The 57,356-nt window shown below is 60.5% G+C and carries 55 protein-coding genes and 1 tRNA gene (1 of these 56 only partly in view); 35 read left to right on the top strand and 21 right to left on the bottom strand.

Annotated elements, in window-relative coordinates; genetic code table 11:
• The 3 genes from PMI03_RS26625 to PMI03_RS26615 form a co-directional block, all read right to left on the bottom strand.
• Positions 1–82: the 5' portion of a LysE family translocator gene (locus PMI03_RS26625; protein WP_007701172.1), read on the bottom strand. Its footprint begins 554 nt before the window's first position; the window shows 82 of its 636 coding nt (coding positions 1–82); its start codon is at positions 80–82; its stop codon lies off the left edge, out of view.
• Between the two features lie 155 nt (positions 83–237).
• Positions 238–1,677 carry a pyruvate kinase gene (gene pyk, locus PMI03_RS26620; protein WP_007701164.1) on the bottom strand — a complete coding sequence of 480 codons (1,440 nt, stop codon included), beginning with the start codon at positions 1,675–1,677 and terminating at the stop codon, positions 238–240.
• Positions 1,677–2,165 carry a DUF1036 domain-containing protein gene (locus PMI03_RS26615; RefSeq protein ID WP_007701162.1) on the bottom strand — a complete coding sequence of 163 codons (489 nt, stop codon included), beginning with the start codon at positions 2,163–2,165 and terminating at the stop codon, positions 1,677–1,679. Before PMI03_RS26615 ends, pyk begins: the two co-directional genes overlap by 1 nt.
• 203 nt (positions 2,166–2,368) lie before the next feature.
• On the opposite strand from PMI03_RS26615, the gene PMI03_RS26610 reads away from it, so the two are divergent.
• From PMI03_RS26610 to copC, 9 genes are all read left to right on the top strand, one after another.
• Positions 2,369–3,166, top strand: a complete 798-nt coding sequence (locus PMI03_RS26610) for an N-formylglutamate amidohydrolase (protein ID WP_007701160.1) — start codon at positions 2,369–2,371, stop codon at positions 3,164–3,166.
• 65 nt (positions 3,167–3,231) lie between these two features.
• A complete protein-coding gene (locus PMI03_RS26605; RefSeq protein ID WP_007701158.1) occupies positions 3,232–3,537 on the top strand; it encodes a DUF1244 domain-containing protein in 306 nt (101 codons plus the stop codon).
• A gap of 277 nt (positions 3,538–3,814) precedes the next feature.
• Positions 3,815–4,069, top strand: coding sequence for a DUF2312 domain-containing protein (locus PMI03_RS26600; protein WP_007701156.1), 255 nt, complete (start codon positions 3,815–3,817; stop codon positions 4,067–4,069).
• A gap of 173 nt (positions 4,070–4,242) precedes the next feature.
• On the top strand, positions 4,243–4,662 hold the full coding sequence (locus PMI03_RS26595; protein ID WP_052034310.1) for a hypothetical protein: 420 nt from the start codon (positions 4,243–4,245) through the stop codon (positions 4,660–4,662).
• Between the two features lie 237 nt (positions 4,663–4,899).
• On the top strand, positions 4,900–6,273 hold the full coding sequence (locus tag PMI03_RS26590) for a PepSY domain-containing protein (RefSeq protein ID WP_007701149.1): 1,374 nt from the start codon (positions 4,900–4,902) through the stop codon (positions 6,271–6,273).
• Between the two features lie 35 nt (positions 6,274–6,308).
• Positions 6,309–6,848: a copper chaperone PCu(A)C gene (locus PMI03_RS26585; protein ID WP_007701146.1), complete on the top strand. Its 540-nt coding sequence runs from the start codon at positions 6,309–6,311 to the stop codon at positions 6,846–6,848.
• Positions 6,849–6,903: 55 nt separating this feature from the next.
• Positions 6,904–7,953, top strand: coding sequence for a ubiquinol oxidase subunit II (gene cyoA / locus PMI03_RS26580; RefSeq protein WP_081500831.1), 1,050 nt, complete (start codon positions 6,904–6,906; stop codon positions 7,951–7,953).
• Positions 7,954–8,025: 72 nt separating this feature from the next.
• Entirely contained in the window at positions 8,026–8,619 is a 594-nt protein-coding gene (locus PMI03_RS26575) for an SCO family protein (protein ID WP_007701142.1), read from the top strand.
• A 125-nt stretch (positions 8,620–8,744) separates the two neighbouring features.
• Positions 8,745–9,113 carry a copper homeostasis periplasmic binding protein CopC gene (copC, locus tag PMI03_RS26570; RefSeq protein WP_007701140.1) on the top strand — a complete coding sequence of 123 codons (369 nt, stop codon included), beginning with the start codon at positions 8,745–8,747 and terminating at the stop codon, positions 9,111–9,113.
• Between the two features lie 39 nt (positions 9,114–9,152).
• Here the strand turns inward: copC and PMI03_RS26565 are convergent, their stop codons facing one another.
• From PMI03_RS26565 to PMI03_RS26540, 6 genes are all read right to left on the bottom strand, one after another.
• A complete protein-coding gene (locus tag PMI03_RS26565) occupies positions 9,153–9,854 on the bottom strand; it encodes a polysaccharide deacetylase family protein (protein WP_007701130.1) in 702 nt (233 codons plus the stop codon).
• 11 nt (positions 9,855–9,865) lie between these two features.
• Positions 9,866–10,702 (bottom strand): glycosyltransferase family 25 protein, encoded by an 837-nt coding sequence (locus tag PMI03_RS26560; RefSeq protein WP_007701127.1) that lies wholly within the window; start codon positions 10,700–10,702, stop codon positions 9,866–9,868.
• Between the two features lie 137 nt (positions 10,703–10,839).
• Entirely contained in the window at positions 10,840–11,457 is a 618-nt protein-coding gene (locus PMI03_RS26555) for a glycosyltransferase family 29 protein (protein WP_007701124.1), read from the bottom strand.
• Positions 11,458–11,589: 132 nt separating this feature from the next.
• Entirely contained in the window at positions 11,590–12,189 is a 600-nt protein-coding gene (locus PMI03_RS26550) for a phosphoribosylglycinamide formyltransferase (protein WP_007701121.1), read from the bottom strand.
• Between the two features lie 128 nt (positions 12,190–12,317).
• The gene (locus PMI03_RS26545) at positions 12,318–14,258 is read right to left on the bottom strand and encodes a DUF882 domain-containing protein (protein ID WP_039974724.1); all 1,941 of its coding nucleotides are present in this window, start codon (positions 14,256–14,258) and stop codon (positions 12,318–12,320) included.
• Between the two features lie 174 nt (positions 14,259–14,432).
• On the bottom strand, positions 14,433–16,016 hold the full coding sequence (locus PMI03_RS26540; protein ID WP_007701115.1) for a sigma-54 dependent transcriptional regulator: 1,584 nt from the start codon (positions 16,014–16,016) through the stop codon (positions 14,433–14,435).
• 219 nt (positions 16,017–16,235) lie between these two features.
• Between PMI03_RS26540 and PMI03_RS26535 the strand changes: the two genes are divergently transcribed.
• The 11 genes from PMI03_RS26535 (at position 16,236) to hemH (ending at position 27,297) form a co-directional block, all read left to right on the top strand.
• Positions 16,236–18,092, top strand: a complete 1,857-nt coding sequence (locus tag PMI03_RS26535) for a M3 family oligoendopeptidase (RefSeq protein ID WP_007701112.1) — start codon at positions 16,236–16,238, stop codon at positions 18,090–18,092.
• Between the two features lie 23 nt (positions 18,093–18,115).
• Positions 18,116–19,276, top strand: a complete 1,161-nt coding sequence (locus PMI03_RS26530) for an aminodeoxychorismate synthase component I (protein WP_039974753.1) — start codon at positions 18,116–18,118, stop codon at positions 19,274–19,276.
• Complete coding sequence (locus tag PMI03_RS26525; RefSeq protein WP_007701105.1) at positions 19,261–19,902, top strand: aminotransferase class IV family protein; 642 nt, start codon at positions 19,261–19,263, stop codon at positions 19,900–19,902. The genes PMI03_RS26530 and PMI03_RS26525 overlap by 16 nt, the downstream gene beginning before the upstream one ends.
• A gap of 4 nt (positions 19,903–19,906) precedes the next feature.
• A complete protein-coding gene (locus PMI03_RS26520; RefSeq protein WP_007701103.1) occupies positions 19,907–20,191 on the top strand; it encodes a YciI family protein in 285 nt (94 codons plus the stop codon).
• A gap of 18 nt (positions 20,192–20,209) precedes the next feature.
• Positions 20,210–20,578: a DUF4440 domain-containing protein gene (locus tag PMI03_RS26515; RefSeq protein WP_007701100.1), complete on the top strand. Its 369-nt coding sequence runs from the start codon at positions 20,210–20,212 to the stop codon at positions 20,576–20,578.
• 9 nt (positions 20,579–20,587) lie between these two features.
• Positions 20,588–21,481 (top strand): DUF3445 domain-containing protein, encoded by an 894-nt coding sequence (locus tag PMI03_RS26510; RefSeq protein ID WP_007701098.1) that lies wholly within the window; start codon positions 20,588–20,590, stop codon positions 21,479–21,481.
• A gap of 192 nt (positions 21,482–21,673) precedes the next feature.
• On the top strand, positions 21,674–23,125 hold the full coding sequence (locus PMI03_RS26505) for a homospermidine synthase (protein ID WP_007701096.1): 1,452 nt from the start codon (positions 21,674–21,676) through the stop codon (positions 23,123–23,125).
• Between the two features lie 182 nt (positions 23,126–23,307).
• A complete protein-coding gene (locus PMI03_RS26500) occupies positions 23,308–23,694 on the top strand; it encodes a hypothetical protein (RefSeq protein ID WP_007701094.1) in 387 nt (128 codons plus the stop codon).
• Positions 23,695–23,722: 28 nt separating this feature from the next.
• Entirely contained in the window at positions 23,723–24,043 is a 321-nt protein-coding gene (locus PMI03_RS26495; RefSeq protein WP_007701092.1) for a hypothetical protein, read from the top strand.
• A 148-nt stretch (positions 24,044–24,191) separates the two neighbouring features.
• Complete coding sequence (locus PMI03_RS26490; protein WP_007701088.1) at positions 24,192–26,174, top strand: 5'-nucleotidase C-terminal domain-containing protein; 1,983 nt, start codon at positions 24,192–24,194, stop codon at positions 26,172–26,174.
• A gap of 97 nt (positions 26,175–26,271) precedes the next feature.
• Positions 26,272–27,297, top strand: coding sequence for a ferrochelatase (gene hemH / locus PMI03_RS26485; protein ID WP_007701085.1), 1,026 nt, complete (start codon positions 26,272–26,274; stop codon positions 27,295–27,297).
• A gap of 21 nt (positions 27,298–27,318) precedes the next feature.
• Here the strand turns inward: hemH and PMI03_RS26480 are convergent, their stop codons facing one another.
• A complete protein-coding gene (locus tag PMI03_RS26480; protein ID WP_007701081.1) occupies positions 27,319–28,227 on the bottom strand; it encodes a S1C family serine protease in 909 nt (302 codons plus the stop codon).
• A gap of 307 nt (positions 28,228–28,534) precedes the next feature.
• Between PMI03_RS26480 and PMI03_RS26475 the strand changes: the two genes are divergently transcribed.
• On the top strand, positions 28,535–29,548 hold the full coding sequence (locus PMI03_RS26475) for an SPFH domain-containing protein (protein ID WP_007701079.1): 1,014 nt from the start codon (positions 28,535–28,537) through the stop codon (positions 29,546–29,548).
• A gap of 3 nt (positions 29,549–29,551) precedes the next feature.
• The gene (locus PMI03_RS26470) at positions 29,552–30,010 is read left to right on the top strand and encodes an NfeD family protein (RefSeq protein ID WP_007701076.1); all 459 of its coding nucleotides are present in this window, start codon (positions 29,552–29,554) and stop codon (positions 30,008–30,010) included.
• On the opposite strand, the gene PMI03_RS26465 is transcribed toward PMI03_RS26470, so the two are convergent.
• Positions 30,011–31,006: an SIS domain-containing protein gene (locus PMI03_RS26465; protein WP_007701072.1), complete on the bottom strand. Its 996-nt coding sequence runs from the start codon at positions 31,004–31,006 to the stop codon at positions 30,011–30,013.
• A gap of 177 nt (positions 31,007–31,183) precedes the next feature.
• On the opposite strand from PMI03_RS26465, the gene PMI03_RS26460 reads away from it, so the two are divergent.
• Positions 31,184–32,686 (top strand): outer membrane beta-barrel protein, encoded by a 1,503-nt coding sequence (locus tag PMI03_RS26460; protein WP_007701067.1) that lies wholly within the window; start codon positions 31,184–31,186, stop codon positions 32,684–32,686.
• Positions 32,687–32,742: 56 nt separating this feature from the next.
• Here PMI03_RS26460 and galU read toward each other — a convergent pair whose 3' ends face one another.
• The gene (gene galU, locus PMI03_RS26455; RefSeq protein WP_007701064.1) at positions 32,743–33,630 is read right to left on the bottom strand and encodes a UTP--glucose-1-phosphate uridylyltransferase GalU; all 888 of its coding nucleotides are present in this window, start codon (positions 33,628–33,630) and stop codon (positions 32,743–32,745) included.
• Positions 33,631–33,833: 203 nt separating this feature from the next.
• Here galU and PMI03_RS26450 point away from each other — a divergent pair, with 203 nt between their 5' ends.
• From PMI03_RS26450 to PMI03_RS26440, 3 genes are all read left to right on the top strand, one after another.
• Positions 33,834–35,057: a lytic murein transglycosylase gene (locus tag PMI03_RS26450; protein WP_007701062.1), complete on the top strand. Its 1,224-nt coding sequence runs from the start codon at positions 33,834–33,836 to the stop codon at positions 35,055–35,057.
• Positions 35,058–35,145: 88 nt separating this feature from the next.
• On the top strand, positions 35,146–36,357 hold the full coding sequence (locus tag PMI03_RS26445; protein ID WP_007701061.1) for a DUF459 domain-containing protein: 1,212 nt from the start codon (positions 35,146–35,148) through the stop codon (positions 36,355–36,357).
• Positions 36,358–36,598: 241 nt separating this feature from the next.
• A complete protein-coding gene (locus tag PMI03_RS26440) occupies positions 36,599–37,348 on the top strand; it encodes an aminoacyl--tRNA ligase-related protein (protein ID WP_007701060.1) in 750 nt (249 codons plus the stop codon).
• A 63-nt stretch (positions 37,349–37,411) separates the two neighbouring features.
• Here PMI03_RS26440 and PMI03_RS26435 read toward each other — a convergent pair whose 3' ends face one another.
• Positions 37,412–38,866, bottom strand: coding sequence for a glutamate synthase subunit beta (locus tag PMI03_RS26435; protein ID WP_007701059.1), 1,455 nt, complete (start codon positions 38,864–38,866; stop codon positions 37,412–37,414).
• Positions 38,867–39,043: 177 nt separating this feature from the next.
• Positions 39,044–43,768, bottom strand: coding sequence for a glutamate synthase large subunit (gltB, locus tag PMI03_RS26430; protein ID WP_007701046.1), 4,725 nt, complete (start codon positions 43,766–43,768; stop codon positions 39,044–39,046).
• 564 nt (positions 43,769–44,332) lie between these two features.
• Here gltB and PMI03_RS26425 point away from each other — a divergent pair.
• On the top strand, positions 44,333–45,379 hold the full coding sequence (locus PMI03_RS26425; protein ID WP_007701042.1) for a low specificity L-threonine aldolase: 1,047 nt from the start codon (positions 44,333–44,335) through the stop codon (positions 45,377–45,379).
• A 371-nt stretch (positions 45,380–45,750) separates the two neighbouring features.
• Here the strand turns inward: PMI03_RS26425 and PMI03_RS26420 are convergent, their stop codons facing one another.
• The gene (locus PMI03_RS26420) at positions 45,751–46,608 is read right to left on the bottom strand and encodes a LysR family transcriptional regulator (RefSeq protein ID WP_007701039.1); all 858 of its coding nucleotides are present in this window, start codon (positions 46,606–46,608) and stop codon (positions 45,751–45,753) included.
• A gap of 108 nt (positions 46,609–46,716) precedes the next feature.
• Here PMI03_RS26420 and PMI03_RS26415 point away from each other — a divergent pair, with 108 nt between their 5' ends.
• Entirely contained in the window at positions 46,717–47,736 is a 1,020-nt protein-coding gene (locus PMI03_RS26415; protein WP_007701035.1) for a bile acid:sodium symporter family protein, read from the top strand.
• A gap of 104 nt (positions 47,737–47,840) precedes the next feature.
• Here the strand turns inward: PMI03_RS26415 and PMI03_RS26410 are convergent, their stop codons facing one another.
• On the bottom strand, positions 47,841–48,305 hold the full coding sequence (locus tag PMI03_RS26410) for an Hsp20 family protein (protein ID WP_007701033.1): 465 nt from the start codon (positions 48,303–48,305) through the stop codon (positions 47,841–47,843).
• 357 nt (positions 48,306–48,662) lie between these two features.
• Positions 48,663–49,079, bottom strand: a complete 417-nt coding sequence (locus PMI03_RS26405) for a DUF2000 domain-containing protein (RefSeq protein ID WP_007701030.1) — start codon at positions 49,077–49,079, stop codon at positions 48,663–48,665.
• A 131-nt stretch (positions 49,080–49,210) separates the two neighbouring features.
• Between PMI03_RS26405 and PMI03_RS26400 the strand changes: the two genes are divergently transcribed.
• The 3 genes from PMI03_RS26400 (at position 49,211) to PMI03_RS26390 (ending at position 52,220) form a co-directional block, all read left to right on the top strand.
• Positions 49,211–49,690, top strand: coding sequence for an Lrp/AsnC family transcriptional regulator (locus tag PMI03_RS26400; RefSeq protein ID WP_007701027.1), 480 nt, complete (start codon positions 49,211–49,213; stop codon positions 49,688–49,690).
• A 297-nt stretch (positions 49,691–49,987) separates the two neighbouring features.
• A complete protein-coding gene (locus PMI03_RS26395) occupies positions 49,988–51,055 on the top strand; it encodes a cyclic nucleotide-gated ion channel (protein ID WP_007701024.1) in 1,068 nt (355 codons plus the stop codon).
• 190 nt (positions 51,056–51,245) lie between these two features.
• On the top strand, positions 51,246–52,220 hold the full coding sequence (locus tag PMI03_RS26390; protein ID WP_007701021.1) for an alpha/beta fold hydrolase: 975 nt from the start codon (positions 51,246–51,248) through the stop codon (positions 52,218–52,220).
• A gap of 58 nt (positions 52,221–52,278) precedes the next feature.
• Here the strand turns inward: PMI03_RS26390 and hisN are convergent, their stop codons facing one another.
• Together hisN and PMI03_RS26380 are read right to left on the bottom strand one after the other, a co-directional pair.
• Positions 52,279–53,052 (bottom strand): histidinol-phosphatase, encoded by a 774-nt coding sequence (gene hisN, locus PMI03_RS26385; RefSeq protein WP_007701019.1) that lies wholly within the window; start codon positions 53,050–53,052, stop codon positions 52,279–52,281.
• A gap of 423 nt (positions 53,053–53,475) precedes the next feature.
• Positions 53,476–54,360 carry an N-formylglutamate amidohydrolase gene (locus tag PMI03_RS26380; protein WP_039974751.1) on the bottom strand — a complete coding sequence of 295 codons (885 nt, stop codon included), beginning with the start codon at positions 54,358–54,360 and terminating at the stop codon, positions 53,476–53,478.
• A gap of 287 nt (positions 54,361–54,647) precedes the next feature.
• On the opposite strand from PMI03_RS26380, the gene cpdR1 reads away from it, so the two are divergent.
• Positions 54,648–55,010, top strand: coding sequence for a response regulator CpdR1 (gene cpdR1, locus PMI03_RS26375; RefSeq protein ID WP_004117561.1), 363 nt, complete (start codon positions 54,648–54,650; stop codon positions 55,008–55,010).
• An 84-nt stretch (positions 55,011–55,094) separates the two neighbouring features.
• Positions 55,095–55,169 (top strand) — tRNA-Val (locus PMI03_RS26370).
• A gap of 155 nt (positions 55,170–55,324) precedes the next feature.
• Here the strand turns inward: PMI03_RS26370 and PMI03_RS31225 are convergent.
• A complete protein-coding gene (locus PMI03_RS31225; RefSeq protein ID WP_007701009.1) occupies positions 55,325–55,636 on the bottom strand; it encodes a hypothetical protein in 312 nt (103 codons plus the stop codon).
• A 216-nt stretch (positions 55,637–55,852) separates the two neighbouring features.
• On the opposite strand from PMI03_RS31225, the gene PMI03_RS26360 reads away from it, so the two are divergent.
• Together PMI03_RS26360 and PMI03_RS26355 are read left to right on the top strand one after the other, a co-directional pair.
• Entirely contained in the window at positions 55,853–56,083 is a 231-nt protein-coding gene (locus tag PMI03_RS26360) for a hypothetical protein (protein ID WP_007701007.1), read from the top strand.
• Between the two features lie 94 nt (positions 56,084–56,177).
• Entirely contained in the window at positions 56,178–56,651 is a 474-nt protein-coding gene (locus PMI03_RS26355; RefSeq protein WP_007701003.1) for a hypothetical protein, read from the top strand.
• 69 nt (positions 56,652–56,720) lie between these two features.
• Here PMI03_RS26355 and PMI03_RS26350 read toward each other — a convergent pair whose 3' ends face one another.
• Positions 56,721–56,969, bottom strand: a complete 249-nt coding sequence (locus PMI03_RS26350) for a hypothetical protein (protein ID WP_007701000.1) — start codon at positions 56,967–56,969, stop codon at positions 56,721–56,723.
• Positions 56,970–57,356 lie beyond the last annotated feature (387 nt).

The following is a 57,356-nucleotide window of genomic DNA, read 5'->3' as shown; positions in this document are numbered from 1 at the left end:
AAGCCAAGAGCACCGTCGGCCCCGGCGTCGCGATACCGATGAAGGAGACTGTGATGAAGGCAAGCAGAGTGGTGGCGTGCATGGTTTCCTCCCCTATGGTTGTCGGAAAGTTGCATGCGATGTCGCGCTTGGCAAGTGGGCACCATTCCGACGGATGCGGCAATCTTTGCGCAGCAAAAAACCCGCTATCTTGCGACAGCGGGTTCAGGATGTTCTCAAAGGGTACGTCGGTAGGCGTTATACGCCGGACTGGCCATCCGAACCGATATAGGCAAGGCGCAGCATGTTGGTGGCGCCGGGTGTGCCGAGCGGCACGCCGGCCGAGATGATGATGCGGTCGCCGGGCTTGCCGAAGCCTTCCTCGGCAACGATGCGGCAGGCATTGTTGACCATATCATCGAGATCGGTGGCGTCATGGGTGACGACGCAGTGCATGCCCCAGACCACGGACAGGCGGCGGGCCGTCTGGATGATCGGCGACAGCGCCAGAATCGGAACCTGCGGGCGTTCGCGCGAGGCGCGCAGGCCCGTCGTGCCCGACGACGTGTAACAGACGATGGCGGCAAGCTTCAGCGTCTCGGCGATCTGCCGGGCGGCGAGCGAAATCGCGTCGGCGCCGGTTGCTTCCGGCTGGGCGCGCTGCGCGTAGATGATGCCCGAATAATGCGGTTCGCGCTCGATGGTGCTGGCGATCGACGCCATCATCGACACGGCCTCGACCGGATAGTCGCCGGAGGCGGATTCGGCCGACAGCATGACGGCATCGGCGCCTTCGAAGACGGCGGTGGCGACGTCGGAGACTTCGGCGCGGGTCGGAACCGGCGCGGAGATCATCGATTCCAGCATCTGCGTGGCGACGACCACCGGCTTGCCGGAACGGCGGCATGCACGGATCAACTGCTTCTGGATGCCGGGAACGGCTTCGAGCGGCATTTCGACGCCGAGGTCACCACGGGCGACCATCAGAGCGTCGGAAAGCTCGATGATTTCCTCGATACGCTCGACGGCCTGCGGTTTTTCGATCTTCGACATCAGGCCGACGCGGCCGCGCGAGATCTTGCGGACTTCGGACAGGTCTTCCGGACGCTGAATGAAGGAAAGCGCCACCCAGTCGATTTCATTGGTAGCGAGCACGGCGTCGAGGTCGACGCGGTCCTTCTCGGTCAACGCGCCGACGCCGAGCAGCGTATCGGGCAGGCTGACGCCCTTGCGGTCGGAAATCTTCGTGCCGGAAATGACGGTGGTGACGATGCTCTTGCCGTCGCATTTTTCAGCGCGCAGAGCCAGCTTGCCGTCGTCGATCAGCAGGCGATGACCGGGCTGAACCGCTTCCAGGATTTCCGGATGCGGCAGGAACACGCGGGTGTTGTCGCCGGGCGTGTCGTTATTGTCGAGCGTGAAGGTCTGGCCGGGCTTGAGATCGACCTTGGTATCGGCAAACTTTCCGACGCGCAGCTTGGGACCCTGCAAGTCGGCGAGAATACCGATCGGACGGCCACAGCGGGCCTCGACAGCGCGGATGCGCTGGATCAGCGAGCGCATGACGTCATGGCTGGCATGGCTCATGTTGATGCGGAACAGGTCGGCACCGGCCTCATGAAGCTTCTGGATCATCTCCTCGGAGGAGGAGGCCGGGCCCAGCGTCGCTAGGATTTTGACTTTTCTGTTGCGTTTCATCAGTTCTGGCTCTCTTGGCTGCCCGGAGTATCGGAAAGCTGAACCATCCAGCTCGCCTGACGCCCCGTGTCGTATTCCTTGAATCCCATTTTCTGGAAGCCGCGCGCGTAGCAATCCTTCACGCCTGGGATTTTGAATTCATTTTCCGCCACGCACATTTCGACGTCACCCGTCCAGCGGCCGCCACGGGCCGCATCTTCTGCGTAGAGGTAATAATAGCGGGACTGGAGCGGTCCCTCGATCAATGTGGCGCAGGTGGTGGCCGGAACCTGCCACCATCCCTCGGTGGTCCAACCTTCCTTCGCCCGATAGCCGATCGCCACGCCCACGAGATTCTGCGTGCCGTTGCAGACACGGAAGTCGGCATGGGCTGCATTCGGCGCAAAGAAAAACGGCGCGGCGGCGGCAAGGATGAAAAAAGCGAATCGGGCGAGCGGCCCTGACCGCGTAACGAAACTTGGCGCGACTTGGCTGAACACGGCTTCCAATGGGCTCCCGGTTATTCGTTGTTGCGTCTTCTTGCGCCGCCATCCAACGAATGTCAACGCAACTCTAATCGATTATATTTTCTTCACGGGATGGTGACGACGCCCTCCAGCGCGCCTTACCCGATCAATCAGGCGAGCCTTGCACCTTCCGCCCTCGCATGCAATCAAACAACGAGATGAAAATGCAATAATCGACAATCCACATGAACGACTTTAAATCCTTCGAGACCATATTCGGCAATCGTGACAAAGGCATGGTCATTCTCGGCGATCATGCAATGCGCCACCTTCCTGAGGCTTATGGCCGGCTTGGCTTGCCCGAAACCGCCTTTGCGCGGCACATCGCCTATGACATTGGCATCGAGGGCCTTTGCCGCCAGCTTGCCGCCCGGCTCGGCGTCCCGGCGGTGCTCGGCGGCTTTTCCCGCCTGCTGATCGATCCCAATCGCGGCGAGGACGATCCGACGCTGATCATGAAGATTTCCGACGGAGCGATCATCCCCGGCAATCATCCGATCACCGACGAAGAGTGGAATTATCGTATCAAGACCTTCCACCGACCCTATCATCGCGCTGTTGAGGAGACGATCGCCTCGGTCGCGGATGCCACCGGCAAGGCACCGCTGGTGCTGTCGCTGCATTCCTTCACACCGGCCTGGAAAGGCGTCCCCCGCCCTTGGCATGCCAGTGTACTCTGGGACAGCGACGAGCGCGCCGTCTTGCCGCTTCTTGCAAAGCTTGGCGCCGATACCGATCTCGTCATAGGCGACAACGAACCCTATGACGGGGCGCTGAAAAACGACACCATGTACCGCCATTGCATGGTAAAGGGCATTCCGCATGCGCTGCTGGAAGTCCGCCAGGACCTGATCGGCGAAGAGGCCGGCATTGCCGAATGGGCCGAGCGGCTAGCGCCGATCTTTTCAGCGATGAACGACGATCCGGCGCTGCACGAATACAAGATCTATCCGTCGCGCACCGGCCCATACGAAGAGGCTTGATCCCAAAAAGTGTGAAGCGGTTTTTGGATAAGATCATGCCATAGAAGAAATGTAAGGAAGCCAAGATGAGCGCGCTCAGCAAGCAACAACAGACCGAACTGGAAGCGGCAGCCTTCCGCCGTCTCGTCGCGCATCTGCGCGAACGCAGCGACGTCCAGAATATCGATATGATGAATCTCGCCGGCTTCTGCCGCAACTGCCTTTCCAACTGGTATCGCGAGGCGGCCGAAGAAGCGGGCCTGCCGGTGACCAAGGACGAATCGCGCGAGATGGTCTACGGCATGCCCTATGAGGACTGGAAGAATCTGCATCAGGCCGAAGCCTCGGCTGTGCAAAAAGCCGCTTTTGAGCAGAACAAGCCGAAAGAATAGACCGGCTTTCGCCAAGACGGCTTGACCTCGCGCTCCATTCGCGGCACGTCAACGGCCCGATCGAATTCGAAACCCCACGCACTCTGGAGACGATGTATCCGAGACTGCCGGCGTCACCCGCAATCAGCTTTGCGCTTCCGTCGAAGCGGATCGAGCGGATGGACGCGCAAGACAAGCGCATGGGATTTCGGCCAGGAATTTCGTAGTTCCCGCTTTTAAACAGGGAATTGCATGAACCACAGAGCAGCGCAGGCTGCTGCCTTGAAAGGAAAAGAAAATGGACGACACGACGAGTGTTGAGAATGTCGCCGCCGCCGAACTGCGGGCGTTCATTGAGCGTATCGAACGGCTTGAAGAAGAAAAGGGCGCCATCCAGTCCGACATCAAGGACGTGATGGGCGAGGCAAAGGGACGCGGCTACGACACCAAGGCGATCCGCACCATCATCCGCCTGCGCAAGAAGGACGCCAACGAACGTCTCGAAGAAGAATCCATCCTGCAGACCTATATGGCCGCACTCGGAATGGAATAGGCCGCAGCCCGCCTTCGGGCGCTGTGCTGAAAACCTATGATCAACAAAACCCAACGGCCGGCATTTGTCCGGCCGTCGATCGTTCCACCTTTTCCATGGATCAGGCACGCATACCAAATTGCCGCATTGAGCTCGCCCATCGAATGTCGTAGGTGCTTTGCCTGCAAGAGGCGATGGGGACGGCAGTGGGGAAAAAACTCTCCGGGACAACACAGTGGCTGCTGCGCATTCTATGCGCCTTTGCGCTGTTGTCCGTCGGCTTTGCCCATCAGCCGGCCATTTCCAGCGCCGACGAACTGACACCCGCTGCACTTGCCCAATACAGGCTGCCGGACGGAACCCTGCCGGTTCTCTGCGTCACCGAAAAGACGGCGGACGGCAAGGAGCACAGCAAGGCGCATGTGCCGAGCTGCGAGGCCTGCCGCATCTCTTCGGCGGCTCTGCTTCCCTTACCGCCGGCGGATATCTGCGAGCATCTCGCCTTCGCAAGCCAGGATATCCCCGCCCCGAAAACCGAAGCTTTCCACCGCCAGCTCTATCCGCCGAACACCGGCCCGCGCGCGCCGCCCATCCTCCGCATTACCATTGCCTGAGCCTGCGTTGCGGCCCGCGCCGTGACGCTCGTCGTCAACGGCGGCCGGACCATGCACGAGCTCTGATCGTGCCGGCTGCGGGTGGATTGCCTCCATGCTGATCATCACTGCGCGAAACGGGCGGCCTCGGCAGCCCAACCGCCTGTGCAGCTCTGCATAAGGCTACGACCAAAGCGGTCGTGACTTTCCCCGCAGACAGGCCCTCCCGCCGCCAGCCGGATTTCCGGAGGATCTTTCATGTCTACCTTCACCGCGGCCGAACCAGAAGCCGCAACCACCGACACCATCTCGCTCTATCGCGCGATCTGGCGCTGGCATTTCTTCGCCGGCCTACTCGTCATCCCCTTCATGCTCAATCTGGCGATCACCGGATCGCTCTATCTCTTCAAGAACGAGATCGACACCACCTTCTATGCCCATCGCCATGTCGTCGCCGATACTGGATCTGCGTTGGCGCCGCAGCAAATCGTCGACGCGGCGACCACAGCCATGCCGGGCGCCAGGGCTACCTCCTATCGCGAAGCCCCGGCCGGCAATCGATCGGCCGCGGTCACCGTATCGAAAGGCGGCCAGTCAACCGTCGTCTATGTCAATCCGCACAATGGCGAGGTGCTGGATTCGGTCGGCTCCAAACAGGATTTCGGCTGGGTCGTCCGGCGGCTTCACAGCCTCGACTATTTCGGGACATGGACCAACCGGCTCATCGAGATCGTCGGCGGCTTCGCGCTCGTGCTCGTCGCCACCGGCCTCTATCTCTGGTGGCCGCGCAAGCAGACCGGCGGCGTCCTCACCGTTCGCGGCACGCCTTCACGCCGCGTCTTCTGGCGTGATCTGCATGCCGTCACCGGTGCCGGCGCGGGCGTCCTCATTTTCTTTCTCGCCCTCAGCGGTATGCCCTGGTCTAGCTATTGGGGCACCAATGTCAAAACCTGGCTGACGGAGCACGATCTCGGCTTTCCCGCCGCCCTCTGGGACAATGTGCCGACATCGACAAAGGTCACGGACGATATCCTGCCGGCGCCGGGCTGGATCGTCGAAAAGGCGCCAATTCCCTTATCCGACGTCGCCGCCGCGCAACAAGCCAAGCCGATCGGCATCGACAAGGCGGTGGAGATCGCCAAGGGGCTCGGCATGGCGCCGGGTTTTGCAACCGCCATCCCCTCCGACGCAACCGGCGTCTACACCGCAGCACTCTATCCCGCCGACCTTGCCGACGAGCGCACCATCCACATCGACCAATATTCCGGAAAGCCGCTCGTCGATCTCTCTTTCAGCCAGTACCCGGCTCTCGGCCAGGCGATCGAATGGGGGATCAACGTCCATCTGGGTCAGGAATGGGGCCTCTTCAACCGGCTCCTGATGCTGGCGACCTGCCTGGCGATCATTCTGTCCTGCGTGACGGCCGTCATCATGTGGTGGAAGCGCCGCCCAGTGGGTCGCCTCGGCGTTCCGCCCATGCCGCCACGGAAGTCCGTCTATATCGGCCTATGGCTGATCGTCATCGCCTTCGGCGCAGCCTTCCCGCTCACCGGGCTCGCCATCGTCGCCATGCTGCTCTTCGACCAGATCCTGTTGCGCTTCGTGCCGCCGTTCCGGCGCTTCTTCTCATGACGGCCTCTCCCCCATTTTCAAGAAGGATATCGATCATGCTGAAACTCGTCACAACGCTTACTGCCTTCGGCCTTGCATCCCTTCTGTCCCACGCCGCCTTGGCAGAGGACTTCGCCATCGGCGATCTCCGCATCTCCGATCCCTATGTGCGGGCCATGATACCGGGCGCGCCGGTCGGCGGCGGCTACATGACCATCACCAATACCGGCTCTACCGACGATCGACTGGTCGCGGCGAGCTCGCCGCGTGCGAGGATGGTCCAGATCCACGAGATGACGATGGACAAGGACGTGATGGTCATGCGCGAGCTTGCGGATGGCCTGCCCATCCCCGCCGGAAAGACTGTCGAACTGAAGCCTGGCGGCTATCACGTCATGTTCATGAAGGTCGGCGAGGGCTTCAGAGAGGGCCAGACAGTGAAAGCCACCCTCAATTTCGAAAAGGCAGGTCCCGTCGATATCGAGTTCCCGGTCGGCCCCGCCGCCGGCGGCAAGGTCAGCAATCGCGAAGACATGGGCGCGATGACCATGCCCAATGCGGCTGCGGGAGGCGCACATGCCGACCAGACGAAGTAAAGCCGCTGACCGCCTTGGGGCGTTCCCCTGCAAACCGCTGAAGCCGCTTGTCCTCATGCCCGTCCTGCTGCTTTCGGGCTGCAACATGGTCGTGCTGGCACCGTCCGGCGACATAGCGATGCAGCAGCGCAATCTCATTGTCATCTCGACCCTGTTGATGCTGCTCATCATCATCCCGGTGATCTTTCTGACCCTGTTCTTCGCCTGGAAGTACCGTCAATCCAACACGGAAGCAGCCTATGATCCCGAATGGCATCATTCCACACGCCTGGAGATCGTCATCTGGTCGGCACCACTGGCCATCATCGTCGCGCTCGGGGCCGTCACCTGGATCAGCACCCATCAGCTCGATCCCTATCGGCCCTTGGACCGGATCGATGCCTCGCGGCCTATTCCTCAGGGCATCAAACCACTGACGGTCGAAGTGGTGGCGCTCGATTGGAAATGGCTGTTCCTCTACCCCGATCTTGGCATCGCGACGGTCAACGAACTCGTCGCACCCGTCGATATCCCGATCAACTTCAAGATCACCGCCGCTTCGGTGATGAACTCCTTCTTCGTCCCCGCTCTTGCCGGCCAGATCTATGCCATGCCGGGCATGGAGACGAAGCTGCATGCGGTCATCAATCGCGTCGGCGACTATGAGGGTTTCTCCGCCAATTACAGCGGCGCCGGCTTCTCCAACATGCGGTTCAAGTTTCGCGGCCTCGCAAACGCGGATTTCGATAACTGGATAGGCAGGGTCCGCTCGCAAGGAACGCCTCTCGGCCGCCTCGAATATCTGAGGCTGGAGCAGCCGAGCGAGAAAGAGCCGGTCCGTTATTTCTCCTCCCTCGATCCAGCACTTTACGAGGCGATCCTCAACATGTGCGTCGACCAGGCGAAGATGTGCGTCAGCGAGATGATGGAAATCGACGCCAAGGGCGGCGGCGGCATGGAAGGCATCAACAACATCATGCGGCTTACCTATGACGACCGTCTGGGCGGCCAGCAGACAAAGCGGCCAGCCGCCCCTTTCGTTGCCGCACTCTGCATCCCGACCGGCAAAGGTCCAGGCGGCAGCGTCGCCATCACGGCGCCGGCACAGAAAATCAATATCGAGTGAAGCCGCAGACGATTGTGGCGGCGCCAATCATGCCGCCGCTCAACCGCTATCCAACACGCAAAGGAGAATCCAATGTTCACGAGAGAATGGACCATCCCCGCCATCCTGGGCATCGTGCTGCTGATCGTCTGCGGCGCGCTCGGTTATTTCACATGGAGCCTGATGCCGCGGCCGGACGCGGCGGAAACCAATATTGGTGCGACGTTCACCCTGACCGACGACCGCGGACAGCCCATCACGGAGCAGGCGCTCAAGGGTCACCCATCGCTTATCTATTTCGGCTACACCCATTGCCCCGAAGTTTGCCCGACCACGCTTTACGAGATGGCCGGTTGGTTTAAGGCGCTTGGGGACCAGGGCGACGCGCTGAAGGCCTACTTCTTCTCGGTTGATCCCGAACGCGACACACCACAGATCATGCACAACTACACCGGCAACTTCACCGACCGGATCACCGGGATCACAGGCGATCCGAACGAGATGCAAAAAGCGATCAAGGGCTGGCGCATCTATGCCAAGAAGATGCCGACGCCGGACGGTGACTACACCATGGATCACACCGCTTCGGTTCTGCTGGTGGGTGCTGACGGCAATCTCAGGAGCATGATTGCCTATGGCGAGGATCCCAACATCGCCTTGCAGAAGATCCGTAATCTTCTGCAATAAAGGCGCTGCCTCCCCCGATTACCCGGCCGGACAGGATCCGGACGGACTATCCGGCGGCCATGATCGACCGCCGGAAACCTGCCGCAGAAGCCCTGCGGATCATCGATCCTTAAAGGACAATCACCATGCCCCAGATGAAGAAACTCCTTATCGCAGCCTTCACCGCCAGCTTCGCCTTCGCAGGCCAAGCCTTCGCCCATGCCCATCTCAAATCAGCCGTGCCAGCTACCGACGGCACCGTGAAGGAGGTGCCTTCCGAACTCGACCTGACCTTTACCGAAGGATTGAACCTCAAATTCAGCGGCGTGACTGTCACTGGCCCGGACAAGACGGTCGTGAAGACGGGCGAAGCCATGCTGATGAAGGGTGATACCACGCTGATGATCCCGCTTACGGACAAGCTGGCGGCCGGTAAATACACCGTCGAATGGCACGTCCTTTCCACCGACGGCCACAAGACGAACGGCACCTACAGCTTCACCGTCGCGCCGTAAGATCTTCATGATCCCATCGCCGCTAGACGTGCAGCTAATCTACCCGGAAACACATTTCCGGATGAAATGGAGCCAGCTGTCATTGCGGCGAACCGTGGCGCGCGGCAGACCAAAGGGATCATGGTCCTGCCGCGCCCTGCCCCGTCGTGTCGTCGTTGCCGCACTGTAGCCGGCCTCATAGGCCAGAACCCGATCGAGCGGCATTTCGTCCCCATAGGGGAAACAGAAGGAAGAGACGATCTCGTCCAGCATGTCCTCCAGCAGCTCCCGGGAGTGGGCGATCTGGCGGCGGGCCTCCTGCATCGGCAATTGCGGAAGATGCACATGATCGAGCGTATGCGAACCGACCTCATGTCCGAGCGCCACCCATTTGCGCAGCTGCTCCAGCGACATGCAGGGCGCCCGCGCCACGCCGTTGGGAATGTCCCAGACGTTGCTGCCGCCGACCTGATTGGCAACTACGAAATTCGTGGCGGTGAAGCCGAACTCCTGCAAGACGGGCAAGGCGTTTTCGTAGACATTGGCATAGCTGTCGTCGAAGGTGATGGCGGCAACCTTGCCGGTCTTGGCGCCCTGGATGTAGGGGAGCGACTCACGCAGCGAAAGACCCTGTACGCCCAGTCTTTTCAACCACGCCATCTGGTTATGGAAAGCCTCCGGATGCACGGCCATGCTTCTGAAAGGCGCGCGCCGCGAGGGCGGCACCGCGATCTGATGATAGAGTAGAATTGGAACGGCCAATGTGTATGGTCTCAGCTTGAACGGCGGGAACGTATTGCGATTTTCGCACGATAGAGCGGCCGCAGGATCTCTCTCGACAGCTTCTCGAACACGGTCTTTCTGCTCTTGATGGTGCTGCCGCCGAGTTGCGAGGATATTTCATGCACACCGCCCGGCAGGACAGCGAGGGGCGACAGGCCGGTTATCCAGCGCATCTGGACGGTCGTGTCGACCGGACGGTCAAACAAGGCCGTCGCCTCCAGCAACCGGATGGCGGCATCACGGCTGACGAGCTGCGCCACCATGCCAAGACCGACTCGGCCTGGCTGGATGACGCTGGCCTGACCATGCGTCAAAACGCACTCACCATGTTCCTTGCCCATCCGGAAAGGAAAGCGAATGAAGGCACCCGGCGTGAGGCATGCCTGTGCGGCGGCAAAAGCGGCATGAAACGAGGCGTCGATCTCCACGTCATCTTCAAACACGAGGCCGGCATCGACACCCTGCTCGACGATCGCCGCCCATGCCTTGCGATGCGAGAGGAAACAGGCGATCTCGCCGACACTCATCTCGAAGGGATAGCGCGGTGTGTGCAAATGCCGACGATAGACGAGGTCTATGTCGGCGTCGGGCAAAGCGCTTGCATCAACGGCCTGGATGATGTCGCTTCGAACCGGAAGCATGGCCGCGAGCCTTTCCACCTGGGGCAGACGATCGCGCGCGCGATCCAGGTGAATGATGAAGCCGCGTATGTTCGCCTGAGCCGGCCGCGCGTTGATCGTGCCCAAAGGAACTTGATCCGGCTCCAGCCCGGCATGAGCTCTTTCAAGCGGCGCGGCAGCCGAAAAGCCGATTTTATAGGTCTGCATCTATGAGATCTCGCTGTCTTATCCGAGACCCCGTAACAATCGTGAATGAAGGCGAACTTAGGCAAACCTGACGCGAAACTGAAAACGAACACTTTCAATGCTCCCGTGCAGGCGCATCGCCCCCGCACGGCGACGTTCTAGGCAAGCATGCTGATACGGTCGCACGCTATCTGATCCTCGACCCAGCGGCGTTCGTCCTGCCAGGCATGGCGCTTCCACCCCTCCCAGCTGAATCCGCATAGTTTCACGTCCCATTCACCTATGGGAAAGTTTGAAAGAACATGGCAAATGCCGAGAAACCCAGTGCTCGGAAACACCTCACGCATCCTGGGGCCAGAGACACCTAGAGCCGCGCAGCCATCAAGATAGAATTGCGGCGGCATGATGCGGATTTCCTTCCCCGCACTGCCGATCAGCTCGATTGCCTGCATCGTCCAATCGGCCCGCCTTCCCTTCATACGCGAGAGGATATTCGGCCTGGGGTGATATTTGCGGATGATACCCGGGTGATAGACCAGCACCACCTCTTTCACAGCCTTGAAGGCAGCGCTTTCCAGAAAGGCCGGATCGACCAATCGCCGCTGCATCGCCTTACTCGACGCAGCCAGCATGAGCATATCCGTGCGCGTGCCGCTCATGCCGCCGGACAGGTTCGGCGCGTTGAAGCGCATCACGAAGTCCGCATCGTCCACGATCCGCGAGAGATCGTGGTGCAATTTTCCATTGCCGATGATAACAGCCGTCTTGCGCGTCAATAGAGGATATCCAGCCCTGTCGCTGTGACGGACTAGCAGCGCTTACTGAGCCAAGGATGAAATTCCCGGCAGTTACAACAGGCAACGGAGACATCACTCCACCCGAACCGGGTGAAATGATCCCCGCCTTGCTCACAATGGCAACGAAAGCTCGCCTGCCGCTATTCTTTGCAGCGTTTGGACGAAGAGATCGCATTCCACCTGCATTACGCGGCACTCGATAGCTGCTACATCGTCCGAAGGATTTATGCGAACTTCCGTGGCTGCGATGATGCGGCCGTGATCGTATTCCGCGTCCACCAGATGGATCGTGGCCCCAGTCACAGGCTCCCGTGCGTCAAGAACGGCTTGATGTAGTTTTCTGCCATACATGCCCACCCCGCCATACCTTGGCAGAAGCGCCGGGTGAACGTTCAAGATTCTTCCCTCGAAAGCTGAGAGGGTCTTCGGACCCAGCCTTCGCAGATAGCCCGAGAGAATGACCAACTCGACGCCAGCCTCAACAAGGGCTGCATGCAGTTTTTCGTCAGCCTCGGATTCGACCCCCTTTGTCGGAATGTACAAAGCAGGGATACCGCAATCGGCGGCATAATCGAGCGCAGGGGCGCTCAAACGATTGCTTACCAGAAGCGAAATGGTCGCATCGAGCTTGCCCGCGACAATTGCCTCGGCGATGGCGCGGACGGAGGAACCATTGTTCGAAGCCAGAGCTGCGATGCGAAGCGTTTTCATCGACGTTGATGCTCAACCGGTGTTCTCAACATCGTCCACGATGTTGAAAGAAAAAATCGCCCGCAGCGCCATGCTGCAAGCGATCTCGTGTCTAACTCAACATGTTCGAGGAACCAGGATCGCCCCGACTACTCGACCGAATTGAACTTCTTGACCTGCAGGAAGTTCACGGCCGTGCCGCTGAAGCGCTCGGGATCCATCGAGGCGGTCTGCACCTTGAAGCCTTCCGTGTAGACGGCGGTCGGCTGGGCACGAAGCGTCGGACTGACGAAGCGCGGTGCCTTGACCGGGCGATTGACGATCTCGACACGGGCATTGGCGATCGCCCATTGCGAAATCATCTTATCCGTCAGCTTCGGCGGGGTGGTCACCGCGGCGCGACCGGAATCGGCCACCACGGCGTCCCGCTTATTCGGACGGCCACCCTTCGTGGCGATGCCAGCGGCAATCGGACGTTCCTGCGGCGCCATCACTTCAAAACTGTCGTTGAAGCGGCGGCTGCTAGCCTTGCTTTCGCTGGCGGTCGGCGCAAGGGCCGCCACCTGCATCGGCATCTGCTGCACCGGCCGCTTCTGCGGCAGGACAGCGGCAATAGCGCGCACGGCATCATTATCGGCCGCTACGCTATTCGCCGGCGGCACCTCATCCTTGGAGGCGACATTGTTGGCGACCGTATTGACGGCAACGCCTGCATTCGCATCCGACTGATCGGCGCGGCGCTGCTCGAGCGCGGCAACGATCGCGGGCGAAAGCGTTCCCTGATCGGCTGCATCGTCGATCGCATCCGGGTCGGCATCGGCGGAAGCCAGAAGATTTTCGGCGATTTCCGGACGTTCGACCGGAACCGGAACACCGACGGCCTGATCCGTCACGTCAGATTCGGCAGAGGCCATTTCGGCATCACCGGGCGTGCGACGGTTAAGCAGGGCCGGAACCGGAACGCGATAGTCACGCAGATCGGCATATTGCTGTTGCTGGGCATCCGCTGTCGGCATTGCCGCGGCAAGCGCATCCTGAGCGGCATTACGCGGCGGCGACATCAAAGCCGAAGCGACCTCGCTGCCGGCCTGGTTCCCGAAAGCCGGACGAACCTGCGGAACAGGCGCATTGACGCTGGCAACCTGCTGCGTCACCGGCTGGCTGTCGTCGCCGTCGTCCGTTGCTACAGGAGCCCGCTGGGTGTTCTTGGCAACCAACGTGGTCGGCGCTGCCGCTGCCGGCGCACCGGTATCCGCATTATCCTCTTCCTCGTCAGCACCGCCGCCGCCAAACAGCCGGGCGAAGAAGCCACGGCGCGAGGGCGAAGAGCTGGCGATCTGGATATCGTCGGACGACATGCGGCGCTTGTAATCCGCAACAGCCTGCTGGTAGCCGGGCAGCGGACGGCCGTCGGCCGGAATATGCATGGTCTTGCCATCGGGGAACAAACGGACAAGTTCCTGGCGATCCATGCGCGGCCATGCACGCACGCCGCCGACGTCCATATGTACGAAAGGCGATCCGGAGGTCGGATAGTAGCCGACGCCGCCGACCTGAAGCTTCATGCCGATTTCGCGCAGCTTGGTAAGCTTGACGTCGGGAATATAGAAATCCATCGCATTGCCGAGCATATGCTGGCTCTTCTTGGCGACGCCCGTATGGGCCGAACGCGTGCGCAGCATCTCGTTGGTTCCCGGCGAACGGAAACCGCAGACAACATTGATGAATTCATGGGAGCCGCTTTCGCGGTACACTTGCCAGATCAGGTCGAACAAATGCGGGTTCATCTTGGTCGGCTGGTTTTTACGCCAGTCGCGCAGGATGCGGTTCAGCTTCTCCAGACCGGCCGGGTCGAACTTGCCGTCACGCTTGTAAGTGATGACGGCCTTTTCGCCCGTATGCACGAAATAGATCTTGAGGCTGCGGGTCTCCCCGCTCGCTTTCGACGGCGAACCAACGAAAACAGGAGTAGAGACGGCCAGCGCCAGCAGGCCAACGGCTAGAACCTTGGCCACCTTGCGAAATATCTCAGAGCACGCAGAATGCCAGCTCAAGCTATTAGGCTTGGTATTTCCACTCAGATTCGGCAATTCGATCCCCGTCCGACAGACAATGTCGCATCGTGTTCCAAATGGCTGTCAATTGCGGTGACACGATGGCAAAAATGCCACACATGGTCGCCCTCTTCATACATGGTGAACGATGCACTAACAAGTGCTTTACGACAGGTAACAAAATATGCTTGCCTAAACGTTAAACCGTGCTCACGCCGCGTTTTTTTGCGGGTCATCCGGGTCTATCCCATAGTCTTTCAACTTGCGATAGAGCGTCGAACGGCCGATTCCGAGCTTCCTTGCCACCTGACTCATTTGCCCTCGATAGAATTTGAGAGCGAACCTTATGAGCTCTTCCTCGACATCCGCAAGCTTTCTGACATCGCCGGATGTATCGGTGCTGACGATGACATTATCCGACGCTTGCGCGGATGACGTGTCCACGATCGAGAGCGGCGAGGTTGTAGTTTCCTCCGATGACGCGACCCGCAAGCCGCGCTCAAACCTGTCTGCCGCGACGCTATCGGCGCCGTAGGTCTGGGAATTATCCACAACTAACGTCGGATGCTCGCCAGTGAAATAGCCGGGCAACTGCGCCGCGATCTGCGGAAAATCGGTTTCCAGCAGCTCCGGTCCCTCCGACAGCACGACCGCGCGGAAGACCGCATTTTCGAGCTGGCGGATATTGCCTGGCCAGTCATAGGACGTCAGCAGCGCCAGAGCGCCATGGCTGATCGCCAGCGAATGACCGAGCTTCTGTTCGAACGCGAACCGATCGGCGAAAGCACGCGCGAGATGCGGGATGTCCTCCTTGCGGCGGCGGAGTGCCGGCATGGTGATCGGGAAGACGTTGAGGCGGTAGTAGAGATCCTCACGGAACCGTCCGGCCTTCACCTCTTCGATCAAATCCTTGTTGGTGGCCGAAATCAGCCGGACATTGACCTTCTGCGCCACGCGGGCGCCGACCGTTTCGATCTCGCCCTGCTGCACGGCGCGCAGGAGCTTGACCTGCACCTCCAGCGGCAGATCGCCGACCTCGTCGAGGAACAGCGTACCGCCGTCCGCTTCCATGAACTTGCCGACATGCCGTTCCGTGGCGCCGGTGAAGGCGCCCTTCTCATGACCGAAGAGAATGCTCTCGACCAGATTATGCGGAATGGCACCGCAATTGACCGTCACGAAAGGCTTGCCGGCGCGGTCGCTGGCGGCCTGGATGGCACGGGCCACCAGTTCCTTGCCGACGCCGGATTCGCCTTCCAGCACCACGGGTATATTCGATTGCGACGCGCGATGGGCGAGATCGAGCACCCGCATCATCGCCGGGCTCGCCGAGACGATGTCGTCGAAGCTGATCGCACTCGATCGCGATTTGCGTCCGGCGCGGGCCTTGGCCTCGCGCTGATCGAGTTTCAGCGCGTTGGCGATCGACGCGCCTATCCGTTCCGGCGAAACCGGCTTGACAACGAAATCGAAGGCGCCGGCCCGCATGGCCTGCACCACGGTCTCGATACCGCCCTGCCCGGTCTGCACGATCACGGGAATATCGGTGCCCATGTCGCTGAGAGCGCCCAGAAGCTCGAGGCCGTTCATCTCCGGCATCATGAGATCGAGCACGATCACATTGATCTGATCGCCATTGCGCTTCAGAAACTCGAGGCCGAAGCGGCCATTTTCTGCCAAGTGAGCAACATGTCCATGTCGCTCGATGGCATTTTTCAGCAGGCGTCGTTGGATCGGATCATCCTCAACAACGAGAACCTGCGCGCCCCCCTTGGCGCTATTCAATATGGTCATTGGTGCCTCACTTCATGCGAAACCTGGGGGAACCTTCGCAGAAAGGCTTGAACACGAAGTTTTGCCAAACCATCGTATTTTAATCATTATGACGAATGTAACATCGTCTATGACTCCATTGCGCGACCGCAGAAAATCCGCGCTTGCGGCGGCCTTTTCGGCCGAATAGACACGAATTGACCGGATCGTTCTGAAAAGAAAATAGAGGAAATACCGTCCATGAGCCCGACCTCGCTGCATTCGTCCCTTAAGTTTTCCACCGGCCCGGCCGCTGCCGCGACCAATGCAGCACTTGGGGATCTGCCCGCCTGGAAGCTCAGCGACCTCTATCCCTCCGCCACCTCCGGCGCATTCACTGGCGACATGGAAAAGGCCGGCAAGCTGGCCGTCGCCTTTGAAGAAAAGTGGAAGGGCAAGCTGGCCGAGGCCGCGACCAAGACCGGCGACGCCGGCATCGGCGCGGCGCTGAAGGAATATGAAGCGCTGGACGACATCATCGGCCGCCTCGGTTCCTTTGCCGGTCTCACCTATTTTTCCAACACCAGCGATCCGGCCAACGGCAAGCTCTATGGCGATGTGCAGACGAGACTGACCGACTATGCCGCCCATCTGCTGTTCTTCCCGCTGGAACTGAACCGCATCGACGATGCCGTCATGGATGCCTGCATGGCGAACGACCCCGCCGCCGGCCACTACCGCCCCTGGCTCGTCGATCTGCGCAAGGACAAGCCCTACCAGCTGGACGACAGACTGGAGCAGCTGTTCCTCGAAAAATCCATGACGAGTGCGGCCGCCTTCAACCGCCTGTTCGACGAGACCATGGCGGAGCTGCGCTTCGAGGTCGATGGCGAGAAGCTGCCGCTGGAAGTCACCCTGAACATGCTGCAGGAAAAGGACCCTGAAGTGCGCCGCAAGGCGGCCGAGGCCTTGACCACGACCTTCAAGGCCAATCTGCGTGTCTTCACGCTGATCACCAATACGCTCGCCAAGGACAAGGATATCGCGGATCGCTGGCGCGGCTTCGAGGACATCGCCGACAGCCGGCATCTCGCCAATCGCGTCGAGCGCGAAGTGGTCGATGCGCTGGCCGCCGCCGTGCGCGACGCCTATCCGCGCCTCTCGCACCGCTATTACAAGATGAAAGCCAAGTGGCTCGGCATGGAACAGATGAATTTCTGGGACCGCAACGCGCCGCTGCCGGAAACCTCCAATGCGCTGATCCCCTGGACGGAAGCCAAGGAAACCGTGCTGTCCGCCTACGGCAATTTCGCCCCGGAAATGGCCGATATCGCCAAGCGTTTCTTTGACGAAGAATGGATCGACGCGCCGGTGCGTCCCGGCAAGGCGCCCGGCGCCTTCGCCCATCCGACCGTGCCCTCGGCGCACCCTTATGTGCTCGTCAACTACATGGGCAAGCCGCGCGACGTGATGACGCTGGCCCACGAGCTCGGCCATGGCGTGCATCAGGTGCTCGCCGGCGGCCAGGGCGCGCTGATGTGCCAGACGCCGCTGACGCTTGCCGAAACCGCCTCGGTCTTCGGCGAGATGCTGACCTTCCGCGCCCTGCTCGACAAGACCACCGACAAGCGCGAGCGCAAGGCGATGCTCGCCCAGAAGGTCGAGGACATGATCAACACGGTCGTGCGCCAGATCGCCTTCTACGAGTTCGAGCGCAAGGTGCATACCGCCCGCAAGAATGGCGAACTGACCTCCGACGATATCGGCGAGCTGTGGCTCTCCGTGCAGTCGGAAAGCCTGGGGCCGGCGATCAAGATTTCCGAGGGCTACGAGACCTACTGGACCTATATCCCCCACTTCATCCATTCGCCCTTCTACGTCTACGCCTATGCCTTCGGCGACTGCCTGGTGAACTCGCTCCACGCCGTCTATCAGAATGCCGAAGAGGGCTTTCAGGCTAAGTATTTTGAGCTGCTGAAGGCCGGCGGCACCAAGCATCACTCGGAACTTCTGAAGCCTTTCGGCCTCGACGCCACCGATCCGTCGTTCTGGAGCAAGGGACTGACGATGATCGAAGGGCTGATCGACGAGCTCGAGGCGCTTGATAAGAGCGCTTGATGCCCATTGATGAAGACCCGCGCATGGCCGATGCCCAACCCTACGTCCTCTTTAGGGACGACAGCACAGGACAGGTAATGCTCTTCGCCGAACCGGCGGAGATCATCATCGCCCGGACGCACGCGGAATTCTTCGATGCCTTGGACCGAATGGAGAAGGCGAAGGCGGACGGAAAATGGTTGGCAGGCTATATGGCCTATGAAGCCGGCCATCTCTTCGAAGAAAAACTGGCACCCTTCACTGAAGAAAATCGCGAAACGCCATTGCTATGCTTCGGCGTTTTCGATGCTCCGGCAGCCAACGACCATCCCCTCGCCCAACCCTTGCAACGCCTTGAAAACCAGGAGTTCCTGACCGATGCGACGGCCGCATGGAATTTCCCTATATATAAAGAGAGAATCGACCGGCTGCATGGGCATATCCGCCAGGGCGATTGCTATCAGGCAAACCTCACCATGCCGATCACAGCGCGCTGGAACGGCGACATCAGGGCCGCGTTCTGGTCGCTGATCGAGCGTCAGCCGGTGAAGTACGGCGCCCTCGTCGATCTTGGCGGACCTATCCTTTTGTCACGCTCGCCGGAACTCTTCTTCCGCACGGACGACGACGGCTGGATCGAGACGCATCCGATGAAGGGCACGGCCAAGCGCGGCGCAAATGCCACGGAAGATGCCGAGATCATCAGCGCCATGCTTGCCGACGAAAAGACGCAGGCTGAAAACCGCATGATCGTCGACCTCCTGCGCAACGATATCTCCCGCATCACCGAGGTCGGTACGCTCGACGTGCCGAAACTCTTCGAGATCGAGACCTATCCGACCCTGCACCAGATGGTCAGCCATGTGCAGGCAAAGCTGCGCCCCGGCATGACCATCCGCGATATCTTCGCCGCGCTCTTTCCCTGCGGTTCGATCACCGGTGCGCCGAAAATGCGGGCAATGGAAATCCTGCACGACCTCGAAGACAGCCCGCGCGATGCTTATTGCGGGGCAATCGGCATGATCTCGCCCACCGGCGCCATGCGCTTTTCCGTGGCGATCCGCACCATCACGCTGTTCGACGACGGCCGCGCCGTCTTCAACGTCGGCGGCGGCATCGTTTTCGATTCGACGGCGGAAGCGGAATATGAAGAATGCTTCCTGAAGGCACGCTTCGCCGTGGGGGATCGATGGATCAAGCGCTAGAGGACTTTTCGCTGATCGAAACGCTGCGCTACGAGCCGCAAACGGGCTTCGTGCGTCTGCGCCTGCATCTTGCCCGCCTGCAACGCTCCGCCCGCCGGCTGGGCTTTCCCGCACCGAAGGATGCGCTGACGAAACTGGACGCCGCCGTCGCCGGCGCGACTGCACCGTTGCGGGTCCGCCTGACCTTCGATCGCGCCGGGCAAACCGATATCACCACCGCCGTTTTCATGCCTCTTGCCGCCGACACCGTCTGGCGCGTCCGCATCGCCAAAACCCGGATCGATTCCGCCGACACGCTGCTGCGGGTGAAGACCACGCGCCGATCGGTCTACGAGGCCGCGCGCGCCGAATATCCACAGGTGGAAGCAGACGAGGTGCTGCTGCTGAACGAAAAGGGCGAAGTCTGTGAGGGCACGATCACCTCGATCTTCCTGGACGACGGCTCGGCCCCGTTGCGAACACCGCCCATCTCTTGCGGCCTGCTTGCCGGTGTCTTGCGCACCGAACTCATCTGCCAGCGCAAGGCCCGCGTCGGCCGGATCAGGCTGGACGAGCTGGAAAACGCCACGCTTTATGTCGGAAACTCCCTGCGCGGTCTGATCCGCGCGCAACTCCTATGGAATTGACGCAATGCTCATTCTTTCGCTGACCTATCTCAAGGGCAATGACGAAGCCGACAAGCACATGGAGCCACATCTGGCCTGGGTGAAGGAAGGCTATGCCAAGGGCTGGTTTCTCGCCTCCGGCCGCAAGGTACCGCGCACCGGCGGTATCATCTTCGCCCGCGGCAACCGCGCCGAACTGGAAGCCTATGTCGCCGCCGACCCCTTCACCATCCATGGCGTCGCCGCCTACGACATCACGGAAATCGCCCTAACGACCGTGACGGAGGGGCTGGAGGCATTGAAGAGCTGAGAAAAGACGGAGAGCCCGATGGATGACCTGCACGCACATCTGAAAGAGCTGGAAGAAAGGCTCTTTTATCCGGCGGTGCGCGGCTCGCGGCAGGCATTGGCGGAACTGCTCTGCACGGAGTTCCGCGAAATCGGCAGCTCCGGCCGCCTTTTCGACCTGGAAAACATCCTGACCCAGCTTCCGACCGATCCTCAGAATAGCGCCTTGCGCACACTAGAGGACTTCGATGCGCGCCTGCTGTCCGACGGCATCGCTCTCGTCACCTATCGGGCCGCCCGCGCGTTTGCCGACAAGCCAACCGTCCGATCGCTCAGAAGCTCGATCTGGCGGATGGAGCCGGACGGATGTTGGCGGATGCTCTTCCATCAGGGAACGCTGACGCGATAGACTCGACCCATGACACAACTGACTTACACGCCCTATGACGGTTCCGCCAAACCCTTCACCATCGGCCTTGTGCCACTGGACGCCGCCCGCTGGATCGAGCCCGATGCCGATCTCGGGCGCTATCTCGATGAGAAGCGGCGTCTTTCCCGTGAATATCTAAGCGAGATCTTCGTTGCCGAGGACAATACGCAGGACGCACAGCAAGAGGTGCTCGACCTGCTGACGGCCTATCTCTGTGAACAGCACCCGGCCATCTGTCGCCGCGATGGCGATATACTCTCCATCGCCGGTCATTCCGTCGATCTCGCCGACACCTCGGTTCCACCATTGCTGAAGGCCGGATCACTGGTCGCCGACGATCTCGTCATCATGCGCCGCAAGGACGACGGCTGGCACCTTGTCGCCGGCCATGTCGCCTTCCCCTCGTCCTGGTCGCTGCAGGAAAAATTCGGCCGGCCGATGCAAGCGATCCACGCCGATGTGCCCGGTTTTGGCGAAGGCACGCGCAACGCCGCCCTGATCACTCGCATCTTCGACAATCTGCAGGTGTCGCAGCCCGTCGAGCGGCTGAACTGGTCGGTGAATATGACAGACGAGCTATTTTTGTCGGCTTCAAAACACAGGCGGCCGCCGGTTACCACCGCCCCCACGCTCGAAACCCGCTTCGCTCGCGTCGAACGCCAGACACTGCGCAAGCTGCCGGTCTCAGGCGATATCCTCTTCACCATCCGCGTCTATGTCGATCCGATCGCCGCGATCGCCAATCATCCCAGAGCCCCGGAGCTGGCATCAAGCTTCGCCACCCAACTGGATGCATTGGACGAACATCAGACGACCTATAAGGGACTCATCCATCAGAAAGCCGAGTTAGTGAAGCAATTGCGGATGTTGGCTGGCATCTAGCAATTCGATAAGCAACAAACTCGTCGCAAACCGCGTGTATGGTGCCATTCTATTGACTTTCCCCGACGTAGCCCGGAGAGCTCTTTATTGTGACATCAATTTGTGATTAGAGCCGTCCACCTCGCGTTTTCACGCATACATTGATTGAATTTCATAGGCCGAACGGCGTCCTGCCTTTCGAAGGAGACAAGAATGACGAAACACAAATATCCGGTATATGCCGAAATTACCGGCCCGATCGTGATGATCGGCTTTGGCTCCATCGGCCGCGGCACCCTGCCCCTGATCGAGCGCCACTTCAAATTCGACAAGAGCCGGATAGTCGTCATCGACCCGCGCGAAGAGCCAGCCGACATGGAAATCCTGGCAAAGCACGGCGTCCGCCATATCAAGGAACACGTCACCAAGGAAAATTACAAGGAGCTGCTGAAGCCGCTCCTGACGGAAGGCGGCGGCCAGGGCTTCTGCGTCAATCTTTCGGTTGATACCGGCTCGCTCGACCTGGTCAAGCTGTGCCGCAAGCTCGACGTGCTCTACATCGACACCGTCGTCGAACCCTGGCTCGGCTTCTATTTCGACAAGAGCCTGAAGAATGCCGACCGCACCAACTACGCGCTGCGCGAGACCATGCGCAAGGAAAAGGCGAAGAACCCGGGCGGCACGACGGCCGTTTCGACCTGCGGTGCCAACCCGGGCATGGTGTCCTGGTTCGTCAAGCAGGCGCTGGTCAACCTTGCCAACGACATCGGCCTGAAGTTCGAAGAGCCGGATCAGCATGACCGCGAAGGCTGGGCCAAGCTGATGAAGAAGGTCGGCGTCAAGGGCATCCACATTGCCGAGCGCGACACGCAGCGCACCAAGCATCCGAAGCCGCTGAACGTCTTCTGGAACACCTGGTCCGTCGAAGGCTTCATCTCCGAAGGCCTGCAGCCAGCCGAGCTCGGCTGGGGCACGCACGAAGAGTGGATGCCGAAGAACGCCAAGAAGCACAAGAAGGGCTCCAAGGCCGCCATCTATCTGGAACAGCCGGGCGCCAACACCCGCATCCGGACATGGTGCCCGACGCCGGGTCCGCAATACGGCTTCCTGGTCACGCATAACGAATCGATCTCGATCGCTGACTTCTTCACGGTCCGTGACAAGGACGGCGACGTTACCTATCGTCCGACCTGCCACTATGCCTACCATCCGGCCAACGACGCCGTGCTCTCGCTGCACGAAATGTTCGGCAATGGCGGCACGCCGCAGCCGGTTCACCACGTTCTCGACGAGCATGAGCTGGAAGACGGCGTCGATGAACTCGGCGTGCTGCTCTATGGCCACGACAAGAACGCCTATTGGTACGGTTCGCGCCTGTCTCTCGAAGAGACCCGCCGCATTGCGCCCTACCAGAACGCAACCGGCCTGCAGGTAACCTCCGCTGTTCTCGCCGGCATGGTCTGGGCTCTGGAAAATCCGACCGCCGGCATCGTCGAAGCCGACGAGATCGATTACAAGCGCTGCCTCGAAGTGCAGCTGCCCTATCTCGGCCCAGTCGAAGGTCACTACACCGACTGGACGCCGCTCGACGGTCGCCCGGGCCTGTTCCCGGAAGACATCGATACCAAGGACCCCTGGCAGTTCAAGAACATCCTGGTTCGCTGATTGACAGAGAATTAGAATAATCGGAAATTAAAATGCTCGCACAGGTCGTGCGGGCATTTTTGTTACGCTCGTCAGATAAATCAAGATGATGAGGGTCTGAAGCCTTGCTTTCAACAAATGGTCGCGCCATGTTTCTTGCAATCGCCACGACGCCAATCCGCCTTCAATCGCGGGAGACATTTATGAAGATCAAAACCAGTCTTGCCCTTGTCACCGCCGCGGCAGCGCTCTCCGCCTGCGTCGATTTCGGCGGATCGAGGCCACCTCCGGTCGTCATGGGCGGGGGCTCGCAGCCGCGTGCAACGACGGTGGACGGCAACTGGAGCGATGCGAACGGACTGAACTCGTCATTTTCGGGCGGCAGGTTCGAGACGCACACGACGGACGGCACGAATACGCAAATGGCGTCCGGAACCTACACGACGGACGCGTCCGGCGTGATCCAGATCAATCTGTATTCGAACGTGAAGCGCACCAGCTCCAAGGTCAATTGCTTCCTGGCCAATCCCAGCCAGCTGAACTGCACCGCGGAAGGCGGCGGGCACTTCTCGCTCAATCGCCAAGGCTGAGACCGGCATCGCGGACGGGTAGGACGCCATGCGCAGAGTGGCGCTTTACATCATTCTCATCATCGGCTTGCCGCTCGCCGCTCTGGCGACGGTTCTCCCCGCCAATAGCTACAAGGCCCAAGACATCGCCGCGCTCGATTGCGACGGGCCGGCGAGCGTTCTGATCATCGCCATACCCGCCTTGCTGCTCTATGCTGGCGGTATGATCCTGCTCTATCGCGACAAGAGCCGGCGCTTTCATCGCATCGCGGCAGTTTGCTGCCTGTTTGTCGCTCTCGCCGTCGGCTGGAACGTCATCGCCGCCGTGCGGGAAGCTTATGGCGACGCCTCGATCGAGGCCTGCGCCTGATCTCGCGGCCTCCCGCCTGTGGATTTGTAAAATCCGAATGAACCCAACAGCTTTCGCTTGCGCTCACCCCGCCGTGATGGAAACATCGTCACGGGGGCCGCCGTGGGGCACGGGCGGATCGGATTGTGAAAAATAACAGGAGAGAAAGATGACGAAGCCCTTCGGAGTGGGTCTTTTGGCTGCAGCCGCCTTGGCGCTCAGCACAAGCGCCGCTTTCGCGGACTATCAGCTCAACATTCTGCACTTCAATGACTTCCATTCGCGCGTGGAATCGATCAACAAATTCGACACCACCTGCTCGGCAGCGGAAGAAGCCAAGAATGAATGCTTCGGCGGCGCCGCACGGATGAAGACTATGATCGACCAGCGCCGCGCAGCCCTTGCCGGTCAGAATGTGCTGGTGCTCGACGCCGGCGACAATTTCCAGGGCTCGCTGTTCTATACGACCTACAAAGGCGCGGCCGAGGTCGAATTCCTCAACGACATGAAGATCGACGCCATGACCGTCGGCAACCATGAATTCGACGATGGCGAGGAGCCGCTGGCGGCTTTCCTCGACAAGGCGCAATTCCCCGTCATTACCGCCAATATGGTCGTCGATGGCCAGTCGAAAATCGGCGACCGCATCAAGAAATCCATCGTGCTCACGATCGGCGGCCAGAAGATCGGCATCGTCGGCGCCGTCACCACTGAAACGCCGGAACTCTCCTCGCCCGGCCCGCACGTCAAGATCACCGACGATGCCGCCGCCATCAGCGCCGAGGTGGATGCGCTGAAGTCGCAGGGCGTCAACAAGATCATTGCGCTCACCCATGTCGGCTACAAGCGCGATATCGAGAAGATCGCCAAGATCGCCGGCGTCAGTGTCGTCGTTGGCGGCCATTCGCACACGCTGCTGTCGAACACGGACCCGAAAGCCGCCGGCCCCTATCCGACCATGGTCGACAACCCCGCCGGCTATAAGGTCCCGGTCGTCCAGGCCGCGTCCTACAGCAAATATCTCGGCGATGTCGTCATCACCTTCGACGACAACGGCGCCGTCAAGGATGCCAAGGGCGATCCGATCCTGCTGGACGCCTCGGTCAAGCCCGACCCCGCGATCGCCGCCCGCGTCCAGGAGATGGCAAAGCCGATCGAGGAACTCCGCCATAAGGTGATCGGCACATCCGAAGGCCCGATCGAAGCCGCGCGTGAGGTTTGCCGCGTTCAGGAATGCTCCATGGGCAACCTCGTCGCCGACGCCATCCTCGACCGGACGAAGGGACAGGGTATCAGCATCGCCATCCAGAACGGCGGCGGACTGCGCGCCTCGATCGGTGCCGGCGACGTCAGCATGGGCGGCGTACTGACCGTGCTGCCGTTCCAGAACACCGTCGCCACCTTCCAGTTGACGGGTGCGGAGGTCAAGACGGCACTGGAGAATGGTCTCAGCCAGATCGATGAGGGTGCCGGCCGCTTCCCGCAGGTTTCCGGTCTCAAATATACCTTCGACAAATCCAAGCCGCCCGGCAGCCGCCTGGTCTCCGTCACGGTGCAGGAGGGCACGGAATTCGTGCCGCTCGATCCCGACAAGACCTATGGCGTCGTCAGCAACAACTATATGCGCGCCGGCGGCGATGGTTATTCCGTCTTCGCGCAGAACGGCAAGAACGCCTATGACTTCGGCCCCGATCTGGCGGGCGTGGTGGCCGATTATCTCGCCGCGCACAATCCTTACAAGCCTTACACCGACGGCCGCATAACCCAGATCGCGGCCGCACAGCCGGCGGCAGCGAATACCGGCGCAGCACCCGCGACCACCACGGCGCCGGCCACGCCAGCACCCGCTGCCTCGGCGCCTGCAACCGCCGCGCCTACGACTGCGGCACCGGCGGCAACCGCTCCGGCTGCGGCAACACCTGCGCCCGCCGCAACGGCTCCAGCAACGACGGCGGTCGCCCCGGCAACCCAGACCGATGAACCGCCGAAGACACCGACGACCCATGTCATCGTCGCCGGCGACACGCTCTGGGATCTCGCCAAGACCTACTACGGCAACCCCAACGATTGGCACAAGCTGCTGGCCGCCAACCGCAATTTCAAGCCGCACCGCCTCCTGGTCGGTGAAGAATTGAAGATTCCGGCCAAGTAAGGACGATTTGTCTCGCAGGACTTAACCGGTCCGGGCTTTCCCGGGCCGGTTTTTGTTCCTATGTGAGGGGCTTCGTTTCGTTGAGAGGAGATGATCGATGACAGCAGAAGCCGCGACCGGCCAATTACAACAAAAATCCGGCAGGATCGGCGTCCTTCTCGTCAATCTCGGCACACCCGACGGCACCGACTACACGTCGATGCGGCGTTATCTGCGCGAATTCCTCACCGACAAGCGCGTCATCGAATTGCCGCGATGGAAATGGTACCCGGTTCTCTTCGGCATTGTCCTCAACACTCGTCCTCAAAAAGTGGGCAAAGCCTATGAGACGATCTGGAACAAGGACAAAAACGAGAGTTACCTGCGCACCTACACCCGCAACCAGTCGAACCTGATGGCCGAGCGGCTGGCGGACCTGCCCGCTGTCGTCGTCGATTGGGCGATGCGCTACGGAACGCCGTCGATCGGCGACCGTATCCAGGCGCTGAAGGACCAGGGCTGCGACCGTATCGTGCTGTTTCCGCTCTATCCGCAATATGCGGCGGCAACGACCGCCACGGTCAATGACAAAGCTTTCGAGAAGCTGGTGAAAATGCGCTGGCAGCCGGCCCTGCGCACGGTGCCGGATTATCACAGCGATCCCACCTATATAGACGCACTCGCCAAATCCATCACCCGGCATCTCGCCACGCTCGACTGGCTGCCGGAAAAGATACTCGCCTCCTTCCACGGCATCCCGCTTTCCTATTCGGAAAAGGGTGACCCCTACTACGCCCAATGCATCGAGACCGGCCGCCTGCTGCGTGAAAAGCTCGGTCTTGCCGACGATCAGTTCATCGTCACCTTCCAGTCCCGTTTCGGCCCGGAGGAATGGCTGCAGCCCTATACGGACAAGACGGTGGAGAGCCTCGCCAGGGACGGCGCCAAGCGTATCGCCGTCCTCAACCCCGGCTTTGTTTCCGACTGTCTGGAAACACTCGAGGAAATCGCCGAACAGGCGGCCGAATCCTTCCACCATAATGGCGGTGAGAAATTCACACATATCCCCTGCCTCAACGACGGCGAGGACGGCATGCGGGTGCTGGAGGCGGTGGTGCGGCGGGAGCTGTCGGGCTGGGCCTGATTTGAACGGCCCAGCGCCGCCTTATTGCAGATGTGGCTTCCTCAGGAAACTGCTGCGGTCGGCCGACTTGACCCTTAGCCATGCCTCACGGCCATTGCGCAGGACCCTCATGGGGATTTCCGCTCCGGCGGAGCCGCTTTCCCATATCTTCCGGTAGAAATCGGCAAGGCCATCCACCTCGTCATCGCGGATTTCGGAGATGACATCGCCTCGGCGCAAGCCCGCCTGCTCCGCGGGGCCGCCCTCGGCCACACTCATGACCACGACCTCGCCGTCGCTTTCGGCCGAAAAGGCTCCAAGCCAGGGTCTCGGTGGCTTGTTGACCTGACCCCGATTGAGCAGGTCATCGAGAATTGGCGGCAATAGATCGATCGGCACAACCATGTTGATATCGGCGCTTCCGCCGTCTTTTGCCGCCATCTGCAGGTGTAGCGAGCCGATGCCCAGAAGCTTGCCGTCAGCGTCGATGAGGGCAGCGCCTCCCCAGGAGGGATGGGCGGGCGCGGTGAAGATCGCTTCATCCAGCAGATATTCCCAATAGCCCGCGAACTCCTGCTTGGCGACGATGTTTGCCTGCACGAACTGGCCGATACCATCGGCCATCATGACGGGATCACCAATATCGGCTTTGGCGACATTACCGAAATCCAGCGGGGGAACATCGAGCCGTCCGAGCGCCTGCACCAGGCCGAAGCCGGTTTCCTGATCATAGGCCAGCGCATGGGCGGGAATCACGCGGCCGTCATTGGTCGTCAGCCAGACCTCCTCGGCCTCCGTGATCAGATAGCCGATGGTCAGCACCAGCCCGTTGTTCCGGATGACCACGCCGCTGCCCTCCCGACGCGTGCCGAGCGATCCAGCCGTAAAGGCATCCTCCGGAATTTTGGAATGCACGGCCACGACCGAGCGCAAGGTCCTATCGATGTTCATAGCTTCACCTGCTGATGCGCAATGCTTTGGCTCTGAAGACTGCATGGCAGCCGAGCCGGATCTTTCCTTTCCTTAAGGTATGAAGATGCGGAGCCGGAGGCAAGACCTTGGCGAGATTGAATATCCTCGCTGCCGGGCGCGAAAGGTTGGTTGTCGCAGACCATTTCACCCTTGCCGAGAACATGATAACCCACCACATCTGATTGAGCTGCTTCGCGACGTACTCGACCGTGGGCGTCAGAAATGCAGCAATGCTTGGGAATGACGTCAGCCTCGCATCGTCCGGGGAACGTCGATGGAGGATTTTATGGTCATCGGTGGATTCAGCATCTTTGTAATTGCCCTGGTTGTTTTGATCATCCTGGTGCTGTTTGCAGGGATCAAGACCGTGCCGCAGGGATATCGTTACACGGTCCAGCGCTTCGGCCGCTACACCCGCACCCTGGAACCGGGCCTCAATCTGATCGTGCCTTTCATCGACACGCTCGGCGTCCGCATGAATGTGATGGAACAGGTGCTGGCGGTGCCGACCCAGGAGGTCATCACCAAGGACAATGCCAGCATTTCCACCGACGCCGTCGCCTTTTTCCAGGTCTTGAATGCAGCCCAGGCGGCCTATCAGATCACCAATCTCGAAAGTGCGATCCTCAACCTCACCAAGACCAACATCCGCTCTGTTATGGGCTCGATGGATCTCGATGAGCTGCTGTCCAATCGCGACGCCATTAATGAACGGCTGCTGCGCGTTGTCGACAACGCGGTCGAGCCATGGGGCATCAAGGTGACACGCGTCGAGATCAAGGACATTCAACCGCCGAAGGATCTGGTCGACGCCATGGGTCGACAGATGAAGGCGGAGCGCGAAAAGCGCGCTCAGGTTCTCGAAGCAGAGGGCTTGCGCGCCGCGCAAATCCTGCGTGCCGAAGGTGCGAAGCAATCGGCCGTGCTCCAGGCCGAGGGCCAGCGCGAAGCCGCCTTCCGCAACGCCGAGGCCCGCGAACGTCTGGCCGAAGCCGAAGCCAAAGCAACCCGCGTGGTCTCCGAGGCGATCGCCGAGGGCAATGTGCAGGCAATCAACTACTTCGTCGCGCAGAAATACACCGAGGCCCTGACCGCGATCGGTACCGCCGGCAATTCCAAGATCGTGCTGATGCCGATGGAAGCCACCTCCATTCTCGGTTCGCTTGCCGGCATTGGGTCAATTGCCCGCGAGGTGTTCGGCGATAACGGCGATGGCACATCGCCGCAGTCCCCTCGTCCGCGTTCCGGCCCGGCGCGCACCACGCCCTCTATCAATCCGCTGACACCACGGGAGAGCTGATCCATGTTCGACAATCTCGTCGTACAACTCGGCCCGTGGAGCTGGTGGGTACTGGGACTGGTGCTGCTCGCAGCCGAACTCGTATTGCCGGGCTTCTTCCTGATCTGGGTCGGCCTTGCCGGCATTATCGTCGGCGCGCTATCGCTGCTCTTCTGGGACAGCGCCTTCTGGGTCTGGCAGGTGCAATGGCTGATCTTCGCGGCATCCGCCGTCATCGTCACCCTGCTCGGCCGGCACTATGTGTATAACAACAGCCAGGCGACGGACGAACCGTTTCTAAACCAGCGCAGCGCCAGCCTCGTCGGTCGCACGGCAACGCTTGCCGAGCCGATCATCGAGGGCCGCGGCCGCATCCGTCTGGAGGATACCTATTGGATCGTGGCCGGGCCGGATCTGCCGGCCGGCACCCGCGTCAAGGTCGTCGCCAGCAACGGGCGCGACCTGACCGTCGAGGCCGCCTGATCAGGCTACGCCGATCCGCAGAAGATCGTGGAAATGGACGATGCCGATGGGCCGCTTGGTTTCGTCGACAACCATCAGCGCTGAGATATTGTAGCGGTTCAGCAATGCCATCGCGCCGGTCGCCAGCGTCGTTTCCTTCACCGTCTTCGGATTGCGGGTCATCACCTCGTCCACCTGCATCTCAGCAAGACTGCTGCCAAGATTGCGGGCGATATCGCCATCGGTGATGATGCCGCAGAGGCAGCCGTCGTCATCGATCACGCCGACGCAGCCGAAGCGCATGTTCGAGAGCGTCATCGCCGCCTCTTGCATACCCGTGCCGAGATTGACCAGCGGAACGCGATCGCCCTTGTGCATGATATCGACGACATGCGAGAGGCTCGCACCAAGCTTGCCACCCGGATGGAAGGTGCGGAAATCCTCGGCGGTAAAGCCCCGCGCTTCCAGCAGCGCCACGACAAGCGCGTCACCGATCGCGAGCTGCAACAGCGTCGACGTCGTCGGCGCCAATCCGTGCGGGCAGGCTTCCTGCTCCTTGGGCAGCAGCAGGACCACGTCGGATTCACGCGCCAGCGTCGAGGTCTCGCCCGCGGTGATGGCGATCATCGGGATCGAGAAACGGCGGGAATAGCTGATGATGCCGCGCAATTCGGCGCTTTCACCACCCCATGATATGGCGATGATGACATCGTCCTGGGTGATCATGCCGAGATCGCCGTGATTGGCTTCGACCGGATGCACGAAGAAAGACGGCGTTCCCGTGGAGGCGAACGATGCTGCGAGCTTGTTGCCGATATGGCCGCTCTTGCCGACACCGGTGATGATGACGCGCCCGTCGATGCCGCCGATCACCTCCACCGCGCGGCTGAAAGGTTCGGCCAAACCGTCGGCCAATGCGCGCTCCAGCGCTTCCAGCCCCTGCCTTTCGATCTCGATCGTCCGCATCGCGGATTCGATCGCACCGTTCTCGATGAATTTCACTGCTCTCTTATTCATGACGGAGGCCTACCGCTTTTCTCTATTTCTGTCCACCGGAGATCGTTTTCGCATAGCAAGGACCAAGCCGGTCATCCCCCACTCCTTATAATTCTCTGGCAAGGAAGCGTTAACCATGAGGCTTTAGGATTGGGTAAGAATTTAAGGCATTTCCAGTAAGATCAGACATAGGATCAAATGGACATCGGCAACAACAAGGCGGGTGGACGCTCCCTCCGGCTGACGGCATGCGCTGCATCCGCTCTGCTGGGCTGGGGCGTATTTGCTATGCCGATGCCGGTCCATGCGCAGTCGGCCGACACCACCCAGGCAGGATCGACCGACACCGACAGCCTCGATCTTCCGGTCACCGCCACAACATCCGCCAAATCCAAGACGACCAAAACCGCAAACCAGAGCTCGACGGATACGGACGCGCCGCTCAACGCCCGCCTCCGGCTCGGCAGCATTGACCCGACGACGACGGGCTCGACGCTCGACGATGACCTACGTCGCGTCAATCTACGCGAAACCGGCGTCGATGATCTGAGGGCGCGGCAATATCCGGACCGCGCGGACGCGCAGGGCATACCGCTCGGCACCTTTACCCTGCGTCCCTCCATCAACCAGTCCGTCAATGTCGAGCGCAACCGCACCGGCTCCACCAATGACGATCGCAGCTTCCTGCAGACAGATCTGCGCAGCACACTGACCTCGGATTGGGACCGCCATGCGCTGACCATCACCGGTGAAGGCGTCTGGCAGAAGAATTTCAGCGGCAGCGGCGCGGAGCAACCGACCGTCAATCTCAACGCCGACCTGCGCCTAGACCTTCCCGCCGATACCGTCGCCCACATCACCGCCGGCTATCAATTCTTCCGCGAGGATACCAGCGATCCGAACGCCATTGCCAACGCCTCGAAGCAATCGGCCGTCAACCAGTTCAATACCGGTCTCTCGCTGGAGCGTGATTTCGGCGTGCTGCGTGGCACGACAGCTGTGGCATTGACCCGCACCGTCTATTCCGACGCCGTGCTCTCGGACGGAACGCCGGTGACGCTCAGCGACCGCAACCAGACAGCCGGCACCTGGCGCGGGCGCATCGGTTACGAGCTGTCGCCAGCCCTCATTCCCTTCCTCGAAGCAGATCTCGGCCTTGCTGTCTACGACCAGTCGCATGACAGCAACGGCTACGCTCGCTCGAACCAGAGCTTCGGCGGCAAGGCGGGCGTCGAGCTCGACCTCGGCGAGAAGATGAAGGGTGAGCTCGGCTTCGGCTATCAGCACACGGAATTCGATGATTCGCGGCTCGCCGCAATCGATTCGCCAACCATCGACGGCAAACTCGCCTGGTCGCCGCAGCGCGGCACCGATGTCAGCATCGGTCTTGCGACCACGATGCAGCCCTCCACGACGGCGGGCGAAAGCGGTTATACCGCCTATCAGCTCACCAGCACCTTGAGCCACCAGCTACGCGACGACCTCACCGCCAAGCTGACCGGCGGCACGATCTGGCGCAATTATCCCTCCGACAGCTCTTTCGCCGACGAAACGGAATATGACGCAGCTCTCGGCTTCACCTGGGGCATCAACCGCTACCTCGATCTCACCAGCAACGTCGGCTACCAGCTGACATCACGAAAGACGGGCGACGATACGCGACAGGTTCAGGCGGGCGTGGGATTGACGGTGAAGAGGTAAACTCTCCCCGCCCTTTCGAAACTCTCTAGAGCGGGGAGAGAAGACTTTGATCGCCGTTACTTCAGCGCCGCGACCAGCGCCTTCAGTCCGTCTTCGACAGTCGGACGGATATCCGCACGGGCGAGGGCAAAGGCGACGTTGGCGAGGATGAAGCCATCCTTGGCGCCACAGTCGAAGGTCTGGCCCTGGAAGTGATAACCGGCGAAATCCTGCTTCTGCGCAAGCTTCAGCATGCCGTCGGTCAACTGGATCTCGTTGCCCGCACCACGCTCCTGGCTCTCCAGGATCTCGAAAATCTCCGGCTGCAGGATGTAGCGGCCGTTGATGAAGAAATTCGACGGGGCTGTACCCTTGGCCGGCTTTTCCACCATCCCGGTGATGCGGAAGCCATTGCCGATGGTGTCGCCGACGCCGACGATGCCGTATTTGTGGGTCTGATCCGGCGTGCATTCCTCAACCGCGATGACATTGCCGCCGCTGGTTTCATAGAGCTCGATCATGCCCTTCATGCAGCCCTTTTCGGCGCTCATGACCATGTCGGGCAGAAGCAGCGCGAACGGCTCGTCGCCGACGATCTCGCGGGCGCACCAGACGGCGTGACCGAGGCCGAGCGGCTCCTGCTGGCGCGTGAAGCTCGCCGTGCCCGCCTTCGGCAAGAGGCCGCTCAAAAGCGTCAGCTCGGCATTCTTGTTGCGCTGGCGCAATGTCTGCTCAAGCTCGAACTGAATGTCGAAATAGTCTTCGATGACATGCTTGCTGCGGCCGGTCACGAACACGAAATGCTCGATGCCCGCCTCCATCGCCTCGTCGACGACGTATTGGATCACCGGCTTGTCGACAACGGTCAGCATTTCCTTCGGCACCGCCTTGGTTGCCGGCAAGAATCGCGTCCCGAGCCCGGCGACCGGAAATACTGCCTTACGCACCTTTTTATGCTGTCCCACTCATACCTCCTGGGGAATTAAATCGTTCTGCGCCAACATTATTTGAGGGTCAGTAGAATAAATTTGCGACTGTTTTGCAATGATGACTGACCCCGGCTTCCATGGTAAACAATTTGTTGACTTCATTCCTGTAATGTCATGCTTGGGCGACTGCTACGCGCATCGCCGCTCCGAAATCCAAGTATTGATGGACACGGCTGTAGATGACTTCAAACCGCAAACACTCCCTTCTTGGTCTCGCTCTGGCGCTCGCGCTCGGCGCCTTTGCGGGATTGACCCCCATTAACGCCAATGCGGACCCAGGGTTCCAAAAATGGATTGCGGGTTTCTACAGCACCGCCGCCAAGAGCGGAATTACGCAGTCGACCTATCGCAATGCATTTGCCGGCGTGACGGACCCCGACCCCACGGTCCTCGAAAAAGCGCAATACCAGCCGGAATTCAAATCCCAGATCTGGGATTACCTGGATTCCCGCGTCAACCCCTATACCGTCGATGTTGGCCGCAAGATGGCGACCAAATACGGTTCCACACTGCGTTCACTTGAACAGCATTTCGGGGTGGACCGCAATATCATGCTCGCCATCTGGTCGATGGAATCAAATTACGGCGCCGTCCTGGCCAAGGAAGAGAAGCTGCATTACGTGCCCCGCGCGCTGGCGACGCTTGCCTATGCCGACCCGAAGCGCGCCAACTACGCCAAGAAGCAATTGATCGCGGCGCTGAAGATCCTGCAGAATGGCGACATATCGCGCAAGGAGCTGACCGGCTCCTGGGCCGGCGCCATGGGCCACACCCAATTCATCCCGACCAGCTACCTGCTCTATGCCGTCGATGCCGATGGCAGCGGCCATGCCGATATCTGGAATTCCATTCCCGATGCGCTGGCGACAACGGCAAACCTGCTGGCCAAGAACGGCTGGAGCACTGGCCACACCTGGGGCTACGAAGTCACCGTGCCGCCGGGCGGCAGCGCGCAGGCTGGCAAGACCCGTACGCTTGCCCAATGGGCCGCCCTCGGTTTTGCCCGCCCAAGCGGCAAGGGCTTCCGCCTGAACTCCGAGCGCGCGCAGCTGAAGATGCCGGGCGGGCCCAATGGGCCGGGCTTCCTGATGACCAGCAACTTCTTCACCATCAAGCGCTATAATGCTTCCGACAGCTACGCGATCGCCGTCGGCCTGCTTGCCGATCAGCTCGCCGGCTATGGCGGCATGCAGCAATCCTGGCCACGTCCGAGCGGCACGCTGGATGTGAAGCAGAAATTCGAGCTGCAGACGCGTCTGAAGGAACTCGGCTATTATGACGGCGTCGTCGACGGCAATTTTGGCTCCGGCTCCAAGGCCGCCATCGCCGCAGTTCAGCAACGTATTGGCATGGACGCCGATGGCGAACCCTCGATGAGCCTGTTGAACGCGCTGCGCAAATAGGTCGCCGCCATCAACCATGAGCCTTGGATCGGCTGGACGGCGGTGCCGTCCTCATGCGACCATGGGGCATTGAGCGGAAAAGAGCCCGATGAAAAACCGACCTGCCCGCACAATCATGGCTGCCGCGAAATCGACCCTCGCGGCGCTTCTTGCTGTCTGTGTTACCCTTGCCTGCCTGTTGACGGCCGCCGAGGCGCAGGAGCGGCCGCGCAAGACGCTGCTCGACATATTGTTCGGCCGATCCGAGCCCGATATTCCCGACCAATCCTACGATCGGCCGGCTCCGAGACGCTCGACGCAGCCGCGTAAACGGGTCGCACCACCGCCGAAACCGCGCCAAGTGGTGGTTCAACCGGATACGCCGCCACCGGCGGAAAAGCTGTCCGACGCCAAGACGATCCTCGTCGTCGGCGATTTTCTGGCAAGCGGCCTCGGCGATGGATTGGCAGACGCCTTTTCGACATCGCCCGGCGTCGTCGTCCAGACCCGCGGCACCGTCGCCTCCGGCCTTGTGCGCCAAGATTACTATAACTGGCCACAGCAGCTGCCCACCATGCTGGATCAGCTGAAGCCAGCGGTCGTCGTCGTGATGATCGGCGCCAACGACCGCCAGCAGATCATCGGCAACGGCCTCAACGAAAAATACGGCACCGACCCCTGGTTCCTCGCCTATGAGGAGCGCGTGCAGCAGTTTGCCAAGCTGGTGACGAACCGCCATATCCCCCTCATCTGGGTCGGCCTGCCGGCCTTCGGTTCTGATCAATTGACCGAAGGCGCGGTGAAGCTCAATCAGCTTTACCAGAGCCAGGTCGCAAGCGTCGGCGGCGAGTTCATCGATATCTGGGACGGGTTTACCGACCAGAACGGCGAGTTCATCGTCACGGGCTCCGATATCAACGGCCAGCAGGTGCGGCTCAGAACCGCCGACGGTGTCAACCTGACGGCAGCGGGCAAGCGCAAGGTCGCCTTCTACGTCGAAAAGCCGGTGCGCCGCCTGCTGGGCGATCAGGCAAGCCCCGACATCACGCGCCTGGATACCGGTAATCCGCTGGCGCCCGAACAAGCCAACCTGCCGGCAACAGAGACGGAAAAGATCACCCGCACCCAGCCGATGAGTATCTCCGACCCCAATCTCGACGGCGGCTCGCAGCTCCTCGGCGGAACTCCCGCCCCGGCGCCCGCGACGCCCTCGCCCCGCGACCTCCTGGTCGAAAAAGGCCAGATGGCCCCGGCCCCGACGGGACGTGTCGATGATTATCGGCTGCCGGGGACTGCGCCGCCGACGACAGCGACCCCATAGGCGGCACTTGGGCCAATTTGACAACATCACAATTGGCCAATAGAAAATCCGCCTATGAGCACGAACCGCGCAGATCTTACCGATCGTAACCGCACCTGCCTGCAGGCTGCAGTTTTCTGCGCGTTCTCCGGCCGAGGTCTCCGCGTCCAGTTGTGACAGCCGGAAGCAGCGCTGCGACCGGCCGCTGCTGGACGTAAAGCCCTCGCCAAAAACATCAACGTTGCCCAAGGAGAGAGGCATCGTGCTCAATATCTACAACGTCAATTCGCTCGTTCACTGGGAAGAGCGGGACATCCGGCTCCGTGACGATCTCGTCCGGTTCTTTTCCGATGAGGTCCGCCACTTCCTCAGATCCGCAAATCCGGCTTGGGATGTCCGGAGAGTTGAAGCCCCTACCCTCATGCCGCGCCATCTCGTTTCGGATGCCTATTCGAACCCCGACATCTGGGTTCAGGAGCGGATATCACCGACGGATTCCGAATTGGTGCTTCGGCCGGAGACGACACCATCGACCTACATCTACATGCAGCATCTCCTCGAAAATCATTCCAGGACACGACTGCCATTGTGTGTTTGGCAGGCCGGAAAATCCTATCGCCGGGAGCAAGAGCAACCGACGAAGCATGTCAGGCTCAAGGAGTTCTGGCAGCTTGAGTTCCAATGCGCCTTCACCGCCGATAGCGGTAACGACTATCATGCGGCGTGCCTCGAACCAGTCCGCCGCATGATCGCATCGATGATTCATCTGCCGACAAGGATCGTTCCATCGGATCGCCTGCCGGCCTATTCGCAGGTGACGATGGATATCGAGGTGGATAACGGCGACAAATGGATGGAAGTCTGCTCGATCTCAAAGCGCACCGATTTCCCGCAGCGCTACCGCAGCAAGGGCAAGGCAGGCCCCGTCGTGGATCATGACGTTCTGGTGCTCGAAATCGCCATCGGCCTCGACCGCTGCATCTACAATTGGAACATCGCGGCCAGCAGATAAAAGGAAAGCCGGGCTCTGTACGAGCCCGACTTTCAATGCTTGCTTGGATATTCGTGAGGCGTTTTACCGCGGCAACACCGTGGCGCCCATCAGGGCCTCGTCGATCGCGCGAGCGGCCTGGCGGCCTTCGCGGATGGCCCAGACGACCAGGGACTGGCCGCGGCGGACGTCGCCGGCGGTCCAGAGCTTGTCGACCGAGGTCTTGTAGCTCTTGTCGTCGGCGACCACGTTGGTCGAGCCGCGCTTGTCGGTGTTGAGCGTCAGCTTGCCGTCGAGATCCTTGAGCACGCTGTCGGTGAACGGGCCGCGGAAGCCGATGGCGATGAAGGCGAGATCGGCGCGGATAACGAATTCCGTACCTGCGATCGGCTTGCGGCGCTCATCCACTTCGCAGCACTTCACGCCTGTCAGCACGCCGTCTTCGCCGATGAACTCCAGCGTCGCGACCTGGAATTCGCGCACGGCACCTTCTGCCTGCGAGGAGGAGGTCCGCATCTTCGTTGCCCAGAACGGCCAGACGGCGAGCTTGTCTTCCTTTTCCGGCGGCTGCGGGCGGATATCGAGCTGGGTGACCTTGACGGCGCCCTGACGGAAAGCCGTGCCGACGCAGTCGGACGCGGTATCGCCACCACCAACGACGACAATATGCTTGCCGCCAGCGAGGATCGGGTCGGACGGCCAGCCGATGCTGTCGATGTTTTCGCGACCGACGCGGCGGTTCTGCTGCACGAGATAGGGCATGGCATCATGGACGCCGGCAAGCCCAACGCCGGGAATGCCGGCCTCACGCGGAGTTTCCGAGCCGCCGCAATAAAGAACGGCATCATAATCGGTCAGAAGCTGTTCCATCTTGACGTCGACGCCGACATTGACGCCGCAATGGAAGGTCACGCCCTCGCCCTTCATCTGCTCGACGCGGCGATCGATGAAGTTTTTCTCCATCTTGAAGTCCGGAATGCCGTAACGCAGCAATCCGCCGGCCTTCGACTCGCGCTCGTAGAGATGAACCTCATGGCCGGCGCGGCCAAGCTGCTGGGCAGCTGCCATGCCGGCGGGGCCGGAGCCGATGACGGCGACCTTCTTGCCGGTATGGACCGTGGCCGGCTGCGGGCGAATGAAGCCGAGCTCATAGGCCTTGTCGGCAATCGCCTGCTCGACCGTCTTGATCGCGACCGGCGCATCCTCGAGGTTCAGCGTGCAGGCTTCCTCGCAGGGCGCGGGGCAGACACGGCCGGTGAACTCCGGGAAGTTGTTGGTCGAATGCAGGTTGCGGATCGCCTCTTCCCAGTTGTTGTTGTAGACGAGGTCGTTCCAGTCCGGGATCTGGTTGTGCACCGGGCAGCCGGTCGGGCCGTGGCAATAAGGAATGCCACAGTCCATGCAGCGCGCGGCCTGTTTCTGCACTTCCGGGTCCGACATGGGAATCGTGAATTCGCGGAAATGCCGGATACGGTCCGACGCCGGCTGATACTTGCCAACCTGCCGGTCGATTTCCAAGAAGCCTGTTACCTTGCCCATGCTTTCGTTTCCTCACTCTAAAGAAGAGCCCGATGGCTCCCGTGCCTGAAGGCAAATCCCGCTGCCTTGTCCGGCACTGTAATTCAAATCTGATTCCGCTTTTCGACAGCTGCGACCGCCATTCCGGCGATCGCAATCAGGCGCGAAACCCTCGAATGGAAAGGGCGTTGCCGCGGATCACTCCGCCGCCACGCTCATCCGGTTCCGCTCCATGTCCTCAAGGGCGCGGCGGTATTCAACCGGCATGACCTTGCGGAATTTCGGACGGTAATCGGTCCAATGATCGATGATTTCCTTTGCACGCGTCGAACCGGTGTAGTGGAAATGGTTCGAAATGAGCTGGTAGAGCCGCTCCTCATCGTGACGCGTCATGTCGTCGGAGACGTCGACGCGTCCCTTGTGCATGAGGTCGCCACCGTGATGGTGCAGCTTCTCCAGCAATTCGTCCTCTTCCGGAACCGGCTCCAGCTCGACCATCGCCATGTTGCAGCGGCGGGCGAAATCGCCCTTCTCGTCGAGCACATAGGCAACACCGCCCGACATGCCGGCTGCGAAGTTGCGGCCGGTTTCGCCGAGCACGACGACGACACCGCCGGTCATGTATTCGCAGCCATGGTCGCCCACACCTTCGACAACGGCGATGGCGCCGGAGTTGCGCACCGCGAAACGCTCGCCGGCAACGCCACGGAAGTAGCACTCGCCCTCGGTCGCGCCGTAAAGCACGGTGTTGCCGACGATGATCGAATGTTCGGCCAGGATCTTCGAGTTCTCCGGCGGACGGATGATGATGCGGCCGCCCGAAAGCCCCTTGCCGACATAGTCGTTGCCGTCACCGATGAGGTTGAAGGTGACGCCCCGCGCCAGGAACGCGCCGAACGACTGTCCGGCGGTGCCCCTCAGCGTAACGCTGATCGTATCGTCCTTCAAACCACGGGCACCGTAACGCTTGGCGACTGCGCCCGAGAGCATCGCGCCAGCCGAACGGTCGACGTTCTTGATGTCCACTTCGAACGCAACAGGCGTCTTGCTGGCAAGCGCCGGCTCGGCCTGCTCGATCAGCTTGCGGTCGAGAATGTCGTCGATCGGGTGCTTCTGCAGGGACGTCCAATAGGTCGCTTCCTTCGGCGCATCGACCTTGTGGAAGATGCGGCTGAAGTCGAGCCCCTTGGCCTTCCAATGGGCGAGCATGTCGTCCTTCTCCAGCAGCTCCGAAGCGCCGATGACATCGTCCAGCCTGGTAAAGCCAAGCGAGGCGAGGATTTCGCGCACTTCCTGAGCGACGAAGAAGAAGTAGTTGATGACGTGCTCGGGCGTGCCCTTGAAGCGCTTGCGCAGAACCGGATCCTGCGTCGCGACACCCACCGGACAGGTATTGAGGTGGCACTTGCGCATCATGATGCAGCCGGCCGCGATCAGCGGTGCGGTGGCAAAGCCGAACTCGTCCGCGCCGAGCAGCGCGCCGATGATGACGTCACGACCGGTCTTCAAACCGCCGTCCACCTGCAGGGCGATGCGCGAGCGCAGCCCGTTCAACACCAACGTCTGCTGTGTCTCAGCAAGGCCGATCTCCCAAGGCGAACCGGCATGCTTCAGCGAGGTGAGCGGCGAGGCGCCCGTGCCGCCGTCGAAGCCGGCGACGGTGATGTGGTCGGCGCGCGCCTTGGCAACGCCGGCGGCAACCGTGCCGACGCCGACTTCCGAGACGAGCTTGACCGAGACATCGGCGGTCGGGTTGACGTTCTTCAGGTCGAAGATCAGCTGCGCCAGATCTTCGATCGAGTAGATGTCGTGGTGCGGCGGCGGCGAGATCAGGCCGACGCCCGGCGTCGAATGCCGGGTCTTGGCGACGGTCGCGTCGACCTTGTGGCCGGGCAACTGTCCGCCCTCGCCGGGCTTGGCACCCTGCGCTACCTTGATCTGCAGCACGTCGGCATTGACCAGATATTCGGTGGTGACGCCGAAGCGGCCAGACGCAATCTGCTTGATCGCCGAGCGTTCCGGGTTCGGCGAACCGTCGAAGAGCGGCATGTAGCGATCGGACTCTTCGCCACCTTCGCCGGTGTTCGACTTGCCGCCGATCCGGTTCATGGCGATCGCCAGCGTCGTATGCGCCTCGCGGCTGATCGAGCCGAAGGACATGGCGCCCGTCGAGAAGCGCTTGACGATGTCGACAGCAGGCTCGACGTCATCGACCGAAATCGGCTTGCGGCCGAGCGCTTCCGCGCTCTTGATCTTGAACAGGCCACGGATGGTGTTCATCCGCAGTGCCGAGTCATTGACCATGTCCGCGAACTCGCGATAGCGATCCTCGGCATTGCCGCGCACGGCATGCTGAAGAGCGGCCACCGCATCCGGCGTCCAGGCGTGGCTTTCGCCGCGCATACGGTAGGCATATTCGCCGCCGATCTCGAGCGTGCTCGCCAGGATCGGGTCGGCACCGAAGGCCGACTTGTGGCGGGCGACGGTTTCCTCGGCAATGGTCTCAAGGCCGATGCCTTCGATCATGGTCGCCGTGCCGAAGAAATACTTGTCGACCAGTTCTTCCTGCAGGCCGATCGCGTCGAAGATCTGCGCGCCGCAATAGGACTGATAGGTCGAAATGCCCATCTTCGACATGACCTTGAGGATGCCTTTGCCGACCGCCTTGATATAGCGATAGACGACTTCCGTGGCGTCGACTTCCTTCGGGAACTCGCCGCGCTGATGCATGTCGAGCAGCGTATCGAAGGCGAGATAGGGGTTGATCGCCTCGGCGCCATAGCCGGCAAGCAGGCAGAAATGATGCACTTCGCGCGGCTCGCCGGTTTCGACGACGATGCCGACCGAGGTGCGCAGCCCCTTGCGGATCAGGTGATGGTGCACGGCAGCCGTCGCCAGCAGCGCCGGGATCGCGATACGGTCCGGTCCGATCTGGCGGTCGGAAAGCACGATGATGTTGTAGCCGCCGCGAACGGCTGCTTCCGCGCGCTCGCAGAGACGGTCGAGCATTTCTGGCATGCCTTCGGCGCCACGTTCGACATCATAGGTGAAGTCGAGCGTCTTGGTGTCGAAGCGGTCTTCCGTGTGGCCGATCGAGCGGATCTTTTCCAGATCGCCATTGGTCAGGATCGGCTGGCGCACTTCCAAGCGCTTGGCGTTGGCCATGCCGGTATGGTCGAGCAGGTTCGGGCGCGGGCCGATGAAGGAGACAAGGCTCATCACCAGTTCTTCGCGGATCGGGTCGATCGGCGGGTTGGTCACCTGCGCGAAGTTCTGCTTGAAATAGGTGTAAAGCAGCTTCGGCTTGTCGGACATGGCCGAGATCGGCGTATCCGTGCCCATGGAGCCGATGGCCTCCTGCCCCGTCGTCGCCATCGGCGACATCAGGAGCTTGGTGTCCTCCAGCGTATAGCCGAAGGCCTGCTGGCGATCGAGCAGCGACACGTCGCGGCGCAGCGCGCGCGGCTCCACCGGCTTCAGGTCTTCCAGGATCAACTGCGTGCGCTTGAGCCAGCTCTGATAGGGATGCTTGCTGGCAAGCTCGGACTTCACCTCGTCATCGGAGATGATACGGCCCTTTTCCATGTCGATCAGCAGCATCTTGCCCGGCTGCAGGCGCCACTTCTGGATGATCTTCTCTTCGTCGACCGGCAGAACGCCGGCTTCCGACGCCATGATGATACGATCATCATTGGTGACGAGGTAGCGGGCCGGACGCAGACCGTTACGGTCGAGCGTCGCGCCGATCTGCTTGCCGTCGGTGAAGGCGACCGCAGCCGGGCCGTCCCACGGCTCCATCAAAGCAGCGTGATATTCGTAGAACGCCTTGCGCTCGGCCGCCATCAGCTGGTTGCCGGCCCAGGCTTCAGGAATGAGCATCATCATGGCATGCGCCATGGAGTAGCCGCCGCGCACGAGGAACTCGAGCGCGTTGTCGAAACAGGCGGTGTCCGACTGTCCTTCGTAGGAGATCGGCCAGAGCTTGGAGATATCGTCGCCGAACAGCGGCGAAGATACCGACGCCTGACGCGCCGCCATCCAGTTGACGTTGCCGCGCAGCGTGTTGATTTCACCGTTATGGGCGACCATGCGGTACGGATGCGCCAGCTTCCACGACGGGAAGGTGTTGGTCGAGAAGCGCTGGTGCACAAGGGCAACCGCCGTCTCGAAACGCGGATCGGCCAGGTCCTTATAATAGGCACCCACCTGATAGGCGAGGAACATGCCCTTGTAGACAATGGTCGAGCTCGACAGCGACACGGGATAGAAGCTGCTCTCTTCGCCTTCATATTCCGCATAGATGCGGTTGGAGATCACCTTGCGCAGGGTGAACAGACGGCGCTCGAATTCCTCGTTCGTGCCGGCATCGCGGCCGGCGCCGATGAAGACCTGCACATGATGCGGCTCGGTGGCGGCGATATCAGGCGCCTTCGACAGCGAGGAATTGTCGACCGGCACATCGCGGAAGCCGATCAGGACCTGACCTTCCTCGGTAACCACCTGCTTGATGGCAGTCTTGAAATGCTCGATCAGTGCCTCGTCGCGCGGCAGGAAGAAATGGCCAACGCCATACTCGCCCGCCTTCGGCAGGGTGATGCCCTGCAAGGCCATTTCCTCGCGGAAGAAACGGTCCGGAATCTGCACGAGAATACCCGCACCATCGCCCATCAGCGGATCTGAGCCGACGGCGCCGCGATGCGTCAGGTTTTCGAGAATGAACAGGCCGTCGCGCACGATCTGGTGCGACTTCTGGCCCTTCATATGCGCGACAAAGCCGACGCCGCAGGCATCATGTTCATTGCGCGGATCGTAAAGGCCTTGCTTCCGTGGGATGCCGGCGGCGCGTTTCGACGTTTTGGCCGCAGCGACAGCATTGGCTGCAGCGATCTGGTCAAAAGTCATGGACGGCGTCCTGTTCGTCATCGTCTTCCCTCCGGTAAGGCCCGCGACGCGGGCGATCCTTCGTCCCGCGTCGCCCCGTTCCCCGGTCCGACGCGCGACAGCGCTGTTGCATTATGAAGATCCGGTCGCAAACCTGGCCCACGGTGGAGCCTGTCGTCAGCGTTCCGCGCCTTGCTATTCCACCGCCGCTCCGCCCCGTCGCCTCGAAGGCTTAAAAGGGCGTGCTCCCGGTAACTATAGCTCGAAATCCCGACATCGTCAGGACCCCTGGCGCATCTTCGGCCTCGGTGGCCAAAATAGGACAGCAACCCTGTCCTAATTCACCAGCTCTATGACAGAAAGCTTCTGCCTTCGCAAGAGCAAAACGGCAAAATTTCGTCAACGCGCGACGGAAGATTGCCGATGTTGCAAATTTCAAGCAAGAAAGTTTCGCTGCAGCGCATCATTTTGTTTGTTGATTGCTTAGATCAATTTCTGTGATGAGTCCTTCAGCACTGCACTCTTGATAGCCCGCACCATTGGATTAATGTCCGGCAGACCTTAACTACCTTTCCCGCAAACCTGTAGTCTCAGTTGGTGCTATCAATGTTTTTTGCTTCCGATAATTGGGCTGGTGCCCATTCCAAGATCGCCGAACGTCTGCTCGCCGAATCCGGCGGCTTCGCCTCGGCCTATGGCACCAGCGATCTCGACCAGAAGGTCGAAGCCAAGTTCGCCGAGATTTTCGAGCGCGAAGTCTCCGTCTTCTTTGTCGCGACCGGCACCGCCGCCAACTCGCTATCGCTCGCCAGTGTCCAGAAGCCGGGCGGGATCAGCTTCTGCCATACTGAGGCGCATGTCGCCGAAGATGAATGCGGCGCGCCGGATTTCTTCAGCGGCGCGAGACTCGCGACCGTTGACGGTCCCGGCGGCAAGATCGACCCGAAGGCGCTCGCCACCAAGGTCGCGCGCTTCCCGCAGGACGCCATCCATCACGGCCGCGCTGCTGCCGTGACCATCACCCAGGCGACGGAAATCGGCACGGTCTATTCGCTCGCCGAGATCGATGCCATCGCCGCCATCAGCAAAACGAACGGATTGCCGCTGCACATGGATGGCGCCCGCTTCGCCAATGCGCTGGTCGCGCTCGACGCCAGCCCGGCGGAGATGACCTGGAAACGCGGCGTCGACATCCTCTCCTTCGGCGGCACCAAAAACGGCTGCTGGTGCGCCGAGGCGATCGTCTTCTTCAATCCGGAGCAGGCAAAGGAGATGCATTTCATCCGCAAGCGTGCCGCTCAGCTTTTCTCCAAATCGCGCTTCATCGCCGCCCAGTTCGACGGCTATTTCCAGGACGGCCTCTGGCTCGACCTTGCCCGCCATTCAAACCGCATGGCCGACCGCCTGCGCGCCGGCATAGAGCAGGCGCGTGGCGCGCGCCTCGCATGGCCGACCGCATCGAACGAAGTCTTCGCCATCATCTCGAAATCGGCCGCCAAGACCGCCGAAGACAAGGGCGCGAAGTTCTATGAATGGCCGATCCCGGAATCGCAGCCGGATCTGGTGAACGAGAATGAGGCCCTGATCCGCCTCGTCACCAGCTTTGCCACGACCGAGGACGATGTCGCCGGCTTCCTTGGCTGCCTTGCTTGACGATTGAATAAAAAAGAGCGTCGAACTGGCTTTCGGCCAGCCGGCGCTCAGTCTGGCGACAAAAGCCTAGTTCTGATTCCGATGCGTGAACATCGTGAAGTTCGATGCGCCGTCATAAGGAGGCGCACGATGAGCGATCATCGTCATTGCCATTACGCAGGCTACAAGTCCGGAAATGAAGATGGCACCATAGATCATCGGGGCTGATATCCTCGATTCAGCTCATTCACTGCACAACACGATAGCAGCGAAAGCTGACTCCAACCTGAACCGCGTGCACTTCTGAATCGAGACACGCGAAAAGGGAAATGACAGCCGGCGAAGGAAACTTAACAGATCCTTTACGCCTATTCACATGATCCGAAACGGCTTTACATCGACCGCAATCCCCTCACTTTCGCCAGGATATCCTCCGACAAGGCGCTGACCAGCAGCTGATCGGCACCCTTGCGCGGCACCAGCACGAACTCGACATCCTCCAGCGCCGGCAGCCAGCCCGGCGCAATTTCCGACAATCCCGCCGGCGCCATGCTGCGCGGCTGGACGAGGACGCCCATGCCGGCGCGGGCCGCCGCCGTCAATCCGCTGAGGCTGCCACAGGTGCAGACGATGCGCCAAGGCACCTGCTGGCGGCGCAGCGCTTCCAGCGCCACGGCGCGCGTAACGCTCGGCGCTGGAAAGGCGATCAGCGGCACCGGCCCAGCAAGCGCGCGGATACGAGCGGGATCGCGCGCCAGCCAGACCAGAGGCTCGCGATAGACCAGCCTTCCCCTGACATCGCCGAGACGGCGCTTGGCGAGCACGAGATCGAGATCGCCATTATCCTGCATCTCATAAAGTGTACCGCTGAGCGCAACTGTCAGTTCGAAATCGACCGAGGGATGCGAGCGGACGAAATCCTCCAGCACATCCGGCAACTGGCTGGTGACGAAATCCTCTGAAACGCCGAGCCGCAGACTGCCACGCAGGCTGTTGCCGGCAAAAAGCTGCTGCACCTCGCCTTCGATCGACAACATCTGCCGAGCATGGCCGAGTAGCGCCTCGCCGTCGCCCGTCAACACCACCCGATGCGTGTCACGCGCGAGCAGCCTGCGCCCAAGCGTGGCTTCCAGCCGCTGGATGTGCTGGCTCACCGTGGACTGACCCAGCCCAAGCCGCTCGGCAGCCAGCGTGAAGCTGCCCATCTGCTCGACGGCGACGAAGCTGCGCAATTGCGTGAGATCGAGCATCGCTTTCATCCTGATTTACGATAACTGTTATTCCTTGCATCGTGGATCGCAATAGGTCTATCTGCAAGGACATTCTTACGGCTTGTAATTGCGATTGGGGTTGGCACGATGCGCCGCTTTCTTCCAGACACCTTCACCATGCTGCTCGTCCTGACGGTCCTGACGGCATCCTTCTTTCCTGTTCAGGGAGCGAGCGCTCACTATTTCAGTATCGCCACGAACTTCGCGATCGGCCTGCTGTTCTTCCTGCACGGCGCGCGCCTGTCACGCGATGTCGTCATCGCCGGCATGCTGCATTGGCGGCTGCATCTGGTCATCCTGCTGACGACCTTCGGCATCTTCCCATTGCTGGTGCTCGGCATCGGCCAGGTCGTACCGAACAGCATTCTGCCGGTGTCGCTCTATACCGGCTTGCTGTTCCTGAGCGTCCTGCCCTCGACCGTGCAGTCGTCCATCGCCTTCACCTCGATCGCCGGCGGCAACGTTCCGGCTGCCATCTGCTCTGCGTCTGCCTCGAACATCTTCGGCATGTTCCTGACGCCGCTGCTCGTCGGCGTGCTATTTTCGGTCGGCGGCCAGGGCGGCGGCTTTTCCTGGGACGTGCTATGGCAGATCATGCTGCAGCTGCTCGCCCCCTTCATCGCAGGACAGCTGCTGCAGCCGTGGATCGGTGACTGGATCCGCTCGAAGAAGAAGATCCTGATGCCGGTCGACCGCGGCTCGATCCTGATGGTCGTGTATTCGGCCTTCAGCGAGGCCGTCGTCGAAGGACTGTGGCACACCTTCTCGGTGCTCGACATCGCCACCGTCATCGTTGCCAACATGGTGCTGCTGGCAATGGTGCTCTGCATCACCATGTTCGGCAGCCGCGCGCTCGGCTTTTCCAAGGCCGACGAGATCACCATCACCTTCTGCGGCTCAAAGAAGTCGCTGGCAAGCGGCGTGCCGATGGCCAACGTCATCTTCGCCGGCCAGGGTATCGGCGCCATCGTCCTGCCGCTGATGCTGTTCCATCAGATCCAGCTGATGACCTGCGCCTTCCTCGCCCAGAAATATGCCGATGCGGCCAGGAGGCGGGAGACGGCCAAGGCGGAAACCGAGGCCAATGGAGCCACGAACGCAGCCTAGCCACATTCCCGATAGTACCAAAGACAAAGGCGGCGCCCCATCGGAGCGCCGCCTTATTTTTTGATCTTGGGAGGATCTGTCCTCAGCCTGTCGGCTGACGACGGTTAGCTAATATGAGCTTCGATCGCCTTCGGGGTATCGACCGGCTCGGCGGCGATGGAGATGCGGCGGGGCTTCATGGCTTCCGGAATGTTGCGCAACAGATCGATGTGCAGCAGACCATTCTTCAGCGAAGCCGCCTGGACCTCAACGTGATCGGCGAGCTGGAAACGGCGCTCGAAGGCGCGCTTGGCGATGCCGCGATAGAGATATTCGCTGGCTTCCGCCGGCTCTTCGCTCTTTTCACCCTTGACCTGCAGAACATGGGCATGAGCCTCGATGCTCAGTTCCTTTTCGTCAAACCCGGCAACGGCCATGGTGATGCGATAGGTGTTCTCGCCGGTGCGCTCGATATTGTAGGGCGGATAGGTCTGACCCTGATCCGGCTGCGCAAGGCTGTCGAGCATGGTGAAGAGACGGTCGAAACCGACGGTGGAACGGTAAAGGGGAGTAAAGTCTACGTGACGCATGGTGTCCTCCTGTGAGCGACGATTGCGATTTACGATTTGCCCCGCGACCCCGCTCTGGGCGGCCTCGGGACGGTTTTGCAGGCCCGTTTGGCACCCGCAGAATGGAGATGGTGATCGCATTTCAGGAGTTCAAGGCCCCGATGGCTGGCCTCGGATTTCGGCGAAAAGCCGCGTGAACCGCAGATGAACACCCGGTTCGGCGCCCGTTCAGGCTGGCGGGACTATCAATATAACCGTCGGATGCATCAATTACATCCGATGACTGAAGCATATCGTCCCTTCTTCTTCAGTCCTTACTCGGCCGGCTCAGCGGATCTCTCTATCTCCGCAAGCCGGCCTTTTTTATGCTTTGGCGGCCTACCGCAAAAGCTTCAGGGAACCGGTCAGCGATTTCACCCATTTCGAAGGACCAGCCAATCCCAATCCATCGATCACTTCCTCGGACAGATCCCGGCCCGGAAACGTCGCCTCATAGTCCGTGTAATCATGCAGCGAGCGTGCAAAGGCCGGAAAGGGGACGATTGCCCGCTCGTTCGGTTGCGGCAGGGCCTTCAGCATCAGCGCCCGGATCGTATCCGCGTCGGCCTGCAGGATCGGAACCGGCAGGTTGGAGCTGATATCGATGGCGCGATCGTCGCGATCGGCAAGCTGGCAAGCCGCAAGACCAGGAAACCTGGCACCGAGACCAATGGCGATCGCGCCCGCCGTGTTGGCGATCAGGCCAATTGGCAGTTCCGGATTGATGACGATGGCAAGACGAATATCGGGGAGCATGAGAACCTGCAGCAGATGATGAAACTGCCGCGGAGAATATATCTCACCATGGGAATTATCCTGCCTTTCATTGCTTGAAAATTTTCAGTTATGGTAGATCTTACCCAATTTAACTCCCAATAAGGTGAAATATGCCCTTTCCGCTTGAACCCGTCGATACACGCATCCTCGGCGCCCTCCAGAACGATGGCCGCCTGACGAATCAGGCGCTCTCCGCCGAGGTCGGGCTTTCGACCTCGCCCTGTTGGCGGCGGGTTCGGCAATTGGAGGAGAGCGGCGTCATTCAGAGCTATACGGCGGTTCTGGATCGGCGACAGATCGGCCTTGGGGTTCTCGCCTTCATCCGGGTCAAGATCGACAGCCACAGTGAGGCGGAAGCGGAGGAATTCTCGCAGGACGTCCTGAAACTGAGCGAGGTCGTCGCCTGCTACAGCATCGCCGGAGACGCCGATTTCCTGCTGCAGGTCGTGGCCGCGGATCTCGACAGTTACGCCGATTTCGCCATGCGGGTAGTGCGCCGCCTGCCGCGCATCAAGGAGATGCAGACAACATTCGTTCTGAAGGAGATCAAGCCTTTCAAGGGTTTTCCGTTGGATGTCGGACAGCAATAAGGGCCCAGGGCGTGGAATGCTGGGCACCGCACGGAGGTGGTCGCTCGTCATGCCGAGAAAAGCAAAAATCATTGCAGTTCCCCCAAAGTCTTGCGCTACCTCATGATCACCTTAACCGGCGTAATCTTCCGCGATTCCAAGGAATGTCAGAAACGATTGAAATCTGATTGAAAAGTCAGCCATAAATTGCTTAATTCGCTGGTCAACACTTGGCCGCCGTACATGTCCCACAAGCCCTTTACGTTTGGACCGAAGACATCCTATTCTGGGAGAGTGGCTGCCCAGTCGGGGTATTGAATGTCGGCGCTCCCTTTCTCGAAGATTTCCGCATCGCTGAACGCGCTGCTCGCCGCAGTCGGTCTGTTGACAGTGGCTGCGCTGACGACGCCTGATATAGCCGGATCAACCAGGTTCATCTTGGAAGTGCTGCTCGCCAGCGTCTGGGCCGCCTATGTTCTGCAATTGATCGAGACGCTGTTCATGCAGCGGACGAGAGAGGCTCGCGGCAAGGTGCTGGAAACCACCGTCGACGTGCTTGCGGTTTTGGTCCCCGTGGCCGCATTGCTTTTCGTCCGCGGCCGCGACCAAAGCCTCTATTGTGCTATCTGGCTTTTGAAGCCGCTGCGCGGCTCGACCTTCTTCCGGCTGCTGGGCAGGGTGCTGACCAAAGAGGCGCGCAACCTGATCGGCGTCACCTCGATTTTCGGCATCGTTCTGTTCGGCGCGGCACTGGCAGCCTATATCATCGAGCGCAACGTCCAGCCTGACAAATTCGGCAGCATCCCCCTAGCGATGTGGTGGGCGGTGGTTACGCTATCCACCACCGGCTATGGCGACGAGATTCCGCAAAGTTTCGCCGGTCGCGTCCCTGCCGGCTTGGTCATGATGAGCGGAATCGGCATCTTTGCGCTGTGGGCCGGTATCCTCGCTACAGGCTTCTACGAAGAAGTCCGCCGCCAGGACTTCGTGCGCAATTGGCAACTGGTTGCAGCAGTACCACTGTTTGAGAAGCTCGGTTCGGGCGCGCTCATCGAGATTGTGCGAGCGCTGAGACCTCGTGTCGTGCCGGCCGGCGCCATAATCTGCCGCAAGGGCGAGACGGGCGATCAGATGTTCTTCATCGTCGAGGGTCGCGTCACCGTCGCCACCCCGAACCCTGTAGAGCTCGGCTCCGGCAGCTTCTTCGGCGAGATGGCGCTGATCAGCGGCGACCCCCGCTCAGCGACCGTCAGCGCTTCGACTGAAGTCTCGCTGCTGTCGCTCTATTCCTCGGATTTCCAGATGCTGTCCAGCAGCAGCCCGGAAATCGCCGACATCATCCGCAAGACCGCACTCGAACGCCGCGGCGCGACACCAAAGGCCTGATGAGGACGATGTTTTGAGAAGGCCCTTTTGAAGGCGTCTTAGGTACCAGCGTTGCCATCGGAGAGGCCGATGGAGAATATATCGGCACCGGATATTCGACTGCAGAACCGACAATAAACCTGTTGCAATTCCCCCCACCTGCGCTATCCCCTTAAGACGAACCACCCCGCTAGCGAGGCGCGACATCGTCATGGATTCGATCCTCTATTCCACGCCAGACAATCCGGTGCCGGACAACCGCATCGAGGGGTTCTTCGAAAGCTTCGACGGGCGCAAGCTGCGCTATGCCGTCTTCCGCAGCGAGCAGCCTGTCGCCAAGGGAACCGTGGTGCTGCTGCAGGGCCGCAACGAGTTCATCGAGAAATATCTGGAGACAATCCGCGATCTCACCGCCAAGGGGCTGTGGGTCGCAACCTTCGATCTGCGTAGCCAGGGTGGATCCGAGCGGCTGCTGAGGGATCCGAGGCGCGGGCATGTCCACCGTTTTTCCGATTACGAACGCGATCTCACCGCCTTCCTCGACGAGATCGTACTGCCGGACACGCGCCTGCCCTTCTTCCTGCTCGCGCATTCGACCGGCGCACTGATCGCGCTGTCGGCGGCACCCCGGCTGGCGAGCCGGATCGAGCGCATGGTGCTGCTCGCACCCTTCGTCGGCCTCATGGGCCAGGGAGCTTCGCCCGGTCTCGTGCGCGCCATCTCAGGCGCAGCCAGCGCCATCGGTCTTGGCCGGATTCAATTCAGCAAGAAAAATCTGGAAAGACCGTTCTCCGAAAACCCGCTGACCGGCGACGAGCGGCGCTACCAGCGTAACACGGGAATCGCCGCTACCTATCCGCAGCTCGTGCTCGGGCCGCCGACGGCGCGCTGGCTGTCGGAAGCTTTTCGTGCCATCGACCATGTCACCAGACCCGAACATCTGTTCTCGATCAGCATTCCGACGGTACTGATCGCACCGACCCGCGATGGCATCGTGCCCTATGCCGATCAGGAGCGGCTGGCGCGCTACTTCCGCGCGGCGCAACTCGTGCCCATTTACGGATCCAAGCATGAAATCCTGCAGGAGCGCGATATCTACCGAAACGCGGCGCTAGCGGCCATCAATGCTTTCATTCCCGGCAGCGATGCCGAAGCGAATGCCGAGGCAATGGACGTCGGAAGCTAGCGCAATCCCAGGAAAAGTGTACTGCAGGTTGCCGTCCGGAATTGCCTAAAAACAAGAGTTAGCGCGACAGGATGGCTCGCGCCTGATCATAGACTGCGCGGCTGCCGGCGGCGATGATGGAGCCGCCCATTTCCGGCCGGCCGCCGTCCCAGGTGGTGATGATGCCACCTGCCTGCTCGATGACGGGGATAATGCCGCCGACATCATAGGGTTTTAGCGAATTTTCGATGACGAGGTCGATATGGCCCGCGGCAAGCAGAGCATAGGCGTAGCAATCCGTGCCGTAGCGGAAGAGCCGTACCTGGCTCTCGATCTCGCGATACTTCACCATCTCCTCGCCGACAAAGAGATGCGGTGAAGTCGTGAAGAGAATGGCCTTCGACAGGCTGCCGCAATCGCGCACCCGCAGGCGCCTTTCGCCATCCGGACCGGAATAGGTCGAGCCGCTGCCATCCGCGAAATAACGCTCGCCGGTAAACGGCTGGTCGATCATGCCCATGATGGCACGGCCGTTTTTCTGCAGGCCGATTAGCGTTCCCCAAACAGGCACGCCCGAGATGAAGGCTCGCGTACCGTCGATCGGGTCGATCACCCAGACATGCTCGCGGTCGAGCCCGACATTGCCGTGCTCCTCGCCCAGAATGCCGTGATCGGGAAATTCCGCCTCGATCAGCGTCCGGATTGCCGCCTCGGCGGCCCGATCACCCTCGGTCACCGGATCGAAGCCTTGGGCTTCCTTGTTGACCACATCGATGCCGGCGCGAAAGCGCGGCAGGGTTTCGGCCTTGGCCGCTTCGGCCAGACGATAGAAGAACGCGCGATCAGGAAGCATGGTCGATCCGGATAAATGACGGGGCGGGCGAAGTCATAACGCATAAAGATCGGGAAGCAAACCGAATGCCGATGCAAGAGGCGGAATGCTCGCAGATCAAGCAGAAATTCCTAAATTGCCTAAATATTTTGCACTGCAATATTCTGCTTGACATTTGTGCAATGCGGTAGCATCATCCCCCTACAGTCTTCTGACTGTAAATACCCTCCTTGGGTGTTTCCTCCCTAGACTTAGCCGCGCCACAAGCGCGGTTCTTTTTTTGTCGAAGAGAGTCGCTGCGCCTGCGGGAAGAGGCCAGATACTGGCACCCGGCAACAGCAAATATACTCGGACATCGCCGTAGTCAGGCGATTCGACAGATTCTGTTAGTTCTGGAAAATCCGAGATAGCCCCTCATCCGAGGCATCGACATTTCGCTACGCCCTACTCCGCCGCCAGCGCCGGGTCGCCTGCGTAGGATTCCACATGTTCGGCGATGCGCTTCATGAACAGGGTGATGGCGGCAGCAACCTGATCGAAATCGGCACGCTTCTCCAGCGTCGCCTCATCGACATAGAGCGAGCGATTGACCTCAATCTGGAGGGCATGCAGCCCGCGGGAGGGGCGGCCGTAGTGCTCGGTGATAAAACCGCCGGCATAGGGCTTGTTGCGCACCGCGTTGAAGCCCATCTCCTCGAGGATCTGCATGGCGGCACGCGACAGCTCCGCGGAGGCGCTGGTGCCATAACGGTCGCCAAGAATGAAATCGGGCCGCATGTTGCTGCCGGCGATGCGGATATTGCCCGGCATCGAATGGCAATCGACCAGCACGCCGAAGCCGAACTGGACATGAGTGCGGGCGATCAGCCGACGCAGCGTCGCGTGATAGGGCTTGTAGATCGTGTCGATACGCCTGAGCGCCTCCTCGACGGGCACGCGCCGGGCATAGATTTCCATATTTTCGGCGACGATTCGCGGGATCGTGCCAAGACCACCGGCGACCCGCAGCGAATTGACATTGGCATAAGGCGGCAACGCGCCATCGAACATGCGCGGATCGAGTTCATAGGGCTCGCGATTGACGTCGATATAGGCACGCGGAAAATTGGCGAGCAGCAGCGGCGCGCCAAGATCGCTCGCCGCCGAAAACAACTCGTCGACATAATGATCTTCCGAGCGGCGGATGGCGATGCCCTGCAGGCGAGACTGAGCGATGAAATCGGGCGGGTAGATGCGACCGCTATGGGGCGAACTATAGACAAAGGGAATTGTCTGGGAGACGGGCTCCAATACCTCGAAAATCTCGAAATTACGCATCTCTGCGGACATCAACATTTTTACCGTGTCTACAACCTGTCGCAATATACATGTTGCCAGTTGCATGCCCGCAAGTCCATACTAACTTTAGTGAAATGGCCTTAATCCAACGCCATAAAAGCGTCGGACCCTGGGGCCCCGATTTCATGTCCGCGCGAGACGGACTCCGGTTGCAACCGCGCGGTAGCGAACGCGGATGATTATATCCCGTCCGACCATTCACGGCTTGTTTACGGCCACCGGCTACCTTACACGCTGGACAAGTCCAACAAGACAACAGTTGATTAGCGAAACAGATGATGACCCAGAAGATACTTCTTGCCGAAGATGACAACGACATGCGTCGCTTCCTTGTGAAGGCACTGGAAAAGGCCGGCTACAAGGTCTTGTCCTTTGACAACGGAGCAAGCGCCTATGACCGGCTGCGCGAAGAGCCCTTTTCGCTGCTCCTGACCGATATCGTCATGCCGGAAATGGATGGCATCGAGCTGGCGCGCCGCGCCACCGAGCTCGATCCAGACCTGAAAGTGATGTTCATCACCGGTTTTGCCGCCGTCGCGCTGAACCCTGATTCGAAGGCGCCGAAGGATGCGAAGGTGCTTTCCAAGCCGTTCCACCTGCGCGAACTCGTCGACGAAGTGAACAAACTCCTTGCCGCATAAGGCTTGCGGCGCACAGCGTCATAAAATTGAAAAAAGCCTATTGACGGCTCCCAAGGTTTTATGATCTATGCGCCGCCATCGGATGGGCGTGTAGCTCAGCGGGAGAGCACTACGTTGACATCGTAGGGGTCACAGGTTCAATCCCTGTCACGCCCACCATCCTAATTCGCTGAAAAGCAAGGGCTTTCGGGAAACCGAGAGCCCTTTTTTCATATTGGTCCTGCATGCCGGACCAATGCTTCCTCCAGGCGAAAAGCACCCTTTCCAAAGTGTGGAAAAGGCACTTCCGAATGCAACAGGAAACGGTCGGCGGATCAGAGATCCAGGAAGTGCTGGAACACTGCCGACGTGGGATAGGCATAGAAGCCGCGATCCACGAAACCGTGTCTATACAAACAATTTCTCAATGCCAGAATATACAGGGTGCTGTTTGGATCGGGCGATCCCCGACGCCAGGAATAGGCCTCCGGTTCGCAACGGTTCAGCGCCCTGTCATATCGCTCCAGAAGCACGGGATCGCTGTCGGCGCGAATGCCGCCGTGGTATGATTGATAGTTCGAGGGCGCTTCGCCTGCGGAGACGCAAGCCAAGCTCAATAGAGCTCCCAATGCCAACATCATTCTCATCTGCTTTGACCTCTCGCTCATGGCGCCTCGAATGCTCGATCGCGCAGGCTGAGAATAAAGCTCTTTCCTTCAATATCCAATCACATGCTGATGTTCTGCATCAGAACCCATTGCCGGCGGACAGGATCCGCACAATTTCCACCCATGAGCGCTTGACTTCCGCTCGCGCTGTCACACTACTGTTATGCTAAGGCATTGATCGTACGGGAGGACGAGATGGCGATTGTAAAGAAGCAGTTCTATAAAAATCACAAGCCCAACGGTGATGAGTATCTGTTCCATCTCGCCCGTGACACCGACAGCGGCGAGGTCTTCGTCATCCGCCAATCCGATTATGTCGTCGATGGCGGCACCGAGAAGCAGATGACCCTCTATGACTTTCTGGCCGGCGGCGGCAATCGGCAGAATGCGCTTCTGCAACTGATCGGAACGCTTGTGCCGGAGTAGTCCGGCGCCCTGCCCGCGGTCGTATCTGGGCTCTGCGGGTTGACTGCCACATTTCGATCGGCAAACGTGTCCGGGCTTTAAAGGAGCCCGTAACATGCGATTCGCAGGCCTTGCCATTGCTTTGACAGTCATGACCGTTGCCACGAGTGCCGGCGCGCAGAATTTTCCTGGCCCCGGCGTGGCCGTCATCGACGGCAAGTGCTCCAAGCTGGTCGTCGGCAAGCTCGACGCATCCAAAGGCTGCACGCCGCAGATCGCCAGCGTGACTGGACCGGACGGCTCCGTAACCTTTATCTTTTCGGCAGGCGGCAAGATGCTTGGCTTCCAGGGCGACGGACGTGGGATAAAGCCTGGCGCGACCAAGGGAACGATACAATTGCCGATCGACGTCATCTCCACCGGCGCCGGCAACAAGATGGCTGGCCAGGTTGAGGCAAAAGGCGTCTGCACCTTCTCCAACCCCTATTCCGGCAAGCCCGTCGCGTTCCAGTGCTCGGCGAAATCGACCGAACTGAGCTTTACCGGCAGCTTTCTGTCGAACGGCAAGCCGCCGCGCACCAAAAAATAACCGATAGCTTCAGACCGGCCGAACGCATCCCCGTCGAGGAAGGGCGCCTGAAAGCGCCCTTTCCGGATTTTACTGGGAGCCGCCTTTTTTCTTGCCCGCATGATTGGCGTCGCCCGGCGCCTCGCGCGATAGATCCGCGCCGCTGACATGGGCCGGTACGTGGACATCGTCATGCGTCGTTGGCTGCAACGTCAGATCGACATTATGTGGTGGCAGCACCTGCGCCTGGCGCAGGGAGTTCGGACGCGCACGTTTCTGCCGTGCCGTCAGCTCCGGCCTTTGTTCCTTCGCCTTGGGATGAATGGGATGGGGGCTCATGGAGGTTCTCCTTGTCCGCTGTTTTCTGTTCGGCAATGGACATAGCCGTGCCCACCTGAGAGCCAACGTCCCCTTCTCCGTTTGGTTCCGAAATTTCTGGATTATAAGAGACAATAGCATCATGCCTCACGCTCGCCCTTGACCTGCGCCGGAACATCATTAATTATCGGCAATGTTCCGCGCCTTCTGACATCGGCTGCGGACTGAATATGGTGCCGGGCCCCTCTGGCGAGAGTTTTTACGGCGCTCTCGCGATGTCGGTACCGCCTGCAGATGAGCCGGCGGATTTCTTTTCATGAATAGTGTGACCATGCCTTACCCGCATGCCGTATTTGGCACGCGGCTGCGCCTTCGATCCCAATATCTCCCCTTGGTTTGCTGCGAGGT

The sequence above is a fragment of the Rhizobium sp. AP16 genome (assembly GCF_000281735.1).
Classification (GTDB): domain Bacteria; phylum Pseudomonadota; class Alphaproteobacteria; order Rhizobiales; family Rhizobiaceae; genus Rhizobium; species Rhizobium rhizogenes.
Note: the sequence above shows the minus strand (reverse complement) of the source record. Positions and strands in the feature narration are given on the sequence as shown.

Excerpts from the sequence above, each read along its gene's own strand:
- pyk (WP_007701164.1), bottom strand. The coding sequence starts at position 1,677 with ATGAAACGCAACAGAAAAGTCAAAATCCTAGCGACGCTGGGCCCGGCC.
- PMI03_RS26610 (WP_007701160.1), top strand. The coding sequence starts at position 2,369 with ATGAACGACTTTAAATCCTTCGAGACCATATTCGGCAATCGTGACAAA.
- PMI03_RS26605 (WP_007701158.1), top strand. The coding sequence starts at position 3,232 with ATGAGCGCGCTCAGCAAGCAACAACAGACCGAACTGGAAGCGGCAGCC.
- PMI03_RS26600 (WP_007701156.1), top strand. The coding sequence starts at position 3,815 with ATGGACGACACGACGAGTGTTGAGAATGTCGCCGCCGCCGAACTGCGG.
- PMI03_RS26595 (WP_052034310.1), top strand. The coding sequence starts at position 4,243 with ATGGGGACGGCAGTGGGGAAAAAACTCTCCGGGACAACACAGTGGCTG.
- PMI03_RS26590 (WP_007701149.1), top strand. The coding sequence starts at position 4,900 with ATGTCTACCTTCACCGCGGCCGAACCAGAAGCCGCAACCACCGACACC.
- PMI03_RS26585 (WP_007701146.1), top strand. The coding sequence starts at position 6,309 with ATGCTGAAACTCGTCACAACGCTTACTGCCTTCGGCCTTGCATCCCTT.
- cyoA (WP_081500831.1), top strand. The coding sequence starts at position 6,904 with ATGCCCGTCCTGCTGCTTTCGGGCTGCAACATGGTCGTGCTGGCACCG.
- PMI03_RS26575 (WP_007701142.1), top strand. The coding sequence starts at position 8,026 with ATGTTCACGAGAGAATGGACCATCCCCGCCATCCTGGGCATCGTGCTG.
- copC (WP_007701140.1), top strand. The coding sequence starts at position 8,745 with ATGCCCCAGATGAAGAAACTCCTTATCGCAGCCTTCACCGCCAGCTTC.
- PMI03_RS26560 (WP_007701127.1), bottom strand. The coding sequence starts at position 10,702 with ATGCAGACCTATAAAATCGGCTTTTCGGCTGCCGCGCCGCTTGAAAGA.
- PMI03_RS26550 (WP_007701121.1), bottom strand. The coding sequence starts at position 12,189 with ATGAAAACGCTTCGCATCGCAGCTCTGGCTTCGAACAATGGTTCCTCC.
- PMI03_RS26540 (WP_007701115.1), bottom strand. The coding sequence starts at position 16,016 with ATGACCATATTGAATAGCGCCAAGGGGGGCGCGCAGGTTCTCGTTGTT.
- PMI03_RS26535 (WP_007701112.1), top strand. The coding sequence starts at position 16,236 with ATGAGCCCGACCTCGCTGCATTCGTCCCTTAAGTTTTCCACCGGCCCG.
- PMI03_RS26530 (WP_039974753.1), top strand. The coding sequence starts at position 18,116 with ATGGCCGATGCCCAACCCTACGTCCTCTTTAGGGACGACAGCACAGGA.
- PMI03_RS26525 (WP_007701105.1), top strand. The coding sequence starts at position 19,261 with ATGGATCAAGCGCTAGAGGACTTTTCGCTGATCGAAACGCTGCGCTAC.
- PMI03_RS26520 (WP_007701103.1), top strand. The coding sequence starts at position 19,907 with ATGCTCATTCTTTCGCTGACCTATCTCAAGGGCAATGACGAAGCCGAC.
- PMI03_RS26515 (WP_007701100.1), top strand. The coding sequence starts at position 20,210 with ATGGATGACCTGCACGCACATCTGAAAGAGCTGGAAGAAAGGCTCTTT.
- PMI03_RS26510 (WP_007701098.1), top strand. The coding sequence starts at position 20,588 with ATGACACAACTGACTTACACGCCCTATGACGGTTCCGCCAAACCCTTC.
- PMI03_RS26505 (WP_007701096.1), top strand. The coding sequence starts at position 21,674 with ATGACGAAACACAAATATCCGGTATATGCCGAAATTACCGGCCCGATC.
- PMI03_RS26500 (WP_007701094.1), top strand. The coding sequence starts at position 23,308 with ATGAAGATCAAAACCAGTCTTGCCCTTGTCACCGCCGCGGCAGCGCTC.
- PMI03_RS26495 (WP_007701092.1), top strand. The coding sequence starts at position 23,723 with ATGCGCAGAGTGGCGCTTTACATCATTCTCATCATCGGCTTGCCGCTC.
- PMI03_RS26490 (WP_007701088.1), top strand. The coding sequence starts at position 24,192 with ATGACGAAGCCCTTCGGAGTGGGTCTTTTGGCTGCAGCCGCCTTGGCG.
- hemH (WP_007701085.1), top strand. The coding sequence starts at position 26,272 with ATGACAGCAGAAGCCGCGACCGGCCAATTACAACAAAAATCCGGCAGG.
- PMI03_RS26480 (WP_007701081.1), bottom strand. The coding sequence starts at position 28,227 with ATGAACATCGATAGGACCTTGCGCTCGGTCGTGGCCGTGCATTCCAAA.
- PMI03_RS26475 (WP_007701079.1), top strand. The coding sequence starts at position 28,535 with ATGGTCATCGGTGGATTCAGCATCTTTGTAATTGCCCTGGTTGTTTTG.
- PMI03_RS26470 (WP_007701076.1), top strand. The coding sequence starts at position 29,552 with ATGTTCGACAATCTCGTCGTACAACTCGGCCCGTGGAGCTGGTGGGTA.
- PMI03_RS26465 (WP_007701072.1), bottom strand. The coding sequence starts at position 31,006 with ATGAATAAGAGAGCAGTGAAATTCATCGAGAACGGTGCGATCGAATCC.
- PMI03_RS26460 (WP_007701067.1), top strand. The coding sequence starts at position 31,184 with ATGGACATCGGCAACAACAAGGCGGGTGGACGCTCCCTCCGGCTGACG.
- PMI03_RS26450 (WP_007701062.1), top strand. The coding sequence starts at position 33,834 with ATGACTTCAAACCGCAAACACTCCCTTCTTGGTCTCGCTCTGGCGCTC.
- PMI03_RS26445 (WP_007701061.1), top strand. The coding sequence starts at position 35,146 with ATGAAAAACCGACCTGCCCGCACAATCATGGCTGCCGCGAAATCGACC.
- PMI03_RS26435 (WP_007701059.1), bottom strand. The coding sequence starts at position 38,866 with ATGGGCAAGGTAACAGGCTTCTTGGAAATCGACCGGCAGGTTGGCAAG.
- gltB (WP_007701046.1), bottom strand. The coding sequence starts at position 43,768 with ATGACGAACAGGACGCCGTCCATGACTTTTGACCAGATCGCTGCAGCC.
- PMI03_RS26425 (WP_007701042.1), top strand. The coding sequence starts at position 44,333 with ATGTTTTTTGCTTCCGATAATTGGGCTGGTGCCCATTCCAAGATCGCC.
- PMI03_RS26420 (WP_007701039.1), bottom strand. The coding sequence starts at position 46,608 with ATGCTCGATCTCACGCAATTGCGCAGCTTCGTCGCCGTCGAGCAGATG.
- PMI03_RS26415 (WP_007701035.1), top strand. The coding sequence starts at position 46,717 with ATGCGCCGCTTTCTTCCAGACACCTTCACCATGCTGCTCGTCCTGACG.
- PMI03_RS26410 (WP_007701033.1), bottom strand. The coding sequence starts at position 48,305 with ATGCGTCACGTAGACTTTACTCCCCTTTACCGTTCCACCGTCGGTTTC.
- PMI03_RS26405 (WP_007701030.1), bottom strand. The coding sequence starts at position 49,079 with ATGCTCCCCGATATTCGTCTTGCCATCGTCATCAATCCGGAACTGCCA.
- PMI03_RS26400 (WP_007701027.1), top strand. The coding sequence starts at position 49,211 with ATGCCCTTTCCGCTTGAACCCGTCGATACACGCATCCTCGGCGCCCTC.
- PMI03_RS26395 (WP_007701024.1), top strand. The coding sequence starts at position 49,988 with ATGTCGGCGCTCCCTTTCTCGAAGATTTCCGCATCGCTGAACGCGCTG.
- PMI03_RS26390 (WP_007701021.1), top strand. The coding sequence starts at position 51,246 with ATGGATTCGATCCTCTATTCCACGCCAGACAATCCGGTGCCGGACAAC.
- hisN (WP_007701019.1), bottom strand. The coding sequence starts at position 53,052 with ATGCTTCCTGATCGCGCGTTCTTCTATCGTCTGGCCGAAGCGGCCAAG.
- PMI03_RS26380 (WP_039974751.1), bottom strand. The coding sequence starts at position 54,360 with ATGTCCGCAGAGATGCGTAATTTCGAGATTTTCGAGGTATTGGAGCCC.
- cpdR1 (WP_004117561.1), top strand. The coding sequence starts at position 54,648 with ATGACCCAGAAGATACTTCTTGCCGAAGATGACAACGACATGCGTCGC.
- PMI03_RS31225 (WP_007701009.1), bottom strand. The coding sequence starts at position 55,636 with ATGAGAATGATGTTGGCATTGGGAGCTCTATTGAGCTTGGCTTGCGTC.
- PMI03_RS26360 (WP_007701007.1), top strand. The coding sequence starts at position 55,853 with ATGGCGATTGTAAAGAAGCAGTTCTATAAAAATCACAAGCCCAACGGT.
- PMI03_RS26355 (WP_007701003.1), top strand. The coding sequence starts at position 56,178 with ATGCGATTCGCAGGCCTTGCCATTGCTTTGACAGTCATGACCGTTGCC.
- PMI03_RS26350 (WP_007701000.1), bottom strand. The coding sequence starts at position 56,969 with ATGAGCCCCCATCCCATTCATCCCAAGGCGAAGGAACAAAGGCCGGAG.